Genomic DNA, 55,407 nt, shown 5'->3' with positions numbered 1-55,407 from the left:
GCGCGCAACCGGTATCCGACCTCTTTACCCTGCGTCTCGATGTTGTCGATCCTGACCCGGAAGGCCACCAGAATGTCGACCGAACCGTCTGGATTGTTGCGCTCCACCGCGGCGCCCATCTCGGTGAGCTCGACCTGGACCTTCGCCGCCTGGTAGGCGTGGACGAACATCTCGGCGTACAGCGCGACCTGGGTGCGGAACTCGCCGGCCGTACAGTTCAGGATCTTCTGCTGCGCCAGCGCGATATCGCGCCCGTCCGGCGCCTGAGTGGCCAGGACGCATTCCTTGGCCGCGGCGATCGCCTCGGCGTTGTCGCGCGCCAGCGCCTGGCTTGCCGCGTGGTCCCGCAGACCTACCAGGCCGGCCGCCACCAATCCGGCGGCCAGCAGCAGCAACAGCGCACAGATACCCACCTGCTGGCGACGGCCGAGACGCGACGGTGCCGGTCCGGTGACTGCTTCCGCAGCGGCAGTCGCCTGCTGCGGGGCGTCCGCCTCGGGTTCCGTCACCGCGTCTTCAGCGTCCCTCGCCGAGGTATCTGCGGTCTGCTGGTCCTCGTCCGTGCTCAGCGGAACGGTGCCAGCATCCCCTTCCATCCGTCGTCTCCTAGGTTCATCGAGTTCTCGACGGAGTATTCGACGCCGTCTGGCCCCACCGCCTGGCCACTCTGCGGATTGTAAATCGCGGCAGGCCCCCCACTGGGGGTGTAGATGCAGGGGTTGGGTTGTTGCCCGTTGCACTGCACGGTACCCGTCCCGGGCCGCGTGAGTGGATCACTGGGCGGCGGCGGCGACGCCGGCACCATGTCGGCGGGCAGCGGGTTGAGGCCGGTGTTGACCGACGGCGCGGGAATCACGTGACCCGGCTCGACCGGCTGGTCACAGCGCGCGCCCAGGGCCGGGCAGTTCCGGATCTGGTTCGGGTCGCCGTACCAGGGGTTGGTACCCAGCGGCACGTAGGGCTTGTCGCTGCGGCACTCCTTGGGGGTGGGAGCCCGCTTACCCGGCACGTCGGCGCACGGGATGTTGCGGACACCGCGAACGTTGTTGGCCGGGGTGTCCTGCGGAATCCGGCACGACACGTCCGGCAGCTCCGCCGGGCTGGTGTCGGCGAACGCCCGCCACTCAGAGGCAGGAAGGTACCCGGTCAGACATGGCGCCGGGTAGTTCAGGCTCAGGCCCGGAATCGGAACCGGAAATATGGGCCCGGGGAAGGCGCCCAGCGCCACACCCAGCGATGCCCGGCCCGGGAAGGTCGAGCTCACCGTCTGAATGATCGAGCCCGCCTGCGGCAGGAAGACCAGCACCTGCTCGGTGTTGCGGTTGTAGCGCCTGGCCATATCGGTCAGGATCGCCATGTTGGCCATCAGCTGCGGCAGGCTGTCCCTGGTCTCGCTGAACACCGTATGCACCTGGTCGATCAGCGGGGGCAGGTCGGAGATGATGTGCTTGACCGTTTCGTCCCGGCTGGCCGCTTGCCCCGCCAGGATGTTCAGGTTGCGCGCCCACTGGTGGATGGCGTCGCCGGAATCGACCTGACTTTCGATGATCGGCGCGGACTTCTCCACGATGTCGTCGACGTCGGCGAGATTCTCCTTGAAGTCGCCGACTATCGCCTGCGTCGCGTCGACGAGCCGCTGCAGGGACGGGCCCAACCCGCCGACAGCCGTCGCGGTCTCGTCGAGCAGGGCAGAGATCTTGCCGGCCGGCAACGCTGCCAGACCCCGGTTGGCAGTGTCCAGCGCCGGTCCGATCGCCGCCGGGACCGTTCCCGTGGTGATCGTCTGACCTTGCTTGAGGTACTGGCCCGGGTTACCGGTCGACACCAGATCCAGGTACTGCTCACCGATGGCTGACACCGAGTGCACGTTGGCGCTGGCGTCGACGGGGATCTTGTACTTGCTGGAGATCTGGAATGTCGCCTGCGCGCCGGTCTCGGTCGGTTCCACGCTGGTGACTCGCCCGATGATGGTGCCGCGGTAGGTGACGTTCGCCGTCTTGTACAGGCCGCCCGCCTCGGGCAGGTCGGCTTTGAGGGTGTACTGGCCCAGCCCCGCCATGGTCGGCAGTCGCAGGTAGTAGACACCCAACACCAGCAGCGCGACCGCGGTCAGGACGCTGAAGATGACCAGTTGACGCTTGATCTGTGGTTTCAGCAATTCCGGTCAGCCCTTTCCACATACGGACCGCCGGGCGCGGTAGCCGGGTTCGGGGTGTACCGAACGTCCGGGATCATCTTCTCCGGGTCGTGACCGAAGGACTGCTCCAAGGCCCGCAGCATGCCGGAGAAACCGGTACCGGTCAGGATCGCGTTGTCGATGGACGCATAGGTGAGGTCGACCACCAGCGAGGTGTTGATGAAGTCACCCCGCACCGCCTTGAACGCACCGTCGACGTGGTACGGAGCAGTGATCATCACCTGCAGCAGGTCAGGCAGATAAGGCGAGGCCTTCCGCAGTTCCCGCGCCGGGCACTGGAAGGAGGTCAGCACCTTGTGCAGGTCCGACCGCGCGGGCGCGATCTGCTGGTTGACCTGGGTGCCCATCGCCCCCAAGGCGTCCACGGCGTTGATGAAGATCGCCTGCTGCGCGTTGAAGTACTTGAACAACGGCGGGAAGTCGGTCAGCGCCTTCTCGATGGTGTCGTTGTGCTCACCGAAGTAGCTCAGCAGCCGGTTGCTCGAGTCGATCGCCCGGGTGATGTCCTCGCGCTGGTCGTTGAGGTTGCCGATGAAGGTGTCCAGCTTGGTCAGGAAGGCGCGGATCTGGTCGCCACGGCCGTTGGACAGGGCGGCGAACTCGGTGGTGATGGTGTCCAGATCCGACAGGCCGCCGCGCTGCAACAGCAGCGCCAAACCCGCCAGGGTGCGTTCGATGGTCGGGTATGACGTCGAGTCGCTCAGGGCGATGGTGTCGCCGTTGCGCAGTTCGCCCTCCGGGTTCGCCGGGGCGGTCAACTCGATGTGCTGCGATCCCAGCAAGCTGGTCTGGCCGATCTTCGCCGTGGCGTTGCGCGGCAGGTGAACGTCCTTGTTCAGCCGCAGCTTCAGCGTGGCGATCCAGTTCTTCAGCTCGATCCGCTCGACCGCACCGACGAAGACGTCGGCGACCAGGACGCGGCTGTTGCCGTTGAGCGCCAGCGTGTCCGGCACCTGGACGTACACCGTGTAGGCGCCCGGACCGCTGCCCGGACCGCCGGGCAACGGCACGTTGGCGATACCGCGCCAGCTGCTGCACGACGAGAGCGTCAGGGCGGCCATCAGCAGCACCAGAGCCTGCCAGCCGCGCCGGCTGACCGTCTTCATCGCTGTCCTCCGTCTCATCAGCCTTGACCCCGCGGGGGCAGCGGCGCCACGGGCCCCGGAATGACGTTGGGTCCCGGCGGCGGCGGTGCTATCGGTCCCACCCCGGGCGGCTGGCCGATGAACGGCAGCGGACCGGGTGCCTCGTCGTAGGAGTTCGGCGGACCGGGCGGCGTCTGGTACTGCGATTCGACCGGCGCCGGGTCCGGGCCGCCCATCAGCTGCGCAAGAGACTCCGGGGTGAGCAGTCGCGCGGTGTCATGTCCGGGCTCCACGCCCTGCATGCCGGGCGCGGTAATCCAGCCGGGCTGGGTGTTGCGGTGCGAGAACGGGGTGTCGGGCACCCAGATACCCGGGACGGTGGTGTCCTTGTATCCCGGCGGCGGCTGAAGCCGCGGCTCGGAGTAGGCGATCTGCTTGGGCAGGGTGTACGCGCTGGTCCAGATGTTGATACCGAACGGCAGGTAGTTGAACTTGATCGCGTCCGCCACCGGAGCCAGGTACTCCGCGCACAGCTCGGCGGAGTCCTGGTAACCGAGCCGGCTGCCGGCCTGGATGGCGCTGCAGATGAACTCCATCGGGTTCGCGAAGTTCACCAGCACCGGAGAGCCGAGCACCATGCCCTGTGCCGGGTGGTAGATCTCGCCGACCGCGGACAACACGTTCGGCAGGATGTGCAGCGCGGTCTCGAAGCCGTCGAGGGCGTCGGGCTGGGTGATCGCGGTGGTCACCTGCTCCACATTGTTGATGGTGTGCACCAACGGTTTCGCGTTCTGGCTGAGGAACGCCTTGACGATCGTCATGGTGGCGTAGAACTGGTCGGTGGCCGTCGCCAGCGCCTGGTCGGTGCTGTTGAGGTTGCTGGTGAATTTCGCCAGGTCCCGGTTCAGCGCGACGAACTGCTGGTCGTTGTGGTCCAGCGCCTTGACGAACAGCGACAGGCTGCGCACCACCGCGAAGAAGTCGCCGCGGCCCTTGTTCAGCGCGGTCAGGGCTTCCGACAGATTGTCGAACGCCCTGTTGATCTCCTGGCCCTTTCCGGACAGGCCGTCGGCGAACGATTCGATGGCCTCGCCGATCGGCCCCTTCGGCTGCTCGGCGGTCGGACCCAGCTTGTTGATGATGTTGGTGACGTCGTTGCGCAGTGTGTCCCACTCGACCGGGACCTCGGTCCGCTCCTCGGGGATCACCGCGTTGTCGGCCAGCACCGCGCCACCGCGGTACGGCGGCTCCAACTGAATGGTGCGCGACGCGACCAGAGTCGGGTTCAAGATGATCGCCTTGGCCTCGGCGGGCACCTTGTACTTGTTGTTGTAGTGCAGGGTGACCTTCATCTTGTCGCCCGCCGGCTCGATCTTGTCGATCGCGCCGACGCGGACGCCCATGATCTGCACCGCATCGCCGGGGTAGAGCGCGTCGGTCTGCGGGAAGTAGGCGACGACGGTGTTGCTGTTCAGCTTTCGGAACAGCTGCACTCCGCCGAAGGCGGCCACCAAAGCCAGGGCCAACAGCAGCGATCCGACGATCACCGCCTTACGGGAGCGCTCCGGCAGTCGCAGGTTGCGAACATCAAAGACGGTACTCACGGCCGCTCACTCCCTCTTGCGCCGCCGCCGCCACCCGGCTGGCTGTTCCCGCCTTCTCCGGGCGTGATGAACGGTGCCGGCAGCTGGTTGCCGGGGCCGGGCGGGGCCGGCGGGCCAGGCGCCCGCGGTCCCGGCGGTGGTGCCGCGCCCGGGTTTGCCGGTGCCGGACCGGCGACCGGGCCCACAGGCTCCGATCGTGCTCCGGGGTTGGCGTCGGGCAGCGGAACCGGGGTGCCCGGCACCACCGGCGGAGTCTCGCCGGGGCGACCCGCGATCGGAATGCCCGGCGACGCCGGCAGACCGTCGGGGTTGGGCGGCGAGAACAGCACATCGGTCGGCCCCGGGTACGGACCGCTCGTCCCGAAGGGACCGGCGCTGGTGTCGACGTTCGCACACGGCAGCGGGTTGGCCGGGGTCGGGAACATTCCGGCTGCGGGCGCATAGGAGCACGGCGATCCGGGCGCGACGGCCGGCCCGGGGTGCTCGGGCGTGCCCTCGATCACCTGCGGAGCAGGCGGCGGTGCACCGTTGGCGAACCTGGTGCCGTTGGGGTCGGGGTAGCGGAACTCCGGCAGGCCGGCGTTGCGCCAGAACTCCTCCGGCGAGATGCCGCGCTTCTTGAACGCGGCGTCGACCCAGGGCTGCAGGATCCAGAACGGGACCAGGTTCAGGGTCGACACCTTGAAGTACGGGCCCGACGCGACCGCGTCGTTCACGATCGTGAGGTACCGGCCCAAGATGGTGAACATCTCCATCAGGTCTTCTTTGCGGCGCACCAACATGTCGGTGATGTTGGATGCCTCTTCGAACACGTGGTTCAGATCCAGGTTGGGGTTGTCCCGGACCAGGCCCTGAACCTGCTCGCCGAAGTACGCGATGTTGCCCAGCAACGCCGAGATCGCCTGACTGCGCTGGTTGACCGCGGCCGACAGGGTCTGGGTGTTGCGCAGCAGGGCGTCGATCTGCTCGCTGCGGGCGCCGATGACACTGGCCACCTGGTTGGTCTGGGCCAGCAGGTGGGTGATCTCCTCGTCGCGTTTGCCGATGGTGTCGGAGAACTTCGCGACACCGTCGAGGGCGGAGCTCAGCTCCGGGTAGGTCTGGTCGACGGTCTCCGAGAGCACCTTCAGCGACTTCTTGACCGTGTCGATGTCCCAGCCCGAGGCGGCCTTGGTGGCGTCGAAGACCGCGTCGTAGAGCTGGTAGGGCGTGGTGCTCTGACCCAGGGGCAGCACACTTTGCGGCGAGAGCCGACGCTCGCCCTTGGGCTCGATCGACAGGATCTTCTTGCCCAGGATGGTGTCGGTCTTGACGCCGATCCGGCTGTCGCTGCCGATCGGGTTGGCTCCCACCGAGAATTTCACCAGGACGTGGTCGCCGGCGATCGACAGGTCCTGGACCTTGCCGACGTCGACACCTGAGATGCGCACCTTGTCGCCGGCAGTCAGGCCGCCGGTGTCGGAGAGCTCACCGTAGTAACTCGGCTCGGCGAAAAGCATCGGCACCTGGGTGAAGCTCTGCCCCACCAGGGTCACCAAGATGACCGAGGCAACGCCGATGATGCCGATCCGTGCCCGGTTGGGCGGTTCCAGGGTCCTCACTGGGGCGTGCACCTCCCGGTCGGCTGCTGCCACAACCGGACGTTTCGCACCGGTCCGCCGGGCTGCAAGCCGGGAAGCTTGATGGTCGCGTCGCAGATGTAGAAGTTGAAGAAGTCACCGTAGACACCGGTGCGGCCAATCAGCTTCAAGGCCTTCGGAATCTTCTGGAACAGCTCGTCGACATCGTTGAGCCGGTCTGGTGGCTCGGGTCCGGCCACCGGGAACAGGCTGTGCAGCTGCGTGCGGTTGTCGGCCAGCAGGTCTGCCAGATTGCCTGCGGCGTTGCCGAATTCCGCGGTGCCGTTGGCCAGTCCGTCGGCGTGGTTGTTCAGGCCCTTGACCAGCTTGTCGAAATTGTCGACGGTCTCGTCGAACGTCTGGCGGTGCCGCACCGCGGTGTCGAGCACCACGTTCAGGTTTTTGACCACCTCGCCGATGGCCGCATCACGGTCGGCGATGTGGGAGGTCAGCTGGGCGGTCTGCTCCAGGATGTCGTTGATGGTTCCGCCCTGGCCCTGGAACACCGTGACGATGGTCGAGGCGATGGTGTTGATCTTGTCCGGGTCCAGTGCCCGAAAGACCGGCTTGAAGCCGCCGATCAACGCATCCAGGTCCAGCGCCGGCTCGGTCCGGGAGGAGGGGATGAACCCGCCCATGGGCAACCGCTCGTCGGCGCCCTGACCCTCGCCGCGCTTGAGCTCCAGGTAGCGGTTGCCGATGAGGTCGGCGTAACGGATCTGTGCGGTGGTCGACTGGTAGAGCGGCAGCGAACGGTCGACGTCGAAATCCACCACGGCGCGACGGCCGCCGTCGACCAGCCGGACTCGTTTGACCTTGCCGATCTCCACACCGGAGGCGCGGACGAACTGGCCCTGGCGCAGCCCACTGGCATTGCTGAACTCCGCGGAGTAGCGGGCTGTCCGGTCGAACCGGATCTGCCCGAACACCACGACGAGGCCGACCGTGAAGAGCAGCAGCACCGAGCCGACGGCGCCGAGTTTGATAGCGGTTCTGGTGATGTTCATGGGTTAATCGTGTTATCCCCGACTTGGCGACCCCAGACGTAATCAACGGCCAGGGGCGATCCGGTATCAAAGTGGTTGTACGGCGCTTGGCTGACTCCCGTGTCGGCCACCAGGTAGGGCGCCGGCCAGAAGTCATGGGTGATCTTCTGCCAACAACCCGGCGCGCCGCCAGGGCCACCGCGGGCGTTGTACCGCGGCAGGTTCTCGGGGTAGATGTACGGGTTGGCCGGGCCGACCAACTCACTGACGGTGTCGAGCGCGTAGCCGTCGCCGCCGAGGAACTCGTAGACCTTGGGTGCGCCCTCGGCCAGGTTTCGGATGGCGCAGAACAACTCCGGGCTGTACTCGTCCAGCAGCGCCGAGACCGGAACCAGATCGGCGAACTGGGCCCGGAAGTACGGACCGAACCGCTCGGTGATGTCGGCCCCAAGGTTGCCCACCCCGGCGGCGCCCAGCAACGCGGCGTCCAGTTCCTTCTGTTGGTTGGTGATCGTCTTGACGGTCACCACCGAGCTGTCCAGGAAGCCGATCAGATCCGGTGCCCCATTGGCGTAGACCTCGGCCAGGTTGGCGAAACCCTTGAGGTCGCGGCGGAACAACGGCATCCGCGCATTGGCGTCGTCGAGGATCGCATTGCCGTTGACCAGCGATTCACCCAGCTTGTCGCCCAGCCCGGTCAGAGCCTCCGCCGCGGCGTGCAGGGTCAGGTTCAGTTTGATCGGGTCGACGTGTTCGGACAGGTTGTTGATCGTCTCGAACAGCGTGTTGAGCTCGGTGGTCACCGAGGTCGCGATGATGTTTTTGGTGGTGATGCGCTCCCGCGCAGGGTGTTCCGGCGCGGTCAGCGAGACGTACTTGTTGCCGAACAGCGTGGTCGCCATGATGTCGGCCTTCACGTTGGACGGAATCAGCTTGAGGTACTTCGGGTTCACGTCGAGGGCGAACTTGGCGGCCGGCTTGTTCTCGTACTCGGTCGGCGTGATGCTCGAGACGCGCCCGATCTGGACCCCGTTGTAGGTCACCGGACCGCCGGGATCCATCACCAGACCGGCGCGCGGGGCCACCATGGTCAATGTCGTCGTCTTGGTGAAAGCGCCACGGAACTGGCCGTAAACCAGGCCGGCGATAAGGGCCAGGACCGCGAAGGTCACCAGGCCCGCGAGCCGGTACGGCGGGTTGTGGACTTTGTTCTGCTTCCCGTTTGCCATCCGCGTCACATCGTTAGGTTGAAGTTGGGGTCGACGCCGTAGAGCGCCAACGCGGCGAGCAGCACGACGGTGGGCACGGTGATCAGGGACAGGCGCATCGACTGGCCGACCGCGCTGCCCACGCCGACCGGTCCCCCGCTGGCGTTGAAGCCGTAATAGCAGTGGGTGATCATGACCACCACCGCGATCAATATGGTCTCGATGAAGGACCAGAACACGTCATCTGGCCGCAGGAACGTTCGGAAGTAGTGCTCGTAGGTGCCCGAGGACTGGCCGAAGAACAACGTGGTGACGATCTGCGGTGCGGCGAACGCCATGATCAGTGCGAGCGCGTAGAGCGGAATGATCACGGTGAAACCGGCCACCACACGCGTCGACACCAGGTAGGCGATCGAGTTGATCCCCATCACTTCGAGCGCGTCGATCTCCTCGCTGATGCGCATCGCGCCCAATTCGGCGGTGGCGCCCGCTCCCACGGTGGCCGCCAAGGCGATACCGGCGTTGACCGGACCGACCACGCGCACGTTGACCAGGGCCGCGGCGAAACCGGTGTAGGTCTCGACCCCGATGTTGCCCAGCGAGGTGAAGCCCTGGATGGCGATCAGCGAACCGCCGGCCAGCATCACGAAACCCATGATCGCGACAGTGCCGCCGATCACCGCCATGGCTCCGGTGCCCATCCCCAATTCGGCGACCAGACGCAGCGTCTCGGTGCGGTACCGGCGCAGCGCCCACGGAATCTGCCGAAGGGCGGCCACCGAGAACCAACCGAGCCGACCGCTCTTCTCCAGCGTGCGGCCAGCTACCCCGACATAGCGCTGATAGTTGGCGACCAGGCCGGGAAAGCGACCTCGCACCACCGCTGATGTCGACATGTCAGGTCCCCGTTCCGAACTTCACGCCGATGGTGGTCAGCACCACGTTCACGGCGAACAACGCAAGCACGCACAGCACGACGGTCTCGTTCACGGCGGTGCCCAGGCCTTTGGAGCCACCGCGCACGGTGAGCCCTCGATAGCAACCGACTAAGCCGGCGATGAGTCCGAACACGCTCGCCTTCACCGTCGAGATGATCACCTCGGGCAACCCGGTGAGCAGAGTCAACGTCGACAGGTAGGCGCCACCGGACACGTTCTGCAGGTAGACACCGAACAGGAAGCCGCCGGCCAGGCCGATCACGATCACCAGTGCGTTGAGCAGCAGGGCCACCACGGTCGCGGCGATCACCCTTGGCACCACCAGGCGATGGATGGGGTCGATACCCAGCACCTCCATCGCGTCGATCTCCTCGCGAATGGTCCGGGCCCCCAGGTCGGCGCAGATCGCGGTCGACCCGGCGCCGGCAACCACCAGCACAGTGACCAGCGGACCCAACTGGGTGACGGCCGCGATGCCTGCGCCGGCACCGGACACATCTGCGGCACCGAACTGCGCCAACAAGATATTGAGCGTGAAGACCAGCAGCACGGTCAGCGGGATGGCGACAGCGATGGTCGGGATGATGGCGACGCTGGTGATGAACCAGCCCTGCTGCAGCGTCTCGCGCCACTGGAAGGGCCGGACGAACAGGGCCCGGGCGGTCAGGGCACACATCCTGAAGAAACCGCCGACCATGATCAGCGGCGGCAGCACACGATCCCGGAGGAAGTCGGCGACACGGGGACTCGCTGGAGCGGTCACACCACCCCCCTCACAAAAGATCCCGCCGCACGACTCAGCAACAAACCGCGTCGCACAGTGTCTTCTCCCGTCCGTCGATCAGCGAGACCGGCGTCACCTTCTCGGCCCCGAGTGCCTTTGGCGACCATCGGACCATACCTGATGGCTCCGTGAGAGGAACATTGAACGGACGGAACCCACGCGCGTTTCCTACCGGGCAGTAACGCCCTGCCACCTCACTGATCGCCATAGTGAAAGCCGTGCACCTAATCGGTTCAGCGGGCCGAACCGAACTGAGTTCGCAGTTCGGTTTTGAGCACCTTGCCCGCCGGGTTGCGGGGCAGGGCCTCGACGATCTCCAGTGCCTTGGGGTGCTTGTAGCGCGCCAAACGCTCGGTCATGAACACCTCGAGCTCGGCCAGGGTCAGCCCTTCGCGGGACAACGCAGCAACCGCCACCGGCACCTCGCCCCACCGTTCGTCCGGGCGGCCGATGACGGCCACCTCGACGATGTCCGGGTGATCGGCCAGCACGTTCTCCACTTCGGCGCAGTACACGTTCTCGCCGCCGGAGATGATCATGTCCTTCTTGCGGTCGACCACCCACACGTAGCCTTCCTCGTCCATGCGGACCAGGTCTCCGGAGTGGAACCAGCCGCCGGCGAAGGCCTCGGCGGTGGCCTGGGGGTTGTTCCAATAGCCGCTCATCAGGGTGGGCGCCCGGTACACGATCTCGCCCACCTCGCCGACGGGCACGTCGTTCATCTGCTCGTCGACCACGCGGGCGCTGACCGTCGGAATCACGGTACCGACCGAACCGAGTTTCCTGATGGCGTCCTCGCCCAGCAGGATGCAGGTCACCGGCGACATCTCGGTCTGCCCGAAGGCCGCCAGGATCTTGGTGCCCGGGAACGTCTCCGCCATCTGCCGCAGCAGGGCATCCGAGGCCGGCGCCGCGCCCCACGACATGGTCCGCAGACAGATGTCACGCGGGTTGGCCTGCTGCTCGGCGCAGACCGCCTGCCACTGGGCCGGCACCAGGAAGATCCCGGTCACCCGCTCCGCGGCCAAAACGTCGAGCAGTTGGCCGGCGTCGAACGCGCCCAGCGGATTGATGACGGTCGGGATGCCCAGCCACATGCCGGGCAGCAGGTTGCCCACCCCGGCGATGTGGAAGAACGGCACACCGATGAACGCCACGTCGCCGGTGCCGGTCCCGGAGGTGTGCAGCGCCGTCATGGTCTGGCCCAGCAGGTTGGTGTGGGTGAGCACCGCGCCCTTGGGCAGGCCGGTGGTCCCCGAGGTGTAGATGATCAGGGCCGGGGAGTCGTTGGGGATGTCGACCGGCGCGTGCGGTTCGCCGGTCTCGTCGATGAGGTCTTCGTAGCCGATCAGACCCGCATCGCTGTCACTGGGAGCACCGGCCACCACCACGGTCTCCAGCAACTCGGTCAGCTCGCGCACGCCGGTGGCGACCGGCACCAGCGCCGGTTCGGTGATCAGCACCCTGGCCTCGCAGTCGCCGACCAGGTAGGCGATCTCCGGCGGGGTGAGCCGGAAGTTCACCGGGACCGCGATTCCGCCGAGCATGTTGGCGGCCAGCACCGACTCGACGAACTCGGTGCGGTTGAGCATCAGGATCATCACCCGATCGCCGGCGCGGACCCCGCGACGGCTCAGGGCGTCGGCCAGCGCCGCGACCCGGTCACGCAGCTGCGCCCAGGTGGTGGTCTGGCCGAGGAAGCGCAGCGCCGTCGCGTTCGGCTGCATCAGCGCGTGCCGGTCCAACTGGTTGACCCAGTTCTGTCGACGAGCACGGTAAGGCTGCTCGGCGGGATCGACGGTTGCGTGGCTCAATTCGGATCTCCCGCTTCGTATTGACGACGACACACGGCTTCCGCCGCTTGATCGACGCTGAGGCTAGCCTGCCGCGAGTGCTTCGGCGCGCCGTTTGAGATTGTCGGCCAGATAGTCCAGGGCGTTGTTGAAGGCCTTCTTGAGCATCGGCTTGGGCACCGACATCTCGGTCTCGACATTCATGTCGACGGTGAGCAACGTCGTGGGACCGATCTCGACCACGGAGAACAGCTGCTCCTGCTTGCTGAACAGGTCGCCCTGCTGCAGGACGGTCTGGATCTGGGTTTCGCTGGGGTAGTACACGGCCTGGATGAAGGTCCCGTCGAAGCCGGAGTAGGACGCGTCCAGGCGCAGCTGGCTGGGCCGGCCGTCGTCGTAACGGGCCAGCACCCAAATTCCTTTGACCTCTTCGTTCCATTGCGGATACGCCTCGAAGTCGGCCACGATACCCATGATCGTGGCGGCATCGGCGGCGACTTCGACGGTCTTGCTCACGAGCGGCACCCGCCGAGCATAGCCACCGGCCGGACGACCGCCGAGTTAAACCTGGGCGGTGCTCAGCAGCGCGCGGATACCGTCGGGAATCGGCACGGGCCGGCGGGTGGTGCGGTCGACGTAGACGTGGACCCAGTGCCCGAGCGCGGCCAGTGGCGCCCCCGCTGCGGGCTCGGCGCCGCGCTCGTCCGGGGCCCGGAACACCGCGAGCCGGTAGGTGACGCTGCTCCGTCCGAGCCGGGTCACGGCCAGCCCGACCGCCAACCGGTCCGGGAAGGCGAGTTCGCCCAGAAAGCGGCAACCCGACTCGGCCACCACCCCCAGCTGCGGTGTGGCGACCGGATCGGTGTCCACATGGGCGGCGATCCAGCCGTTGATGGCGGTGTCGAACAGCTGGTAGTACACCGCGTTGTTGAGATGACCGAACATGTCGTTGTCGGCCCAGCGGGTCAGCACCGGCCAGTGCACCGGGAAGTCGTGGCTGGTCAGGCCTTCCGGCGCGGGCGGGACCGCTGCGTCCGAACTCATGGTTGTATTCCAGCATGACCACGATCCGCGGGGCGGTGCTGGAGCGGATCGGGGCGCCGCGCCCGTATGCCGCCTCACGCCCGCTGACGGTGGCACAGGTGGAGCTGGACCCGCCCGGGCCGGGCGAACTGCTGGTGCGGGTCGAGGCCGCCGGGGTCTGCCACTCCGACCTGTCGGTGGTCGACGGGAACCGGGTGCGACCGGTGCCGATGCTGCTCGGCCACGAGGCCGCCGGGATCGTCGAGGCGGTCGGTGCGGGCGTCACCGCGGTGCGAACCGGACAGCGGGTGGTGCTGGCCTTCCTGCCCCGCTGCGGCGCCTGCCCGGCGTGCGCCACCGACGGCATGGCGCCGTGTGAGCCCGGCAGCGCCGCCAACGGTGCGGGGACCCTGCTCGGCGGTGGGCTGCGGCTGCACCGCGGCGACCAGACCGTCTATCACCACCTCGGGGTCTCCGGGTTCGCCACGCATGCGGTGGTCAACCAGGCGAGCGCGGTGCCGGTCCCCGACGACGTGCCTCCGGCGGTGGCAGCCCTCCTGGGCTGCGCGGTGCTGACCGGTGGCGGTGCCGTGCTCAACGTGGGCCGTCCGGGCCCGGGTGAGACCGTCGTGGTGGTCGGCCTCGGCGGGGTGGGGATGGCCGCGGTGCTGACCGCGCTGGCCTACGACGAGGTGCAGGTGGTCGCCGTGGACCGGCTGCCGGACAAGCTGACGGCCGCGGCCGAGCTGGGCGCGCACCGGACGTACACCCCCGAGCAGGCTCTCGCCGCCGGCGTGCGCGCCCCGGTGGTGATCGAGGCGGCGGGGCACCCCGCCGCGCTGGAGGCGGCGATCGGTCTGACCGCGCCCGGTGGGCGCACCATCACCGTCGGCCTGCCGGCTCCGGACGCCCGGATCAGCGTGTCGCCGCTGGGGCTGGTCGCCGAGGGCCGCTCGCTGATCGGCAGCTATCTGGGGTCAGCGGTTCCCGCGCGCGACATCCCGCGTTTTGTCGAAATGTGGCGGGCGGGGCGGCTTCCGGTGGAGCGTTTGGTGTCGTCCACCTTGCCCCTGGAGCGGATCAACGAGGCCATGGACCAGCTCGCCGACGGCGTCGCGGTGCGGCAGATCATCACCTTCGGTCGGCCCTGACCACCGGTTCGAAGGTGAAGTCGGCGGGCCGGAACCTGCGGGTCATGGCCCAGAAGGCACCGGCGCTACGCGGCCACTGCGTCACCACGCGTCCGTTTGCCGCCCGAAAATAGTTGCTGCATCGGGAAGTCCACACGGTGTTACGCATCCACCGGTCGACCTTGGCGATGAAGTCCGTCAGCGCGGCGGGCCGCACGGCGACATAGGACTTGCGCGTGCGTCGCAGGTGCTTGAACACCCGCACGATGTATCGCGCCTGGGCTTCCAGCACGAAGATCACGCTGTTGGACCCGACGTTGGTGTTGGGTCCGTAGAGCATGAAGAAGTTGGGGAAACCGGGCATCGCCATACCGAGATAGGCGCGCGGCCCGTCGCTCCAGGCCTGCTTGAGCGTGGTTCCTCCCTCACCGGTCACCTCGATCTGACCCAGGTAGTCCGCGGCCGCGTACCCGGTGGCGCAGACCACCACGTCGACTTCGCACTCGGTGCCGTCCTCGGCGACCACCGATCGGGCACGCAACGCCGCGGCCGGGCTGTTCACCACTTCGACGTTGGGCCGCGCCAGCGCCGGCAGGTACTCCGAGGAGAAGACCAGACGCTTGCAGCCCAACGGGTGATCGGGCGTGAGCTCTGCCCGGAGGCTCTCGTCGGAGATGGTGGTGTCCAGCAGTTTTCGCGCGACATCGGTCAGCTCCCTGGTCCTGTCGCTGCCGCTCTCGATCACCGAGATGTTCGCTTCGCTGCGCAGCCACAGCCGCAGCCGATACAGCCGCTTGGCCAGGGGGACGCGGGCGAAGACCCACCGCTGCAGCGGCGTGTAGGGACGGTCGGGTTTGGGCAGGATCCAGGTGGGCGACCGCTGCAGCGAGTACACCTTCTCGGCAACCTCGGCCAGCTCCGGCAGCAGTTGCGCCGCAGTCGAACCGGTCCCCAGCACCGCGACCTTCGCGCCGGCGATCGGCACCGTATGGTCCCACCGCGCCGAGTGCATGACGGTGCCGGTGAAGGGCTGCTCTTCGATCAGATCCGGCAGCACCGGCCGGGTGAACAGGCCGACCGCCGAGACCACCGCGTCGAACCGGTACTCGGCGCCGTCGCGGGCACCCAGGCACCACTGCCGCCGGTCTTCCTCCCAGCGGGCCGAACAGATCTCCGTGCCCAGCCGCAGATGTTGGGTCAGGCCGTGCTCGGCGGCGCAACGCTCGAAGTAGGCGAGGATCTCCGGCTGCTGGGACCATTGCCGCGACCAATGGGCGTTCAGGTCGAAAGAATAGGAGTACAGGTGCGACCTGACATCGCAGGCCAGACCCGGATAGGTGTTGATCCGCCAGGTCCCCCCGACCCCGTCCTCGCGGTCGAAAATGGTGAAGTCGAAAAAGCCCGCACGCCGCAACAGGATTCCCAAGGCCAGGCCGCCCGGACCGGCGCCGATGACGCCGATCGACAGCCCCTTTTTGGGCGGCTTCATCGGATCTGCAGACATTGGCCGCCGTCCACGATCAGTTCGGCCCCGGTGATGAACGACGCGGCCGGCGAGACCAGAAATGCCACCGCATCGGCCACCTCGCCGGGGCGGCCGAGCCGGCCACTGGCCGCCACGGCGGCCAGTCGCTGTTGCGTGACGTCGTCGAGCATCGGGGTGGAGATCGGCCCGGGAAAGACCGCGTTGACCCGGATTCCCGCCGGGGCCAGTTCGGCGGCGACGGTCTGGGTCAGCCCGCGCAGCGCCCATTTCGAGGAGCCATAGGCACTGTGCTGGGGGAACGGGCGGATCGCCCCGGTGCTGCAGGTGTTGACGATGGCGGCGCCTTCGCACTGCCGCAGCTGCTCCAGAGCCGCTTGGATGCCCAGAAAGGGGCCCAGGCAGTTGACCCGCCAGGCCCTTTCGAAGTCCTCCGGGGTCTCGTCGGCGATCGGCGCCCGGTGCAGGGTCCCGGCGTTGTTGATCAGCGTCGTCAACGCGCCGAACCGGCGCACAGCGGCGGCCACGGCCGCGTCCCACTGCTCGGGGCAGGTCACGTCCAGCCCGATGCCGATCAGCGCGTCGTCGTTGCGCGCGGCGACGGCGGCATCGAGCTCGGCCCGGTTCACGTCGCAGGCGGCCACCGCGAATCCGTCCGCCCGTAGCCGTTCTGCGATCGCCCAGCCCTGGCCGCGGGCCGCACCGGTGACCAGGGCCACGCGTGGTTGACTCATCGGCCCCTCGCCTCGTCGAGGTGGTCGATGGCTCCGCGCCGCAGTGCCTGCGACTCGGCGGCCAGCGTGATCATCTGGTATCCCAGACCGGCCAGCGCCGCACCAGCGGTGCCCGAGCCGGCGTGAATCGCCGCAGTCACGCCCGCCTCGGATGCCGCGCGCTGAATCCGGGCCATCGCTGTCAGCATGCCGGGATCGGTGGTGGCCCGGGCGACGTCGACCCCCATCGAGATGGCCAGGTCGGCGGGCCCGACGTAGACGCCGGCCAGTCCGGGGACCGCGCAGATCCGCTCCAGGTCGGCCAATGCCGCTGCGGTCTCGATCATGGCGAACACGTCCGCGCGCGCCTCCAGGGCACCCAGGTCGCGGCCCAATGCGGCCCGCAGGGGCCCGAAGCTGCGGTTGCCCGCCGGCGGATAGCGGGTCGCGGCGACTGCGGCCGCCGCCTGTTCGGCCGTCTCGATGAGCGCGACGATGACCGCGTCGGCTCCGGCGTCGAGCACCCGGCCGATGGGGGCCGGATCGGCGTTGGGCACCCGGACCGCCGTCGCGATCGGCAGGTGCTCGGTGTAGCGCAGCATCGAGGCGATCCGGGCGTCATCGAGGTAGCTGTGCTGGGCGTCGAAGCCCACGTAGTCGTATCCGGCGCGGGCGAACTCCTCGGGCCCCAACACGGTTGGACCGGTGATCCAGCCGCCCCAGAGCGGTGCCCGCTGCGCCAGCGCGTCGCCCAACGCCGACATCAGGCGACCATCGCGATCTTGACGCGGCCCGGAACCGGTCGTGCCGCCAGCTCGAAGGCGTCCTGCGCTTGGTGGCAACCGAAGACGTGGGTGACGTAGTCGCCCAGCAGTTCGGGATGATCGGCGGCGAAACGCGCTGCGGCCGAAAGCATCCGCCGACGGTCGTGGGTAATCCCGGAGATCAGTGTCAGATTGTTGCGCAGCATGGCGCGCATGTTGATCGGATAGCTGTCGTCGTCGGGGACTCCGAAGTAGAACACCGTCCCGCCGGGTGCGGCGGCTTCGATGGCGTGGCCCAAGGTGGCGACCTGGTGGCCGACCGCCTCGATCACGATCTCCGGCCGGTCGGCGGGGTCCAGGTGGCGCAGCCAGCGGTCGCTGGTCGCCTGGATGACGGAGTCGACGCCGAACGCGGCGGCCACATCGCGGCGGTCGACGGGGTCCACCCCGGTGACCCGACGTGCGCCGGCGGCTTTGGCCACGACGCTGAACAGCAGGCCGATCGAGCCCTGACCGATCACCGCGACGTGGCGCCCGGCGAGGTCGGGCAACTGTTCGACGGCGTAGAGCACACATGCCAGCGGCTGCAGACCCACCGCTCGGGCGGGATCCAGTGCCGGGTCATATCCCAGCAGCCCGTCGCCGTCACTGACCACCTGCTCCATCAGGCCGTCGAAGCCTGAGGCCCAGCCGACGACGCGGTCTCCGGGCCGATGCTGGGGATGCCGGCTGACGATGACGTCGCCGACGATCTCGTGGATAGGAAAGCCGAGCTTCTCGGCGGCGCCGGCACCGTCGTCACCGGGCAGCCTGCCCTGCGCGCCACGAAAGGCCGGGAGGTCGCTGCCGCACACTCCGGCAGCGACGAACCGCAACAGCACCTGGCCCGGGCCGACCTGTTGTTCGGCGGGTTCGGCAACCTCGACTCGCTCGAACTGATACGGCGCGATCAACCGGTGTGCCCACATGTTCTACACCTCCACCGGAATGCTGTTCCAACCCCACTGGAAGCTGGACGGCAGCCTGGTCGCGCCGTCCTCGATGATGCGGTACTCCCGGACACGGCGCAGCCATTCCTCCACCAGCACCGTGACTTCCAGCCGGGCCAGGTGATAACCGATACAGAAGTGCTGTCCGCGCCCGAAAGCCAGCGACCTTTCTATCTTTCGGTCCCAATGGAATTCGTTGGGATTCGGGTACTGACGCTCGTCCCGGTTCGCCGATGCCAACAGAGCGATGATGCGCTGACCGGGCTCGATCGTCCTGCCGTGCAATGCGAAGGGTTTGCGGGCGGTGCGGGCGAACCATTGCGCGGGGGCGCAGTACCGGATCATCTCCTCGCGTGCGCGCGGCACCGTGCTGGTGGGATCCGATCGCACCGCGGCCAGTTGGTCCGGCCGGCGGGCCAGCTCCCACAGTCCGTGCGCCACGATCTTGGGCACCGTCTCGGTGCCGCCGATGAAGATGCACAGCAGCTGCGTTGCGGCTTCGACGTCGTCGAGGTCGCTGCCGTCCGGTAACCGGTAGGCCAGCATTCCGTCGACGATCGGCAGTGCGCCGTGATCCCGCTCGGCGCGGCGGCGTTGCACGGCCGGGATGAGGTACTGCAGATAGTTGGGTCGCGCCGCGGCCGTGTCCACCCCGCTGCCGGCCTGCGCGAGGCTCCCGGCGTTGACCGCGGCGAGTACCTCCGCGGCCAGGTCGATGGGAATGCCCAGTAGTTCGCACACCACCTGGGCCACCACTATTCCGCCGTAGTCACAGGTCAAGTCGAAGCGACCGCGCGGAAGCAGTTCGTCGAGCCGCTGGTTGGCCAGGGTACGGACGCGGTCTTGCCAGTCGGCCACCGACCGGGGCCGGAATGCCGGCGACTGCAGCCGCCGGATGTCGTCATAGATCGGCTTGTCGAAGACGGCGTGGAAGGGCAGCGGATGCAGCGGCGGGTCGGGTACCGGGCCGTTGTTGTGTTGTGCCAACACGCTGGCCGGCGGCAGGGTGCCCTCGGAGGCCACGAAGGTTCCGTCGCTGACCGCCAGCACATCCCAGATGTCGTCGAATCGGGACAGTGCGTAGAGATCCCACTGCGGCACGTAGTAGAGCGGGTGACGGTCGCGCAGCACGCGGTAGTACGGCAGCGGGTCGGCCATCACCGCCGGATCGAAGGGGTCGTAGGAGAACTCCGGCGCCGCAACGCTTGTCACGTGTTGTCTCGCTGGAGCGGCGAGGGGGGCAAGGCCTGCAGGATCGAGTCCTCCCAGCCGTCACGCAAGGCAGGCGCCACGCTCATCCAGGTCACGATCTCGGCCGGCGGGTGGTCTTTCCACGACGGGTAGTGCTCGGCGAAGCAGTCCCATCCGCCGTCGAGCGCCCAGTAGTGGATGACCTCGTTGAAGCGGAACGTGGTGGTGAACGAACCGAGCCAGCGCTTTCCGGTGCGCTCCGACCACGGCACGTACAGCCGCTCCAGCTCGCGGATGTAGTCGTCCTGGCGACCGGGCTTGGTCTGCATGATTTCCTGAATCACCACGGTCGCGTCGAAGCCGGAGTCGCACAGCGCAGACAGGGTCTTGTTGCGCGGCCCGGGATACATGATGCGGCCCTCCCCCGAGGCACCGATGCCGGCCAGGTAAGCCGACCAATCGGCCGCGGGCTGGGCGTGGCTGCCGCCCCGGCTCTGTGCCCGCCCGATCCGGGCGTAGTCGGCGAACGCGTCGATCTCCCAGATGACGGTGACCTGCGGCCAATGCCCGTTGTAGGCGGTGGACTCCCACAGTCCGAACAGGCGGGCGCCGAGGTCGGTCATCATGGGCTGGTAGGTCTCGGTGAAGTGGCGGGTGAAGTCGTCGCTGGTGCCGCGGCCCAGATCGATCGTCTCGTGCAGATACAGCAGGGTGTGGTCGTAGTACTTGCGCATCAGCAGACCGATACCAGATCGGAAGCGACTGGCAGGCAATGACTCTGGTCGCTGCGGAATGTCTCCGGCCCGTCGATGCGCCCCACCTCCCCGCCGGCGGCGGCCAGCGCCCGTCGTTTGAACGCCCGTCCTGCCACGGTGGGTGTGTGCTGGACCGCGCGCAGCCGGTGATCCAGCTCCAGCGTCGCGGGCCGCCCCCACACCACGAGCTCCGTCAGGCTGCACCGCAGCGCCTGCTGCACCCGCTGGTGGATCCGCGTGTCGGCGCGGAGCGCCTCGGCGGCCACCGCCAGGGCGTGCCCGGGCGCCTCGCGCTCGGGCGCGGCAAGGTGGGCCTCCAGGTCGGCGGTGGTCAGACCGAGGATCTGCAACGGCCGCAGGTCCAGGTGCGAGGGCACCCGCACGCGCACGTCCCAGCCGGTCGCCGCCCGCTGGTACAGCCAGCCGCCGGCGCTGTGCACCAGGCCGGCGACGTCGCGGGCGATGACGTCGAGTCGGTAGCGCAGACACGGTTCGTGCGCCGGGGAATCAAGGGCCGCAGCGGTACTCGTCATCACATCTTCCCAGCTCGTCGCGAGGACCATCAGACGGTGCCGCCGGTCCGACGAGCCCGGTCCGTCCGCGCAGCACAACTTCCGGTGATATTACAGTTGGAGCAGAATTTGTAAAGCCGAATTCGGTGGACACGACCGGGGGCAAGGGGTGAGGGCACGTGAGTCTGGTTGCCGGGCATGGTCCGCTCAGCACTGAGCGGGCCGGTTGGTTCACGCCGGAGATCACCGGCGCTTTGGTCTACGTCGAGCCGCATCCGCGCCGGGTGCAGGCGATCCGCGCTCAGCGCTGCGTGATCGACACCGAAGAGGTGCTGCTGGTGCATCGCCAGGGCGAGCCGTTGAGCTACGCCTTTCGCGAGGACGCCGTTCGCGGGCTGCCGTATCGGGCGCTGCCGGAGGCGCCCGGCTTCGTGCAGGTTGCCTGGGACGCTGTGGACACCTGGCTCGAGGAGGGCCGTCGGCTGGTGCACTACCCGCCGAACCCCTATCACCGGATCGATTGCCGCCCTACCCGGCGAGCCCTGCGGGTCGAGGTCGCCGGCGTGGCCCTGGTGGACACCGACGACACGATCATCCTGTTCGAGACCGCCCTGGCCCCGCGGCTCTACGTCAGCGCGAACCACGTGCGCACCGACCTGCTGCAGGCATCGGCGACGTCGACGTACTGCAACTACAAGGGCTACGCCAGCTACTGGAGCGCGGTGGTCGGTGACACCGTCATACCGGACGTGGCGTGGGCCTACCTGGAGCCGCTGCCCGAAAGCGCGGCGATTTCCGGGCTTTTCAGCTTCGATCTGTCCCGGGCCGCCGGTTTTGCCGAGCTGCCGAAACCGGCTGGGCGTCTGCCGCTATAGCCGCGAGTGCTCGGCGATGGTGTTGTCGCTGGTACGCAATGGCCGGATCAGCCCATCCTGGGCGAAGGAGGCGATGAGTTCGCCCTTCTCGGTGTGCACCGTTCCGCGAACGTAGGACATGCCCGCGCCCACCTGCGTGCTCTCGTGACTGTAGAGGAGCCAGCCGTCCCAGCGGACCTGCTCGTGGAAGCTCACCGTGACGGTCATGGGAGCTGTGGACACCGTCACGTGCGACTGGCTCGTTCCGATCCCGGCATGCGCGCGCATCGTGGTTGAGATCCCCAGATGTCCGGTGAAATAAGCGATCAGGGCCTTGGCGAGATCATCACGGGCAGGAATCGGGTCATAGTGCAGCCAGGCGTAGAGCTCCGGGGGCCCTACCTCGTCAGGACTGTTGACGTCCACCACGTCGACCAGGCGCACCTCTCTTCCGGTCATCGGCATGACGCAGGGGTTGGCCTCCGCCGGGGCGGTGACGTCCGGGCGGGGGAGGTGGTGGGTGATGATGTCGGCCGACGGGACATCGGCGAGCACCGTGATGGTTGCGCAGCGTTTGCCGTTCTGCAGGACCGAGATCACCGCGGTGGCCGTGGAGCGCCCCTCGCTGACGACATCGATCGCGTATTCCGCCGGCGGCCCCACCAGAACAGCCCGGGCGAACACCGCGTGCACCGACCGGATCGACTTGTCCGCGAACCGTTGCGCCGCCGCCACGATGGCCTGCGCGACCAACTGGGTGCCCTCCACCACCTGACGCTCGTCCCCGCCGGCCAGTCCGGTGGCGCCGACGAAGCGGTCCGGACCGTCGGCAACCACCTCGAACAGGTCCAGCAGGCCGCTTACCGACCAGTGCGTCGCGGGGGAGGTCTCGGTTGGCGCGGATGTTTCAGACATTCCGCGAGCGTGACATTTTGGGCGCATTTTGTAAAGTGTGTGCAAGCCGCGCCCAGGGCGGCCGGACAGGAGGGCGACAGTGTTGGGTATCGCCGAGACGGGTTCGCAGCCAGACGTCGACACCACGTCGTCGACGCCTGCACCCCTGGCGGGCGGCTTCTGCTTCGGGGAAGGGCCCCGCTGGTTCGAGGGCTTGTTGTGGTTTTCGGACATGCTCGGCGAGGCGATCCACACCGTCACGCTGAACGGCTCGATGACAACGGTTCCCCTGCCGGGCCACAGCCCCAGCGGGCTGGGCTTCCGGCCGGACGGCACGCTGCTGATCGCCTCGGCCGCAGATCGTCAGGTGCTCAGCTACGACGGCGACTCGGTCACCACGCTGGTCGATCTGGCTGACCGCGTGCCGGCCGATCTCGGCGACATGGTGGTGGACGCGGCGGGCCGCTGCTACATCGGGTCACAGGCTCCCTCCGGTGGGGTTCTCGTACGCGTGGATCCGGACGCGAGCGTGCGCATTGTCGCCGAGGACCTCGACTTTCCGAACGGGATGGTGATCTCCCCGGACGGGACCACGCTGACCGTGGCCGAGTCGATGGGCCGCCGGCTCACCCGGTTCACCATCGACGCCGACGGCGGACTGCGAGCCCGCCGCACCTTCGCCGACGGGCTGGACGGACCGCCGGATGGCATCGCGCTCGACGCCGCCGGAGGGGTCTGGACGGCGATGACGCTGGCGAATCAGTTCGAACGCATCGTCGAGGGCGGCATCGTGACCGACCGCATCGCGACCGGCGGCCGGGCCGCGATCGCCTGCGCACTGGGCGGCCGGCAGCGCCGCACCCTGTTTCTGCTGACAAGTCCCAGCGCCTACCCCAAGCGGCTGATCGGGACCCGCGACTCACGGCTGGACACGGTGACCGTGGAGACTCCCGGCGCCGGATTGCCCTGAAAGGGATGCCATGACCGACGCCTACTACGAGCTGCTGGACCCCGACGACTCCCGCGGCGAGAGGTTCGTGGCCACCGATTTCGTCCGCGGAACCTGGTCAGCTCAGATTCAGCACGCCGCGCCGGTGTCGGCGCTGCTGGTCCGGGCGCTGGAGCGCCTGGACGCCCGCGACGACACCCGGCTCAGCCGGGTCACCATCGACCTGCTGGGGCCAGTACCGGCCGAGGGTGACCTGTGGGTGCGGGGCCAGGTGGACCGTCCCGGCAGGCAGATCGAACTCCTCAGCGCTCAAATGCTGGCGGCGGGGCCCGACCGGCTCCTGCGGCCGGTGGCCCGCGCGACCGGTTGGCGGCTCCAGAAGCTGGACACCTCCGAGGTGCAGCACGCCTCGGCGCCTCCACTGCGGCCGGTCCACGAGGCGCGCGGCATGGACATGCAGCGCAACTGGGACCGCAACTACGTGCACAGCCTGGATTGGCGGTGGTTGACCACGCCGCTGGCACCGGGGGCCGGCGAGTCGTGGATCTCGCCGATCGTCGACCTTGTCAACGGCGAGGCGATGACACCACTGCAGCGGCTGTTCGCGGTGGCCGACGACGCCAACGGGGTCGGCACCAAGCTCGACATCACCACGTGGACGTTCCTCAACACCGACCTGGTGGTGCACGTGCACCGGATTCCCGACGGCGAATGGATCGGGATCCGCGCCGAGACCAACTACGGGCCGGACGGCATCGGGACGACCATCGGCACGCTGTTCGACCAGGCCGGCGCGGTGGCCGGTATCCAGCAGTCGGTCCTGGTGCGCCGTCGTTGATCGCCCCCGGCAGCCCTGCCGATCCCCGGTCAACGCGACAGCGCCGGCTTGTCGGATGTGACGTCAGGCGCCTCGATCGCGATAATCGACTCACGGCCCGGCCCGGGACCCACGGCGGCGAGGAACGATGTCCGAGCACCGAACTTCCGTGACACTCCTTCCCTACTTTGTAAAGTTTGCGCAATGACCCCTTCGGTGGACACCCCCGACAACTCGACGCGGCAGCGGATCCTTGCGGCCACCGCCGAGGTGCTCGGGCGCAATGGGATGACCAAGCTCAGCCTCTCCGAGGTGGCCGCTCAGGCCGGGGTCTCCCGTCCGACCCTGTATCGATGGTTCCCGTCGAAGGAAGAACTGATCTCTGCGTTCTCCCGCTACGAGCGGCATATCTTCGACAGCGGTCTGGCGAGCGCCACCGAAGGACTCAAGGGAGCCGAAAAACTCGACGCTGCATTGCGTTTCATTGTCGACTACCAGCACTCCTCGACGGGCGTGCGAATGATCGACATCGAACCCAAGCACGTGCTGGCCGACTTCTCCCGGATCATCGTGCCGATGCGCGAGGGCCTGCAGCGCATGCTGACCGGACCTGATGCCGCAGTGAAGGCGGCCGCGGCTATCCGGATCGCCATCTCGCACTACATCATTCGCAGCGACGACTCCGAGCAGTTCCTCGCTCAGCTGCGCCAGGCCGTCGGCAGCAAGCACCGCGACTAGTCGAAGAGCACCGCGGCATTGAGATACCCGGTCGGATCGAACGCTGCCTTGATCGTCCGCATCGCCGCGATGTCGGCCGGCCCGCGCGACATCGACAGGTAGGCCCGTTTTCGGCTTCCCACTCCATGTTCGGAGCTGACGTTGCCGCCGCACTCGGCGATGAGCTCCATCATCGCCGCATACAGGCCCGCCTCGGCGGATTCCGAGCAGCGCAGCACGTTGAAGTGCAGGTTTCCCTCGCCGATATGACCGAACAGCACCGGAAGCGCCTCCGGTGCATGGTGGCGCACCAGCGTGCTCGCCGCCGCGGCGAATCCGGCGACGGCCGCCAGGGGCAGTGAGACATCGAACTTCAGTGGGGGGCCGAACGCTCCCAGCACGTCGGCTACCGCTTCGCGCACCCGCCAGAGTCGCTGCTGCGTCGCGAGGTCAGACCCCACCGCCGGCTCCGCGCAGGATCGCACCCGCGCCAGCAGGCCCTCGAGGCGATCGGTCTGGTCATGATCACCGGTCAGCTCCGCCAGCAACAACCACTCGCCGGCAACCGGCGCGGGCACGCCGAGCCGCTCCCCGGTCAACGCCGCGGCGCGGGCATCGATCACTTCGAGGGCGGCGATGCCGTCCAGATCGCGAAAGACCCGGGCGGCCTCGACCAGGGCCTCGAGTTCGGCAAATCCGCAGACGACGGTCACCCGGTGCGCCGGAATGGGATGCAGCCTCAGGTCGAGTCCGGTGATGACACCCAACGTCCCTTCGGCCCCCACGAACAGCGCCGGCAGGTTGTAGCCGGTGTTGTCGCTTCGCACCGAGCTGTGCCGGTTCACCAGGGTGCCGTCCGGCAGTGCCACCTGCAGACCGAGCACCTGTTCGCCCATGTTGCCGTAGTGCACCGTGTACAGCCCGCCGGCATTGGTCGAGGCCATTCCGCCGACGGTGGCGCTGTCGCGGGCGCTCAGATCGACCCCGAAGATCAGCCCGGCGCCGGCCGCCGCGCGCTGGACCGCCGACAGGGTCGCACCGGCGCCCGCCGCCACCCGGCGCTCGACGGTATCGACCTCACCGACGGTGTTCAGCCGCTCGGTGGACAGCAGCACGTCGCCGTACTCCGGGACGGTGCCGGCCACCAGGGAGGTACGCCCGCCCTGAACGGTGACGTGGGCGCCGGCGTCGCGGCAGAGCCGCAGCACCGCGGCGACGTGCTCCGGCGATCCGGGCCGCACCAGCGCGCCCGCCCGGCCCCGGTAGCGGCCGGTGTAGTCGACGCTGCGGCCGGCCAGCACGTCGTGATCGTCGGTGACGTGGGCGGGACCCACCACCTCTGCCAGATTCCGCATCAGGCTCGCGGTCACCGTTGCGGTCACGAAGCCGGTTTATCACACACCGGGCTACCTTGAAGCATGGCTACCCGCGAAGACATCTCGTTCCGATCCGGCGCGGTCCGCATCAGCGCATGGTTGTACCGGCCCGACGAATCCGGCCCGAACGGCGCACCGCTGCTGGTCATGGCACATGGCCTGGGCGCGGTGCGGACAATGCGCCTGGACGCCTACGCCGAGCGATTCGCCGCGGCCGGTTACGCCTGCCTGGTATTCGACTACCGCAACTTCGGCGACAGCGACGGCGCTCCGCGCCAGTTGCTCGACGTGGGCATGCAGCTGGCGGACTGGTCGGCCGCGGTCGACTTTGCGCACACCCTGCCCGGCGTCGACCGCAACCGGATCGGCCTGTGGGGCACCTCGTTCGGCGGCGGGCACGTGATCGCCACCGCGGCCCGGCTGCCGGTGGCGGCGGTGGTGGCGCAATGCCCGTTCACCGATGGAATCGCCTCGGCGCGCTGCATTCCGCCGTTGACCACGGCGCGGATCAGCGTGTTGGCGTTGCGGGATCTGGCCGCGGCCCGGCTGGGCAACCCGCCGGTGCTGGTGGCCACCGCCGGTCGCCCCGGCGACGTCGCCCTGATGACGACGCCGGACGCCTACCCGGGTTACCTGAAGCTGGTCCCGCCGGGACAGAACCTGCGCAACGAGGTCGCCGCCCGCATCGGGATGAAGATCCTGGCCTACCGCCCGGGCCGGCTGGCGGCCAAGGTGTCATGTCCGATTCTGTTCTGCGTCTGCGACACCGATTCGGTCGCCCCGCCGGGGCCGACCCTGCGCTACGCCGCAAAAGCCCCCCGGGGCACCGTCAAGAGATATCCCGAGGGCCACTTCGACATCTACGTCGGCGATGCCTTCGAGCGGGTGGTCGCCGATCAGCTGGAGTTCTTGGACCGCAACCTCGCCTCGCCGTCGGGGTAAACCCCCAGCGGCGACTCGACCCGGATCGTCTCGTCGCGGATCAGGCCGCGCAGCAGCGCGGTGCTGAACTCCGCGGCGATCTCCTTGGCGCTGCGGCGCCCGCTGGGCCGCAACCATCGATAGGCCCCCAGCGTCATGCCGATGTAGCCCAATGCCAGCACGTGCGAATCGCAGGGGTAGAACTCGCCGCTGGCGATACCGCGGTCGATCAGGCCGTGCACGTGCTCGTAGACCTGGGCTTCCTTCTCCCGGATCGCGGCCACCTGCTCCTCGGTGAACCACTCGGTGATGTAGGGCTGCTCCTGGAAGTAGACCGCCGCGCCTTCTGGATTGACCGCGATCTGGTCGAGCAGGCGCACCGTGTACTGGTACAACGCCTCACGCGCGGTCCAGGACGGGTCGTCGTGGACGGCCGCCAGCGTCCGCTCCGCGGCACCCTGGTAGATGTCGTACAGGATCAACGACTTGCTGGCGTAGTAGTGGTAGACGGTAGCTTTGTTGAGCCCCACCACGTCGGCGACGTCATCCATGCGGGTGCCGTGGTAACCACGGGCGGCGAACAACTTGGTGGCGACCGCGAGCAGCTCTTCGCGACGGGAAGGGCTCTGGGTCGGCCCTCCGGACGTGGCCTTGCCGTTTGTCATGTCCACTCACTCTTCGGCCAGGCCGTGTCGTCGGCGCGTCTATCAACTGGTTGGAAGAATTCTAGGCAGTCCGCTGGGGTGGTGTTGACCGGCCGACTAAACTGGTGGAATCCAAGCTAAGGGGTTGACGACATGGGTCCTGGTTACGGTTACGATCCGAATCCGGATTACGAGTTGAGCGATGAAGCCGAGTTCTTCTTCAAGTATCTGACCTGGGGCCTGCGCGGCGTCGAAAGCGGTGGCGGCTACCCCCCGCAGAACTACCCGCCGATCTAAGCCTGAAAAACCGACCGACGGCCCCTGATCCAGCTGGATCGGGGGTCGTTTGGCGTCTGCCCACGAAGTCCGGCGGCCCGGTGTCCTATCGTGGCCGGGTGACCTCCCAGCCGATACTGCCCGGGGCCTGGAATTTTCGCGACGTCTCGGAGTCGACCGGCGCGCTGCGCCCGGGCCGCCTGTTCCGCTCCAGCGAACTGAGCCGCCTGGAGCAGCAAGGCCGCGAGGAACTGCTGCGACTGGGGGTGGCCGACGTGGCCGACCTGCGATCGCCGCGTGAGGTCACCCGCCGCGGACCCGGCCTGGTGCCCGACGGCGTCGGCATCCACCTGCTGCCCTTCCCGGATCTGGCCGGCGATCAGTCACCGGACAGCTCGGCGCCGCACGAGGACGCGTTCCGCAACATGATGGCCGAGAAGCCTGACGAGGATTCCGCGGCCGACGTCGCCGCCCGCTACATGACCGAGGAGTACACGCGGTTTCCCACACTCGCCGGATCTCGCCGCGCGGTGCAGCGGGTGGTGTCCCTGCTCGCCCAGGGCCGGCCGGTCCTGACGCACTGCTTCGCCGGGAAGGACCGCACCGGGTTCGTCGTCTCGGTGGTGCTGCGGGCGGCCGGGGTGGACCAGGACGCCGTCGTCGAGGACTACCTGCGCAGCAATGCCGCGGTCCCGGCGTTGCGCGACCGGCTCATGGAGATCATCCGGCAGCGCCCCGAGTCCGAGATCACGCCGGAGATGCTGACCTTCACCGAGGCGCGCCTCTCCGACGAAGTGCTCGGCGTGCGGACCGCCTATCTGGATGCCGCCGATCGCTCGATCGCCGAGAACTTCGGTTCGCTGGACGGTTTCCTGCAGGCCGCCGGAGTCACCGACGCCGACCTCGACGCGCTGCGCAGGGCGCTTCGCGACTGAGGCGGCGACGGTAGCTCCGGCGATCGACCGCTACTGCAGGGAGAAGTTGGCCGCCTTGGCTTGCGACAGGTCGGCGATGTCCGACCACGCAGCCGCGACGTCGTCGACTGACGGCGGGTTGTCGAACACCGCGCCCGCGTTCTCGAACAGGGCCGCCCGCTGCACCTTGCCGCCGCCGGCGATGAACACCGAGCCGGTCTCGGCGACTTCTTCGGTGCACAGGTAGGCCACCACCGGAGCCACGTATTCGGGCTTGAGCTTGGCCAGCACCTCCGGGGGCAGGATGTCCTCGGTCATGCGGGTAGCCGCGATGGGAGCGATGGCGTTGGCCTTGATATTGTACTTGGCGCCCTCGATGGCCAGCGTGTTGATCAGGCCGACCAGGCCGAGCTTGGCCGCGCCGTAGTTGGCCTGGCCGAAGTTGCCGAACAGCCCACTGGTGGACGTGGCAACCACCACGCGGCCGAAGCTCTGCTCACGGAAGTGCGGCCACGCCGCCCGCACCACGTTGTAGCCGCCGTAGAGGTGCACCTGCAATACGGCGTCCCAGTTCTCCGACGTCATCTTGTGGAAGGTGCCGTCGCGCAGGATTCCGGCGTTGCTGACCACGCCGTCGACCTTGCCGAACTCCTCGACTGCGGTCTTGATGATGTTGGCAGCGCCCTCGGCGTCGGCGACACTGTCGTAGTTGGCGACGGCCCGGCCGCCTGCCTCTTTGATCTCAGCGACCACCTGGTCGGCCATGTTGTGCCCGGCCCCGGTGCCGTCGCGGGCACCACCGAGATCGTTGACCACCACAGCGGCACCTTCGCGGGCCAGGGTCAGGGCGTACTCACGGCCCAGCCCGCCACCGGCCCCGGTGACGACGACAACACGATCCTGCACTCCGGACATCAGTTTCCTTCCTCGATTCCATCGCCAAGCTAGAACAACCCTCGGAAAGGCCTAGCGCCAACTTCCAGGTCTTCTCTGTATACGGGGGACGAATCGAGTCCGCCATGCCGGGTCGGCTGTGACCGGTCAGGTCCTCACCGCGGTGACGAATTCGGAGAACGCATCCTCGTCGTCGCCCATCGGCACGTCCACCCAGCGGTTCAGCCGGCGCATCTCCGCGGTGGAGGACTGCGCGGTGGCCCGCCAGCCGTGCTCGTCGAGCCAGCTCCGAACGTCCGCGCGGTCGTCATCGTGGTAGACGAGGTCTTGGATGTCGATCGTCTCCGACAGCCCGATCGCCGCGGCGATCTTCTTGAACCGCTCCGACATCTGCTGCCGGCGCTCATCGGAATGGTTGCCCGCGGTTTCGGCCGCTATCCGGCTGCCCGGCGCGCTGAGCGTGGTGATCTGGTCGAACAGCCGGTCCTGGCCCTCGGCGGGCAGGTACATCAACAGGCCCTCTGCCAGCCATGCCGTGGGCGCCGCCGGATCGAAGCCGGCCGCGGTCAGCGCAGCAGGCCAGTCCTGACGCAAGTCGATGGCCACGGTGCGCCGATCAGCTGTCGGCGTCACGTTGTGCGCTGTCAAGGTCTCTTCCTTGTAGGCCAGGACTTTGGGCTGGTCGATCTCGTAGACGACGGTGCCGGCCGGCCACTGCAGTCGGTATGCCCGCGAGTCCAAGCCGGAAGCAAGAATCACGATCTGCCGAATGCCCGACGCGGCGGCATCGTTGAAGTAGGCGTCGAAGAAATGCGTGCGGACCGCCTGGTAGTTGCGCATGTGGTGATACATCGCGGCGACTTCGGGGTCGATGGCCTCCACCTTGGCGACCAGCTCCTCGTCGAGCAGCATCTCCCAGACGCCGGTACCGGCCCCGGCAACCAGCAGTTGGGCGTAGGGGTCGCGGATCAGCGGGTCGGGGCCGGCGGTCTCGGCGGCGCGGGCCGCGGCGACCATCACCGCCGTGGAACCGACGCTGGTGGCGATATCCCAGGTGTCGTTGTGGGTACGCAGTGCGCTCATGGTGTTACCTCGTTCGGGTCACGGCCGGTGTCGCAGGCCATGCTACCGACGAAAGTTAGCCGGGCTATTAACCCTGCCTGTCCACCGGCTGACGCAACCGCCAGAGATCCTGCGCCAGCAGCGCCTGAAAGCTGCCCACCACGCCCGGCGAGGCGCCCACCAGGGAGATATAGGACGTGACCCCCCACAACACGGCCAGCAGCATCTCGGTCAACTCGGCGACGCTTGAGTCGGTGACCAGCTCTCCCCGCTCAATCGCCTCGCTGAGCGCCTCGACCAGGAACGATTGCGTGGGAAGTTGGATGGCACCGACCAGCGACCGCAGGGCGGGATCACGCTGGGCGTCCACCACGGCGGTGACCACGAACGCCGCCACCGTGTGGTTTTCTTCGGCGAGCCGGACGAACGACGCCACCACCGACGACAGCTGCCCCACCAGGGTGCGTTGCGAACGCGCCTCCTCGACGGCCATCTGGAGCAGGGCCGCGGCCTGCGTCAGAACCTCCTGATAGAGCAGTTGCTTGCGCGGGAAGTAATGGTTGACGGCCGGCCGGGTGACCTGCGCGCGTTCGGCCACGGCCTGGAACGTCGTTGCGTGGTAACCGACTTCGCCGAACACACCGCTGGCGGCGGACACGATGCGCTCACGCGTCACACCGGAGCGCGCCCCCCGAGGCCGCCCCACTCTGCGGAACGCAGAATTCGGCACCGGACAAGTGTTTCACGGGCAGGGCTGGTGTCCACCCGGAATTGCGAAACGAAGATTAACTTAAGAGTTCGCTGTGCTGTATACCAAAGGCGTCCGGCCAACTAAAGTCAACTTATGGCCGCGATTCTCTCCCGTCAGGCGTACTTCGAGACAGGACTCGAGGTGCTTGCCGAGTTGGGCCACGGGGGCCTCAAGCTGGCCGAAGTGTGTAATCGACTGGGCGTGACGACGGGCTCGTTCTACCACTACTTCACCAGTTGGCCGGTGTATACCCGCGAGCTGGTCCAGCACTGGCGGGACGTCCGCACGGTCCAGCAGGCGGAGTCCGCGCGGGGTATACCCGATCCCCGGCAGCGCCTCGACACCCTGATGCAGCTCGGACTGACGTTGCCGCACAGCGCCGAATCGGCGATCCGCGCCTGGGGCTCGGCGGATCCCCGAGTCCACGCGGTGCAGGCCGAGGTGGATCAGCACCGCTACGACATCGTCTTCGAGGCGGCCGTGGAAATCCTGCATAATCAGCGCTCGGCGCATCTGTTCGCCGCCTGCGCGATGTATCTGCTGGTGGGCTACGAGCAGGCTCTGCTGCCCCGCGACAACTCCTCGATGGAGTGGATCCTCGCGCAGTTGCTCGATGCGCTCGACACCGGCCGGTTTCCCGCCGGTATCGACAGCCCCCGCGGGGCGTCGTCTACAACGAGCTGATGCGTTGGAGCGCCAATCGCGGGCCACGTCGTTGACTCACAGCCAGACCGCTTTCGATCAGCAACCGCACCACCCGGTGCCGGTGCGGTCGCATCGGCTCCAGAAGTTCGGTCATCGCGGCGTCATCGATCGGATGCCCGAGTAGCGTGCGGCCGACCATTGTTGCCAGGTGATAGTCGCCGACCGACAAGGCATCGGCATCGCCGAATGCCCGTTGCGCGGTTTCGGCCGCGGTCCACTCCCCCACGCCGGGCAGCGACATCAGCGCCGCACGGGCCTGCGCGGCGGGGCGGTTCGCCAGCTTTTCCAAGGCGACCGCACGTTGCGCGCAGCCCACGATGGTGCGGGCCCGTCCCCCATCGACGTTGGCGCGGTGGAACTTCCACGAGGGGATGCTCCGCCAGGTCTGCGCCGGCGGCGGCACTCGCATGAGTGCCGGCGCCGGGCCGGGTGCCGGCGAGCCGAACTCGGTGACCAGCAGCCGCCAGGCCCGAAAGGCATCGACGCCGGGCACTCGTTGCTCGAGCACCGCGGGGATGAGCGCCTCGAGCACCCGGCCGGTGCGGCCCAGCCGCAGGTGCGGCACCCGCCGGTGCGCGGCGCGCACCGTCGGCTCGGTCGGGGCGAAGTCCGCCGCGTCGTCATGGACGCCCAGCAAACCCGGCAGCCCTTCGAGGAACTCCGCGGCACCGGCGCCCCACGCAGCACAGTCCACCGCGTCGGGGGTCGCTCGGGTGATGCGCGCCGTCACCGGCCCGCTGGGCATCAGGCTGGTTCGCCAGATCGCGCCGTCGGCCATCTGCAGGCACGGGTCACCCGGCCCGCGGCGCAGCGGGGCCAACGTCAGCCCGGGACTGGCCGGGCCGGGGAAGACGACGGTGCGGCAAAGCGAAGTACTGATGACGCGATCATAAGGATCCCGGGCTCGCGTTGACCGCCACGCGCGGCCACGCCACGATGGTGTGGTGTCCACCCCTTTTGATGATCCGCAGGCGGAACTGGCATGGATGTTTCTGCAGGGCCTCTGTGGCGACGATGACCTCGATGAGATCTTCACGCTGGTCAGTGACGATTTCACCTACTGGAGCATCCTGACCCGCGAGGCCATCGACCAGGACGCGTTGCGGCTGCAGGTCGAGCAGCGCCGAATGGGCCTGCGGGTGGGCCTGGACCTGCTGCGCTGCATCAACGAACACGAAACGGTCGTGATCGAAGCGATGGGTGACTGTGTGACCGCCGACGGTTCGCACTACGACAGTCCGGTGGTGTTCATCATCGACACCCATGATGGGCGGATCGTCTCGGTGCGCGAGTTCACCGATACCCGGTACGCCGGCCAGGTGCTGGGCCTTTAGGCGTCGGCTACGGCGATATCTGCCTTGGCCGGGTAGAACGCGATGTGTCCGGCGATATCGGCGACCGCCGGAAACGGCTGTTCGTAGGTCCACCCGGCATCGGCGACGGTCTGGCCGTCCGGGGTGTTCACGCTGTAGTAGGCGGCATCGCCCTTGAACGGGCAGTAGCTGGTGGTTGCGGTCCGCGTGAGCATGTCGCGCCGCACATCGGCCAGCGGAATGTACTGGACGGCGGGACGCGTGGATTCCTGCAGCGTCAGGGCGTCGGCGCTGTCGGCGACGAGCTCGCCGCCGACGCGCACTGTGACCCGTCGACCCGTCGGGGTCACGGTGATCGGATATTCGGCGGTCGGGGTGTGGATCGGTCGCCTGCTCGAAGGGCTGTGTGTCATGCGGGGCTACCTCGCTTTCTGGCATCGCGCAGCTTTACCCAGAAACGCGCCGCCTCCCGGATCGATTCCTCGACCGGTCGTGGCTGCCAGCCGAGCTCGCGTACCGCCTTGCTGTGATCCACCGGCGCCTCGGCGCGCATCATCTGAACCGACTTCAGGCTCAGCTCGGCGTCCTTGCCCGTCAACCGTGCCCGGAGGCTGCCCAGCGCGCCCAGCGCATACAGGACCGGCACCGAGATCGAGCGCGCCGGCGGGGGCACACCGGCTTCGTCGGCCGCGATCTTCACCACGTCCTGCAGTGCGATCAGCCGTTCGGAGATCAGGTAGCGCTGTCCGTTGCGGCCCCGTTCGGCGGCCAGAATCATTGCGCGGGCGGCGTCGTCGACCCCGACCACTTCGAGCTCGATGCCCTTCATGAGGAACGGCAGTTTGCCGAAGGCCGCCCCGGCGATGAACGCCCCGTGCGGGGTCCGGCCCCAGTCGCCGTCGCCGTAGGTGGTCGACACGCACATCGCCACCGCGGGCACGCCCGCCTCGGCGACGCTGCGCAGCACCAGGTCTTCGGCCTGTACCCGGGACTGCACATAGGGCGTCAGGCCGCGCTGGTCGATGATGTCGTCCTCGGTGGCCACGCGGCCGCGGCGCCGGCCCACCGTGGCGTAGCTGCTGGTGAACACGAACCGGCGCAGGCCGGCGTCTTTGGCGACCGCCAGCACGTTGCGGGTGCCCTCGACGTTGGTGCGAAACAGCGGGCTGGGATCGCGCAGCCAGGCGCGCGTGTCCACCACGCAGTAGTAGACGTCGTCGCAGCCGGCCATCGCCTGCGCCAACGTGGCGGAGTCGAAGATGTCGCCGTGGAACCGGGTGACGTCGAGGTGATCGATGGCGATGGTGTTGGCGCTCGGACGCACCATGACCCGCACGTCTTCGCCGGCGTCGACAAGCTGCCGCGTGACGTGCGAACCCAGAAATCCGTTGGCGCCGATGACCAGCTTGGGCTTGGGGCTCACGCGTTGCCTCCGAACTGCTGCATCCAGGCGGCCGCCTCATCGTCGAGGGTGCCCAGTTCCTGGGCTTTGCGGCACCACTTCATGGTCGCGGAGACGAAGCGCAGCGGGTTGTAGACGTCCTCCTGCCGGCGCCACAGCCCATCACCGGCGTAGGTGATGATCGAGATGTTGGTCGCGCTGATGATGGTGCCGTCGCCCGGATCGCGCATCGGATTGTCCAGTTCGCAGATGATGCGGCCGCCGGCCTCGTCGATGACCGACCACACTGACGGGAACTCGGTCATGTGGCTGCCCGGGAAGCTGGACATGGTCTTGCGGATCCAGCTGCGCACCTCGTCGCGCCCATGCATGGTTCCCATCGCATGCTCGACGTATTCGACGTCCGGGGTGTAATGGCCGACCCAGGCGTCCCAGTCCTTGGTTTCGGCGGCGCGGGCGACGGTCTGCTCGAACACATCGAATGCGGCCGCCAGTTCTGCACGGCTGAACTGCGGATTCGTCATGCGATGAACTAGAACACGTTCTAGCAGTGTTGTCGAGAGCCGACCCCGCCGAAATCGAATCTGGGTTTGAATTCGAAACGGTGTTACGGTGACGCCGCCGGCCCACCGCGGGCCGTGAGGAGGTAACCGCCCACGTGACTGCCCCCAAACCCGCCGTCGGCCTGCATCACGCGGCATACGCCTGCGCAGACCTGGAAGCCACTCACCATTTCTACGAGGACCTGCTGGGATTCCCGCTGGTGCACACCGAGGTCGAGCACCTGCAGGACGGCTACTTCCGGCATGTGTTCTACGACCTCGGCGACGGATCCTGCATCGCCTTCTTCGACCTGCACGGAGTCGGTGAGAAGCCCGACTGGTCCAGTTCGCTGTCACGCCCGAACGGGCTGCCGGTCTGGGTGAATCACGTGGCCTTCCGGGCAACCGAGGAGAAGCAGAACGAAGTCCGGGCTCGCATGGACGCCGCCGGGGTCAAGGCGTTGATGGATGTCGACCATGGCTGGTGCCACTCGCTGTACTACCTGGATCCCAACGGGATCATGGTCGAACTTTGCCGGGACACACCCGGTTTCGAAAGCGACCCGCAGAAGGCGCGGGCCTTGCTGACAAGCACCGCCCGAGCGGCGGATCCCAAAGTGGTCACGTCGAGCTCGACCACCACCCGCCTCGGCTGAGCCCGCACCTCATGGGCCTGGATTCGCTGACCACGCTGGCCGTCGCCCGCACCGGGCCGGCGGTTCGAGTACGTATCGATCACGGCGAGATCAACATGATGGACGCCGCGATGATGGGCGACCTGTGGCGTCTGGTGAATTGGCTGCGGTCACCGGCCGGCCAGGACATCCGGGTGGTGGTACTGGAAAGTGCAAACCCCGACTTCTTCATCGCCCATGTCGATCTGGCTCTGCTGGCCGCCTCGGTCGACGACCCCGAGGCCTCCGTCGGCTCTTTTCAAGACCTGGTCGGCGCCTTCCGTGCACTCGACCAGGTCACTGTGGCGGTGGTCGCCGGGCGGGTGGCCGGCGGCGGGATGGAGCTGCTGGTCAACCTCGATCTGCGCTTCGCAGTCACCGGCCGCGCGGTGTTCAACCAGATCGAGACCGGCATCGGCGTCATCCCGGCCGGTTCGGGTCCGCAGCACCTGCTTCGGCTGCTGGGACGGGGCCGCGCGCTGGAGGTCATCCTCGCCCACGACGACCTCGATGCCGAGCTGGCCGAACGCTACGGGCTGGTCAACCGGGCACTGGCCCCTGACGCCGTCGCACCGTTCCTCGACCGGCTGGTGACCCGAATCGCCACGGTGCCGCTGGCCGACATCGCCGACATCAAGACCACCCTGGCCGCACCGGACGTCGCCGCGGGCCTGGCGGCGGAGCGCGCGGCGTTCGCGTCGGTGCTCGGCCGTGGTGCCGCGCTGCCGAAGATGCGGCGTTTCCTGGCGGCGGGCGGTCAGACACCCGCCGGTGAACGCCGGCTGGCGGACCTGGTAGCCGACCTGGACCGGACGGAACCGGGATGACACCGTCCGAGGGCGCGCCCCCGGACGTCACGGCCGCCCGTCCCACCGTCCGCGGCCGCGACACCCAGGCGCGCCTGGAGCAGGCGGCCCGCGAGGTGATCGCCCGCAAAGGCTTCTTCAAGACGACCATCACCGACATCACCTCGACGGCCAGGCGCTCGCCGGCGTCGTTCTATCACTATTTCGAATCCAAGGAAGACTTGCTGGCGTCGCTGGCCGAGGACTTTCGCGCGCTGGCCAAAAGCCGTGCGGTGCAGGCCCTGCACCCGGGTCAGGATCTGCGCGAGATCATCGAGGAGTCGGTACGGGCGCACTGGAACACCTACCGCGAACACCGCGGCGTCATGGTCGGGGTGTTCCAGCTGGCGATGATCAACGACGAGTTCGCCCAGCGCTGGCGCGACATGTGCGCCGATGCGATCGACTGGGTGGCGCAGACGGTACGGATGGCGCAGCGCAAGGGCTTTGCCTCCGATGCGGACCCGGAGCTGGTCGGCTCGGCCATCGTCGCCATGCTCAACAACTTCACCTATGTCTGGCTGGTGGCGGGCGGCGACGTCGCCGGGCGCGAACTGGACGAAGAAGCAGCAATCAAAACGCTCACCGACACGTGGTACCGCTCGGTGAGCTGGCGTGATGACGGTTCATGATCGAAGGAGTGATGTAGTGGCAGTAACCCGCGAATTCGTTTCGCTCACCTCGGCGTCGGGAGTGGTCAACCCCGCCGGTTATCACCCCGCCCAGGGGTTGTACTGGACGCCCAGCGGTGCCGCTCCGAAGGTGGCGGTGATCGCCAGCCACTACAACGTGGACTTCGCCGAGCACTACCTGGCGCCGCTCATCGCCGAGCGCGGCTACGGCTTCCTGGGTTGGAACACCCGCTACCGCAGCGGCGAATCGCTGTTTCTGCTCGAACACGCCCTGCTGGACATCGCGGCCGGGGTGCGGTGGCTGCGCGAAGAACGCGGTGTGGACGTGGTCGTCCTGCTCGGCAACTCCGGCGGCGGCTCGCTGATGGCCGCCTACCAGTCGCAGTCCGTCGACCCGCACATCACCGCCGTGGGCGGCGGCCCGGTTCCCGACGCGGTCAACGCCCTGCCCCCCGGCGACCTGTACGTCTCCACCCAGGCCCACGCCGGACGGCCGGAGGTGCTGACCGCGTGGATCGACCCCTCGGTGACCGACGAGTCCGACCCGCTGTCGTGTGATCCGTCGTTGGACATGTACTCCGAGGAGAACGCACCGCCTTACACCCCGGAATTCATCGCCCGTTACCGCCAGGCCCAGCGGGACCGCAACGACCGGATCACCGCGTGGGCGCAGGCAGAGTTGAAGCGGCTGAAGGCAGGCGGCGCCTACGACCGCGCCTTCTCGGTGCACCGGGTGTGGGCTGACCCGCGCTACCTCGACCCCTCGCTGGACCCGTCGGACCGCCCGCTCAACCAGTGCTACCTGGGTGATCCGCGCCGCGCGAACCGCTCGCCGTACAACATCGCCGCGCACTGCACGCTGCGGACCTGGCTGTCCATGTGGAGCCTGCAGACCTCCTTCTGCCAGGGCGCCCCGCATCTGGGCCGGATTACGTTGCCGTCCTTGGTGATCCAGGGAACCGCCGACACCGGAGTCTTCCCCAGCGACGCCCACCACATCCACGACTCGCTGGCCAGCACCGACAAGCAACTCCACTTCATCGCCGGCGATCACTACCTGGAACAACCGACGGACAGCCGGGCCGTCTGCGCGGATCTGGTGGCGTCCTGGATCGCCGAACGCACCTGATGGGCGCACTCGACTTCGACTTCCGGGACCCGGACCTGCATGCCGATCCGCTGGCCTATCAGCGACGGTTCGCCGAAGCCGACCCGGTCCACCGCAACAGCCAAGGTCTGTGGGTGCTCACTCGCTATGCCGACGTGCTGGCGATGCTGCGCGACGACCGGGTCAGCACTGATCGGCGAAACCTGTACCGCGGCAAGCTCGAGCCGGGACGCCCGTACCTGGCGCACGTGGAACACAACCTATTCTACCGCTCCGGAGACGATCACCGCCGGCTGCGGGCGCCGTTGTCCCGGGCGTTCACACCGCGGGCGCTGGCCTCGTTCGAAGCCGAAGTCGCGGCCCGCGCCCGGTCCCTGGCGGCGGGGCTGGACCCCGACGGCTTCGATCTGGTGGCGCAGTTCGCCAAGCCATTGCCGCTGGGGGCGATCGCCACCCTGCTGGGAGTGCCCGACAGCGAACTGGACAATCTGGCGGCCTGGTCGCTGGCGCTGATCGCGGCACTGGAGCCCGCCGCGCCGCGCGCGGTGTTCGCCGCCGCCGACGACGCAGCCGCCGGCATGAAGGCCCTGCTCGCCGACCTGCTGGCGCTGCGCCGCGCCGACCCGGGCCACGACCTGCTGTCGGTGGTGGCCGCGAGCGGATTGCCCGTGTCCGATGACGAGCTGCTGCACAACGCCATCTTCTTGCTGTCGGCGGGCCATGACACCACCACGGCCGTCTTGACCGGGGCGGCAGCGCTGCTGATCGCCGACCCCGGCCAACGCAGCCTGCTGGCAGACTCCGCCGCCGCTCCGCACGCCGTCGACGAACTGGTGCGGATGATCAGTCCGGCTCTGATGATTTCCCGGGTGGCGGTCGCACCCATCGAGATGGCCACCGGGAACGAGACGGTGGTGATCGACACCGGCGCGCCGATCCTGCTCGGATTGGCTGCCGCCAACCGGGACCCGGCGGTCTTCCCCGAACCGGATCGGCTCGACCTGACCCGATCTCAAACCAGCCACCTGGGGTTCGGCTTCGGTCCGCACGTGTGCCTGGGCGCCCCACTGGCCCGCATGCAGATCCGGTTAGGGCTGCTGGCGCTGTTCGACCGGTTCCCGCAGTTGACAGCACAGGCCCCGCCCTACCGGGAGCCGAGCGCGGTGTTGACCAGCTACCGCTCCTATCCGCTGGCGGCACGCGGATAGCCGCGGATAATCGAAGCATGACCAACTACGACAGAGCGATCCTGGCCGGCGGCTGCTTCTGGGGCATGCAGGACCTGATCCGCAAGCTGCCCGGCGTGGTGTCCACCCGGGTTGGCTACACCGGCGGCGACGTGCCCAACGCCACCTACCGCAATCACGGCACCCACGCCGAAGCCATCGAGATCACCTTCGATCCCGCGGCGACCGACTACCGCAGCCTGTTGGAGTTCTTCTTCGCCATTCACGATCCGACCACCCCCAATCGGCAGGGCAATGACATCGGGACCAGCTACCGGTCGGCGATCTTCTACCTCGATGACGAGCAGCGCCAGATCGCGCTCGACACCATCGCCGACGTGGAGGCGTCGGGACGATGGCCGGGCAAGGTGGTGACCGAGGTCAGCCCGGCCGGTGAGTTCTGGGAGGCCGAACCCGAGCACCAGGACTACCTGGAACGTTTCCCGGGCGGCTACACCTGTCACTACATCCGTCCGGACTGGCAGCTGGCGCCCCAGCGCTAAGCGGCGTCAGTCGCGGCGCCGCACGGTGATCCGGCCGCCGTTCTTGGGCGTGAAGGCCACACCCCGGGAGTGGAACTTCTCGCCCGGCGCTGTGGTGGGCTCGATGGCCAGGCGCTGCAGCACCGTCCGCAGCACCACATCCATCTCCACGTTGGCGAATGTGGAGCCCGGGCACCGTCGGGTCCCGCCGCCGTAGGGCAGCCACTCGAACGCCGACGGGCTGCCGGTGAGGTAGCGCTTGGGGTCGAACCCGTCGGGGTCGTCGAATGCGCCGGGGTTTCGGTGGATCTCGTTGATCGCCACGATCACCGAGTACCCCCGCGGGATCACCCACTCGCCGATCGTGACGCTGGGTGCGTAGACATGCCGTCCCGAGAAGTCGATCACGGTGCGCACCCGCTGCACTTCGCGAATGGTGGCACGCCGCAACGCGTTCCCGCCGGCATCTGCCTCAGCGGTCAGCTCGTCGAGGAGTTCTGGATGGCGACTCAGCCGCTCGAAGACCCAGGCCATGGTCGATGCCGTGGTCTCGTGCCCCGCGGCCAGCAGGGTCAGCAGCTCGTCGCCGATCTCCTTGCGGGTCATGGCCGTGCCGTCTTCGTAGGTGCTGCTCAAGAGCAGAGTCAGCACATCCGAACGGTTCTCGAAGTCGGGATCGGCGCGGACGTCGGCGATCAGCTTGTCCAAGACGAGCTCGTATTCGGCGCGCCAGGCGGCCAGCCGGCCCCATGGGGTGAACCGGCCGTAGCGGCGGATCGGAATCGGCAGTGCCGCAAGGCGCGAACCCAGTGTCACCCATTTGGGCAGGCCGATCCGCAGCTTGTCCAGGTCGGCGCCTTCGGCCCCGAAGATCGCCCGCAGGATCACGTTGATGGTGATCCTGTTCATCGGCCGAAAGGTGTCGAACGGCTTTCCGATGGGCCAGGTGGCCATCTCGCGCAGGGTCTCCTCGACGATGATCTGCTCGTAGGCCCGCACCCGCTTGCCGTGAAACGGCGGGCTCAACAGGTTGCGCCGGCGCCGATGTGCCGCACCGTCCAGGGCGAACACCGACCCTTCCCCCAGGATCCGCGACAGGTTGGGCTGGATGTTGCCCAGATCCTCCGGGCTGGTCAGCAGGACCTGCCTGGCCAATTCGGGATCGGTCACAAAGACCGTCGGCCCGAACATCGGAACGTCGACAGTGAAGGCGGCGCCGTAGCGCCGGGTCAGGCCCAGCAGGGCCCGGCGGCGGGACAAGATGAACAGCAGTCCCGCCGTCAGCTTGGAGTGACGCGGGCCGGGCGGCAGGTTGATCGCCGGGGGCTCGATGGCGTCCGCGGCCGTCCCGGTAACCATATGGGTCATGCGACGCCTCCCGACGTGAGCGTGGTACTGGGGCGTACCAAATCCGTGAGGGACACGGTACTCTTAGGTACCAATTAGGGGCAAGGCTTACCCGTGGGGAGGTGCGGCGATGACGATCCCGGCAATCGATGCCCCGGCGGCGGACGCCGCCGACCCGTTCCGCCGCCGACTGCTCGACGGGCTGGCCGATTCGATCTCCGAACGCGGGTACCGGGCCAGCACCGTCGCTGAGATCGTGCGCGCCGCCCGCACCTCCAAGCGCACCTTCTACGACCACTTCGCCAGCAAGGAGGAGTGCTTTCTGGAGCTGCTGCGGGTGGACAACGAGGAATTGGCTCTGCGAATCCAGACCGCGGTGGACCCTCAGGCCGAATGGCAGGTCCAGATCCGTCAGGCGGTCCAGGCCTACGTCGCCAAGATCCGCGCGCGACCGGCGATCACCTTGAGCTGGATTCGCGATATGCCGTCGCTGGGCGAGGTTGCCCGACCGGCCCAGCGCCACGGCCTGGAGTTGATGTCGAACCTGCTGATCGAGCTCAGCGGCAGTCCCGGGTTTCGCCGGGCGAACCTCCCGCCGTTGAGCCCGGCCCTGGCGGTGATTCTGCTGGGCGGCCTGCGCGAACTCACCGCCCTGGCTGTCGAGGACGGCACCGATATCGGCGTGATCACCGAGCCGGCCATCGACGCGTCGATCGCACTGCTGGGCCCCCGGGGCTGACTCAGCTCCAGGGCAGTGCCAGTTTGCAGATCTTGCGGACCACGCTGCCGAACTGCTTGAGCAGCGGCCCGGTGTTGTAGGGCACGCCGTAGCGCTCGCAGATCTCGCGCACCTGCGGTGCGATTTCGGCATAGCGGTGCGCCGGCAGGTCGGGAAACAGGTGATGCTCGACCTGAAACGACAGGTTGCCGGTCAGGACGTGAAACCACTTGCCGCCGGTCAGGTTTGCCGAACCGAGGATCTGGCGGTAGTACCACATGCCCCGCGACTCGTTCACGGCCTCTTCGACGGTGAACTCCTGGGTGCCCTCGGGAAAGTGCCCGCAGAAAATGATCATGTAGGCCCACACGTTGCGCATCAGGTTGGCGGTCATGTTTCCGGCAAACACCAGCGGCGCGAACGGCCCCGCCAACAGCGGGAAAGCGACATAGTCCTTCAGGGTCTGGCGACGCACCTTCTGCCAGGTCTCCCGCAGCATTTCCCGCTTGTCGGCCAACCCGATCTCACCGGCGCGGATACGTTCGGCTTCCAGTTCGTGCACTGCGACGCCGTACTGGAACAGCACCATCAGCAAGAAGGCGTACAACGGGTTGCCCAAGTAGTAGGGCTCCCAGGGCTGCTTGTCGCTCATCCGCAGAATGCCGTAGCCGACGTCGCGGTCCATTCCGACGATGTTGGTGTAGGTGTGGTGCATGTAGTTGTGCGAGTGCCGCCACTGATCGGCAGGGCAGGCGGTGTCCCACTCGAAGTGCTTGCCGTACAACGCCGGTTCGCCCATCCAGTCGTACTGGCCGTGCATGACGTTGTGACCGATCTCCATGTTGTCGAGGATCTTCGACAAGCCGAGCATGGCCGTGCCGGCCAGCCAGGCCGGCGGGAGGATTCCGAGGAACAGCAGGGCGCGCCCACCGACCTCAAGGGCGCGCTGCGCCTTGATGACGCGATGGATGTAGTCCGCGTCACGCTCGCCGAGGTCGTCGAGGACACGCTGGCGCAGGGCGTCGAGTTCGGCGCCGAAGGCGTCAAGACGCGCCGGCAGATCTGAGCGCTTGGGGGTCACCGCCTGTTCGGGCTGTGTTCGCTCAAGGACTGACTGTGTCATGGTTGGCTCCTTGGGTTGTGAGGTCGTTGAACTTCAGAGGTCGATTGCGACGTCGCCGACGGGCACCGAAACGCAGATCTGGATGTCTTCTTCCTCGGCGGTGGAGACCGCACCGGTGATCAGGTTGCGCACCGTGCCAACGGTTTTGCGGCAGGTGCAGCTGTGGCAGATGCCCATGCGGCATCCGCTGGCCGGTTTCAGTCCGGCGGCTTCGGCCTGCTCCAACAGGGGCCGGCCGTCATCGGCCACCGCGACGGTGCTGTCGAGGAATGTCACCCGCCCACCGGAAGCGCCGGCCGGCGCGAACTCCGGCGGCACGAAGCTCTCAGAGATCGCGTCGGGGCGCTGCTCCCGCACCGCCGCCACCAGGCTCGGTGGACCGCACACATAGACCGCCTCGGCGTCTGGCATGGCGGCCTGCAGGTGTTCGGCACCGAAATGGCCCCGCAGGTCGCCGGCGTCGGGCGTGCGGGTGTAACTGTGCAGGACGCGGACTCGCGGCATGGCCGCGAGTTCGTCGCGGTAGCAGGCCTCCTCGCTACTGCGGGCGTAGTGCAGGAAGGTCACCCGGCCCGCGTATTGCTCGGCGTTGAGGGTGCGCAGCATCGACATCACCGGGGTGATGCCGCTGCCACCGGAGACCAGCAGGATCCGGCGGGGGCGGATCGCGGGAAGTACGAAGTCACCGGCGGGCCGGTCCAGGCCGACGACCATCCCCGGCCGGGCGTTGCGGAAGAGATGCTCCGAGACCAGGCCCCCTTCGTGGCGGCCGATGGTGAGCTCGAGCAGCCGCTGACCCTCGGCGCTTGCCGGCGAGTAGCAGCGGGTGCGCCGGCGCCCGTCGATGTCGACGGACAGGTTGACGTGTTGGCCGGCCTTGAAACCGGGGAACGCGTCGTTGGGTTGCAGGAGCAGCGTCACGCTGCGCGGGGTACTGCGGCGGACCTCCACCACCCGGGCGCGGGCATCGTGTCGCGACCACGTCGGCGACACCAGTTCGGTGTAGCGGTCGACCCCGTGAGGGCCGGTGAGCAGATCGACCAGGCTGGAGCCCAGGACCCGCCGCGTCAACGTTTGAGTGAACATATGTACACAGTGAACACTCGTTCACGACGAGTCAAGGCTTCTTTGCCCGATGTGTTACGCTTCACAACAGTGAACAGTCGTACGCCGAATTCCAGAAGTGGGCGCACGCGGCCACCGCGGCCGGAGCGTGCGGCCCGCCCTGAGCGTCCCCCGCGCCCCGAACAGCCGGAGCGGGTTTCCCGCGAGGAACGCAAGGAGGCCACCCGCCGGGCCATCATCGGCGCGGCGCTGACCCTGGTGGACGAACGCAGCTTCAGTGCGCTGAGCCTGCGCGAGGTGACACGGGCCGCGCACATCGTTCCGGCCGCTTTCTATCGCCATTTCGAGTCGATGGACGCCCTGGGCCTGGTGCTCATCGACGAGTCGTTTCGGGCACTGCGCGAGACTCTGCGCGAGGCCCGGGCCGGCGGCGTGGACCCCAGCCGGATCATCGAGTCCTCCGTGGATGTCCTGGTCGAAAGCGTCAGCTCCCGCCGGGAGTACTGGCGGTTCATCAACCGGGAGCGCTTCGGCGGAATGACGGTGCTGCGCTACGCGATCCGCACCGAGATCCGGCTGATCACCTCCGAACTGGCCACCGACCTGGCGCGCTTCCCCGCATTCAGCGCCTGGAGCTCCGAGGATCTCAACATCCTGGCGGGACTGTTCGTCAACGCGATGATCGTCACCGCCGAAGCCATCGAAGACTCCCCCGATCCCGAGACGCTCACCGAGATCAAACAGGTTGCGGTCAAACAACTTCGAATGATCGCGGTGGGCGCCGGCGGCTGGCGCAGCAAGCCCTGAACCCGTGCGCCCCGCCGCTCGGAATGCCCCTGGGAAGCTGGCCGACGTCACCGGCCCGGGCATCACCGAGAGGTGGGGCGCGACCTGCACAGACCTCGGCGCGTCGGTGCTGGCGCCCAACGGAACGCTGGTGTCGGTGTTCGGCGACACCTTCGCCGGCGACCGCGTCGGCCAGGGCGATTGGCGCTCCCCGGTGATCCTGATCGGCACCGGCGACGCCGCCCATCGGATCCGTTACCACCGGGCCGGCGGCATCGAGGCGCACTACGCCCGCCAACTGTGGCACTACCGGCACCGCGAACCGGTCTCGTGGCTGGACCGCGAGTCCATCAGCACCGTGATCCCGTCGGATCTGCTCCGAGTGGAGCAGACGCTCTACCTGCATGCGATCGTCAACCGTGGCTTCAGCCACGTGGCGTGGACTGAGATCTGGCAGTCGGCCGACAACGGCGTCTCGTGGCACAACGTCGGAACACGGTTTCCGGCCCGGCTGCATCGCGGACACGCCCAGTGCTGGTCCTGGGACTACGACCCCGAAGACGGTTGGGTGTATGTGGTCTCGACCGGGTTCCAGCGCGACAAAGGCGTCATCCTGCAGCGCGTGCGCCCCGCACATCTCGGTGACCCCCGCAAGTACTCCGGCTGGGGCTATCGCGGCGAGCGCCGCGCCTGGGGCCGGCCCCCGGTTCCGATCACCCCACCGGGCGAGACATGGGGCGAGCTGTCCCTGCGCCGGCTGGCGCCGCGCACCTGGGTCCTCGGCGGGTTCATCTCGTCGCACTACGCCCTGGGTTATCGGGTGCTGGAGTCGCCCGCGGCGGATCTGAGCGAGGCACGCCTGCAGCTGCCGCTGCTCGGTTGCGGCTGGGAGAACGAAGACCACGCACGCGGCCGCGTCGCGCAGCTCTACGGCGGCTACGTGCTGCCGGGTTCCCGGGTGGATCACGCCGGCGGGGTGGGCCTGATGGTCTCGCAGTGGCACACCGCGCAGGGCTGGCCGTACCGGGTGATGCAGTTCCGCGCGACGTTGGTCAGCGGTAAGGACGTTCTCTAACCCGCAGGCGCCTGGACGCTCCCCCAACCCCCAGATTCCTCAGTAACTTACTGGGCAAATGAGCGGAGCCGGCCGCTAAGCTTAATTTTTCCTGGGGGTCAGCTGCTAGCATCGCCGCCAAGTGATCCGCATACTCCGGTGAGGAAACGATCGTGACAAAGGTGAAGCAGTTTCTGTGCGGTGCGGCCGTCGCCAGCCTCGTTGCGGGCACGGGAGCGGCAGTGGGGACGCAGGCGGGCCTGTCGACAGTGACTGCCGACTGGATGCTCACCGCCGAGCACGTGCTACTGATCGGTCTCGACGGCGTCAACCTCTCCAAGGTCTTGGAGTACGCCTACAACGACGACAGCGGCTTCAAGACGGCGATGGAGCAGAGCGTCACCGGAACCGCAAGCATCATCAACCACACCACGCTTTCCGGGCCGTCCTGGTCGACGGTCCTCACCGGAGTCTGGGACGACAAGCACGGCGTCTTCAACAACCTGTTCCGGCCCGAGCCGTACACGCAATGGCCGTCGGTGTTCAACCTCATCGAATACAACAAGCCGGAGATCGACACCACGATCATCAGCAATTGGGGCTACCTCAACCAATTGGCCGACTCCGGCGGATACGTCGTGGACAACAACGTCTTCGTGGGCCCCGAGGACAGTCCCGCCCAAAGCGACGAGCTGGTCACCGCGCTGACCATCGCCCAGATCCTCGGCACCGCGGACAACCCGGATGACATCTCGAGTTTCCTGTTCTCCTACCAGTCGCAGGCCGACCACGCCGGGCACGAGTTCGCCGGCGGGTCGGAGGAATACACGCAGGCCATCATCAATCTCGGAGCCAACCTCCAACAGATCCTGGCCGCGATCGCCCAGGTACAGGCAATCACCGGCGACGACTGGTCGGTCCTCATCACCACTGACCACGGCCACCAGCAGACGGTGACGCTGCCCGGTCTGAGCATCGGCCACGGCTTCCAATCGCCCAATGAGACATCGTCGTTCGTCATCTTCGATCAAGCCGGCAACGATGCGACCGACGGCAGCCAGAACCTCAACTACTCGATCGCCGACATCACCCCGACGATCTTGTCGCTGTTCGGCATCCCGCTGCGCTCGGACTTCGACGGCGTCTCGCTCGCGGACGACCCGACCGTTCTGAACAGCCACGTCACGCCCGTCGATCTGGAACAGGCACTCCTGTCCGCGCTGGCGATGTATGGCTACCCGAATATCGGTAACGACATCACGCTGGGAATCCGGACGGTGATCGGCTCCGTCCCCTACTTCCTGAACATGTTTGTCAACGGGATCGACGAATTCCTGCAGGGGATCGTCGACAAGGACATCTTCCTGATCAGCGGGCTGGCCGAGGGCGCTCAGCTGATCAACGGTTTCTTCGGCGGCCTGACCGTGGATGTCACCAACACGCTGGCGCACGGCATTGCCCACCTGCTCGGCTCGGGCGTGATCGCGCCCACGGACGCGCCGCTGCCGCTGCCGGGCAGTGCCGAGTTCTCCGACCCGTCCCTGCTGGCCGTCGACCTGTCGCAGCTGTTCGACTTCGAGGCCCTGTTGGGCTGATCCGCCGAAGCCGGCGGCGCCAACACCCACCACTTCAACCAGGAGACCCGATCGTGACGACAATCAAGAGAGCTCTCTGCGGCGTGGCTGTTGCCAGCCTGGTCGCCGGCACGGGTTCGGTGGTGGGGACGCAGGCGGGTCTGTCGACCGTGACCGCCGAGTGGATGCTTGCAGCGGAGAACTTTCTGCTGCTCGGCACCGACGGAACCCGCATCGACAAGATCCTTGAGTACGCCTTCGACGACGACAGCGGCTTCAAGATGCTGGCGGACCGGGGCATTACCGCCGTCACCAGCCTCACCGGCCACCAGACGCTGTCCACGCCGTCATGGTCGACCATCCTCACCGGGGTGTGGGACGACAAGCATGGGATCGTCAGCAACGTCTACCGCCCGGAGCCGTACACCACCTGGCCCTCAGTGTTCAACCTGATCGAGTACAGTCGGCCGGACGTGGAGACCACCGTGATCTCCGGCCGGGGCCTGTTCACCGAGATCGCCTCCATCGGCCACTATCCGGCCGACAACATCATCGGAATCTCCGGTGGATCCACCTCGGCCGAGATGGACGAGCTCGTCACCCAGGAGACCATCTCCCGCATCCTGGCGACCACCACCAACCCGGATATCCCGAACTTCATGTTCGCCTACCAGTCTCAGGTCGACCACGCCGGACACTCCTACGGCGCCGGGTCCGACGAGTACATGAACGCGGTCATCAACGTCGGGGCGAACCTCAAGCAGATCCTGGAAGCGGTGGCGTTGGCCGAGGCGGCCACCGGCGACAAGTGGAACATCATCCTCACCACCGACCACGGCCATCAGCTGAACCCCGACCTGCCCGGGTTCAGCCTCGGACACGGACTCCAGTCACCTAACGAGACCACGAGTTTCATCATGTTCTCGCTGGCCGGAAATGACGACCAGGCCGGTGCCCAGAATTTGGCGTACCAAACCGTCGACATCGTGCCCACGATCCTGCAGGCCTTCGGAATTCCCATGCGGTCGGACTTCGACGGCACCCCCATGCAGCTCGACCCGGAACTGCTCAACAGCACTGTCTTCCCGGATGACCTGAAAACCGCACTGCAGGCCGCAATCGACTCCTACGGCTACCCGGACATCGGTACCCACCTCATGCTGGGTCTTCGTGCGCTGGCCGGCGGTGCCGGTTACTTCATGCGGGATTGGGCCTTCCCTCCCGTCAACAACTTCTTGCAGTCGATCATCGACCAGGACATCTTCCTGATCAGCGGGCTGGCCCAGGGCGCCCAGTGGGTGTTCAACACCGTCGGTGGGTGGGTGATCGACGTGGCGAACGACTTAGGCCGCGCTATTGCATACCTGACCGGGGCCGGCGTCATTGCGCCCAACGACGCACCGCTGCCCGCGCCGGCCGAATTCACCGCTTCCCTGGAGATGTTGCTGGCCGACCAGACCTTCGCCGCCGTCGACTTCGGTGCCCCCGAGCTGGTCGAGGTCGATGTTCCGCCGGTGTTCGACCTCGACGTACTGGTGGACTGACCAGGGTCCCCCGCGCGGGTACGGCGTCCCGCCGTTCCGCTGGTTTTGCACGCTGCCCTGAGGTGAGCAGACCTGCCGAGAAACCTGAGTTTTCGCTGGGTAACTGCTAGTATCTTCGAGCATCAGCCCCATCACTTCTGACAAAGGGGAACCGATCGTGATATCCGCCAAGAAGTTTCTGTCTGGAGTGGCCGTCGCAACCCTGGTTGCCGGCACCGGGGCCGCCGTCGGGACACCGGTAGGGCTGTCGGCGACCACCGCCGACTGGTTGCTGGCCGCCGAAAACGTGCTGCTGATCGGCGTCGACGGCACCAACCTCTCGAAGATCCTGGAATACGCCTACGACGAGGGCAGCGGCTTCCGCACCCTGATGGATCAGGGCATCACCGGCGCGGCGAGCGAGGTCAACCACACCACGATCTCCGGTCCGTCCTGGTCGACCATCCTCACCGGGGTCTGGGACGACAAGCACGGCGTGATCAACAACGTGTTCTCCCCCGAGCCGTACAACGCCTGGCCCACGGTGTTCAACCTGCTCGAGTACTTCCGCCCCGAGGTCAACACCTCGGTGATCGCCGACTGGGATTTCATCAACGGAATCGGCGAAGCGGGCGGCTACCCGGCCGACCACAACCTGTTCATCCCGTTCCAGGACTCCTGGGCCGCCACCGACGCCGAGGTCACCGAGGAGACCATCGCACAGATCCTCGCGACCACGACCAGCCCGGATATTCCGAATTTCATCTTCTCCTACCAGGTTCAGGTCGATGAGGCCGGTCACACGTTCGGCGGCGGCTCGGCCGAATACGCACAGGCCGTCATCAATGTCGGCGGCAACATCCAGCAGATCATGGACGCGATCGCCATTGCCCAAGGCGAAACCGGCGATGGGTGGACGGTCATCGTCACCACCGACCACGGCCACCAGCAGTCGCTGGGCTTCGGCCACGGCTTCCAATCGCCCAACGAGACTTCGCAATTCGTCATCTTCTCTCTCGCCGGCAACGAGGCGCAGGCCGGCAGCCAGAACCTGAACTACTCCATCGCCGACATCACTCCGACCATCCTGCAGATCTTCGGCGTGCCGCTGCGCTCGGACTTCGACGGGTCTCCGATGTTCACCGACCCGGAGATCACCGGCAGCCTGGTGGAACCGGTCGACCTCAAGCAGGCGCTGCTGTCGGCCATCTCGATGTACGGCTACCCCAACATCGGCAACGACCTGGCCCTGGGCTTGCGCACCGTGGTCGGCACCATCCCCTACGTGCTCAACGGGCTCGTCACCGAGATCGACAAGTTCCTGCAGGGCATCGTCGACCAGGACATCTTCTTGATCAGCGGGCTGGCCGCGGTCGGCCAACAGCTCAACGACTTCTTCGGTGGCCTGACCGTGGACGTGACGCAGTTGTTGGCGCGCGGCGTCGCCTACCTGACGGGATCCGGGGTGATCGCGCCGACCGACGCTCCGCTGCCCCCGCCGGGAAGCGCCGAGTTCTCCTGGCTGGATGCGCTGCTGACCGACCAGGGCTTGGGCGCTGGGGACCTGGCCGACGCCGAAGTGCCTCCGCTGCTCGACCTCGATCTGGATGCACTGGTGGCCTGACCCACCCGACAACACGCACGTTGTGCCGCCAGGCGAGAGCATCTTGCCTGGCGGCACAGCGCGTTCTGCGGTAATTCCGCACCCGCCGCCGAGCGCGCAGGGTGCTGCGATAGCGTCCTGACAGTCACCTGGGCCCTCGCCGGGCCAGGTCCCGGTCAGTGATCTCGTCCCCTGAAGGAGCGGTGGAACCGTGAAGACCCCCATCTGCGAGCAGTACGGCATCGACTTTCCGCTGTTCGCCTTCAGCCACTGCCGCGACGTGGTGGCCGCGGTGACGAACGCTGGCGGCTTCGGTGTGCTCGGCGGCGCCGCCTACACCCCCGAACAGCTGGACCAGGAACTGACCTGGATCGACGAGCAGGTCAAGGGCAAGCCGTACGGCATCGACATCATCGTCCCGGCGAAGTTCGAGGGCAAGGGCGAGAACCTGTCCGGCCGCCAACTGTCCGACCGGATCCCCGACGAGTACAAGTCCTTCATCGCAGATCTGCTAGCCCAACACGACATCGAGCCCGACGAGACCCCCCGCCTGGGATCGGCCTTGCTGGCCGGCACCGCGGGCGAGCAACTGCTCGAAGTTGCCGTCTCCCATCCCATCCGCCTGATGGCCAACGCACTCGGCGTCCCGCCGGACTACATGATCAAGTCCGGGAAAGACAATGACATCCCGGTTGCGGCCCTGGTGGGCGCCAAGGAGCACGCCATCAAACAGGTGGCCCACGGCGTCGACCTCATCGTCGCTCAGGGCACCGAGGCCGGCGGACACTGCGGCGAAGTATCGACGCTGGTCGTGGTCCCCGAAGTCATCGAGGCCATCGATGACGCCGTGCCCGTGCTCGCCGCCGGCGGGATCGTCACCGGCCGCCAGATGGCGGCGTGCGTGGCGCTGGGCGCCGCCGGTGCCTGGACCGGTTCGGTGTGGCTCACCACCGAGGAAGCCGAAACCGCGCCGCACACCGTGCAGAAGATGCTCGCGGCCAGCTCGCGGGACACCATCCGCTCCACGGGGCGCACCGGCAAGCCCGCTCGCCAGCTGGTCTCGGACTGGACGGACGCGTGGCGGCCCAACGAAAAGGGTCATCCGACGTTGCCGTTGCCGCTGCAGTCCATGCTGGCCGAGCCGACGCTTCGTCGCATCGACAAGTTGGCGGCCACCGGACATGAGGGCGCGCAGGCGCTCTCGACCTACTTCGTCGGCCAAGGTGTGGGCCTGATGAACAAGGTGAAGCCGGCGCGCGACGTCGTGTTCGAGTTCGCCCGGGACTACCTTGCTGCCGCCGAACGCCTCGGCGACACCGTCAGCGACTGAGCCGAGCCGGTCGGCTAGGGCGTCTGCGGCTCCCGCCACATCTTCCACAACGTCGGGCCGCCGTTGGGCACCTTGATCTCGCCGATCACACGGAAACCGAACCGCTCGTAGTACGGCACGTTCTCCGCTTTGCTCGACTCGAGGTAGGCCGGGCACAGCTCGGCGTCACAGCGATCCAGCCGCGGCTGCATGACGGCCTGCCCGAAGCCGCGCCCCCGCACCGCGGGGTCACTGCCGATCACCGCCAGGTACCAGTGCGGCTCCTCGGGGTGGTTGGCATCCAGCAGATCGGTCAGTGCGCGGCCCTGGGAAAGCCGAAAGCCCAGGGACAGGAGCAACGACGGCACCATCCGCAGCTGCGACCACACCGACTGCTTCCAGCGGTTGGGCGGATCCCACAGTGCAGCCGCCCCGACTTCCGCACCGTCGTAGGCCACCTCGACGCCGCCGCCGGCCAGGTGGTGGTAGCGGGTCGAGGTGCCGAAGAACGTGGTCAGCTGTCCAGTGCGGGCGTCGTCATCGGGCAACAGCCACATCGACACCGGGTCGTCGTAAAACGCCCGCCCCAAGGCCTGCGCCAGTGGTGTGATGTCCGGTTTGAGCGCGGGCCGCGCTTCGATTCCCATGCGGTTAGATTAGTGTCTCGGGTCCGGCGGGTGCGCAGATTATTTGCGCGCGGGGGCGTTGGGCAGCGGCGTTCACGCCGGGTTCGCTTGCCGCACGCAGCCGACACAACGATTGTGGCCGCCTCAGTCCGCCGGTGATCCGTAGGCGAAATCCGCTACTGCACTGAGCATCTCGTCGGGCTTTCCACCAGGGGCTATGCCCCCATCCGGCGACGACCACGGGCGCCAAGCCCGCCTTGCGGTGGGGGCCGACGTTCCTGGGGGCCGGGGTCAGCACGTCGGTTTCGCTCCCGCCCCACCAGCACCTGGGCCAACCAAAGCAGCCCGGGCGTTTACCCACCCGGTGACGGTATCCCTGGCTTAGCCTGGACCGAGATCGAACCACAGGAGGAAGTAGTGAGCGACCACGACATCCGGATGATCGTCTTGTCCACCGACAACCTGGACGAATCGATCAAGTTCTACAGCGAGACCCTGGGCATGCCGCTGAAGTTTCGCGACGGGGCGCACTTCGCCGCCCTTGACGGCGGTTCGGTGACACTGGCTCTGGCGACCGCGGTCGACCACCCCATACACGGACAGGTGGTGGTCGGCATCAAGACCGACGACGTCGACGGTGCGGCGAAGGCCATCGAAGCCAGCGGCGGCGGAATTGTGAAAGGCCCCTACGACGATGCCCATGAGCGTCGTGCGGTGGTCTACGACAACAAGGGCAACGGACTGGTTTTCTATAAGCCGTTGGCACGGTAGGGAGATTTCCCCGTAGTCGCCGCGCTGCATTCGAACGGTGTTTCGCCGGATTCGGGTTTAACATCCGGACTGTGACGATGACACCGCCACCGTGGCCCGGACCACCGCCTAGTCGACCCAGTGGCCGGCCGATCGCCGCGCTAACCATCGGCCTTATCGCAACCGCTGTAGTGGCTGTAGCGGGCGTTCTTATTAGTCTCAACCGGGCCGCCCCGCCTGTTGCCACGTACTCCACCGGCGAGAGGGCTGCGGCAAAAGTACAGTTCTGCGAGAGATTCAATCTGGCTTTTCGCGCTTCGCAGATCGATACAGCCCCAGGCGGCGAGATTGCTTTGGCGCGCATTGCGATGGTCAACGGCGCCCAGATACTCGAAACGGCGGCGGCCGATCCACCGCTTGACGCCAGTCTCCGCGACGCTGGCCATGTGTTGGCGATATCCCTGCAAACTCAGGCAGCATTGGCCAGCACAGAAACCGCTACGTCGGCGGCATGGCAGCAGATAGTTGACGACACGAACGCTAACGCTCGAGCGGTGAAGGCGCTGTGCGGTGAATGAGCTCATTGATGGCCAGGTACGGCAGTCGTCTAACGGGCGCCAAGAATCACGACGCCGGTGGGCGCGGCTACCGCGTAGAAGCTATGAGGCACACCCGATGCCGCGTACGAGCGCCGCACTGAAGCCAGCTGGTGTAGCTCATTGGCGGTCGGCCGGAAATGCTGATGCGGTCCACCCACAGAGTTGCCGGGCGCAGTTTATATTCGCGAAGTGAACACGAATTCGCCGCTCGGCCCTCATCCCCTTCCCCCAAGCGCACGAGGGCGCCCGGCGACTGCGCTCGCAGCGCTAGCGGTCCTGATTGCGGCCACGGCCTTGATGAGCGCGCTCACCCGCCCGTCAGAAGGAGCGGAACGGACCTTCACTGCTATTCAGAGGGCCGACGCGAAGGACCATCTCTGCCGCAGTTACAGGCTTGCAGCCAACGCGGAACATACCGAGACGAATACTCCCAATAATATTGCGCTCGCGCGCCTCTCGGCAACCAATGGTGCACTGATCCGATAGTGCCCCGTGGGGTGGTGGACTTCGGATCGGCGTGAGTCACGCGTGGTGATCAACGAGTCATGCTGGATGCTA

Annotated in this window: 58 protein-coding genes (1 of these 58 only partly in view); 25 read left to right on the top strand and 33 right to left on the bottom strand. The window is 67.4% G+C overall.

Going from position 1 to position 55,407, the window contains the following annotated elements; all coding sequences use genetic code 11:
• From AWC02_RS02955 to AWC02_RS02900, 12 genes are all read right to left on the bottom strand, one after another.
• Positions 1-596 carry the 5' portion of an Mce protein gene (locus AWC02_RS02955; protein WP_165757831.1) on the bottom strand. 61 nt of this gene lie to the left of the window's left edge, so only the first 596 of its 657 coding nucleotides appear in the window; it begins with the start codon at positions 594-596; its stop codon lies beyond the left edge, outside the window.
• Positions 566-2,158 (bottom strand): MCE family protein, encoded by a 1,593-nt coding sequence (locus AWC02_RS02950; RefSeq protein WP_085127076.1) that lies wholly within the window; start codon positions 2,156-2,158, stop codon positions 566-568. Before AWC02_RS02950 ends, AWC02_RS02955 begins: the two co-directional genes overlap by 31 nt.
• Positions 2,152-3,303: an MCE family protein gene (locus tag AWC02_RS02945; protein WP_085127074.1), complete on the bottom strand. Its 1,152-nt coding sequence runs from the start codon at positions 3,301-3,303 to the stop codon at positions 2,152-2,154. The genes AWC02_RS02950 and AWC02_RS02945 overlap by 7 nt, the downstream gene beginning before the upstream one ends.
• Positions 3,304-3,320: 17 nt before the next feature.
• Positions 3,321-4,886 (bottom strand): virulence factor Mce family protein, encoded by a 1,566-nt coding sequence (locus AWC02_RS02940; protein WP_085127072.1) that lies wholly within the window; start codon positions 4,884-4,886, stop codon positions 3,321-3,323.
• Positions 4,883-6,487 carry an MCE family protein gene (locus AWC02_RS02935; RefSeq protein ID WP_085127151.1) on the bottom strand — a complete coding sequence of 535 codons (1,605 nt, stop codon included), beginning with the start codon at positions 6,485-6,487 and terminating at the stop codon, positions 4,883-4,885. Before AWC02_RS02935 ends, AWC02_RS02940 begins: the two co-directional genes overlap by 4 nt.
• Positions 6,484-7,512, bottom strand: coding sequence for an MCE family protein (locus tag AWC02_RS02930; protein WP_085127070.1), 1,029 nt, complete (start codon positions 7,510-7,512; stop codon positions 6,484-6,486). Before AWC02_RS02930 ends, AWC02_RS02935 begins: the two co-directional genes overlap by 4 nt.
• A complete protein-coding gene (locus AWC02_RS02925; protein WP_085127068.1) occupies positions 7,509-8,720 on the bottom strand; it encodes an MCE family protein in 1,212 nt (403 codons plus the stop codon). The genes AWC02_RS02930 and AWC02_RS02925 overlap by 4 nt, the downstream gene beginning before the upstream one ends.
• Positions 8,721-8,725: 5 nt before the next feature.
• Positions 8,726-9,595 (bottom strand): ABC transporter permease, encoded by an 870-nt coding sequence (locus AWC02_RS02920; RefSeq protein ID WP_085127066.1) that lies wholly within the window; start codon positions 9,593-9,595, stop codon positions 8,726-8,728.
• 1 nt (position 9,596) lies between these two features.
• On the bottom strand, positions 9,597-10,334 hold the full coding sequence (locus tag AWC02_RS02915) for an MlaE family ABC transporter permease (protein ID WP_109559839.1): 738 nt from the start codon (positions 10,332-10,334) through the stop codon (positions 9,597-9,599).
• 320 nt (positions 10,335-10,654) lie between these two features.
• A complete protein-coding gene (fadD5, locus tag AWC02_RS02910; RefSeq protein WP_109560841.1) occupies positions 10,655-12,235 on the bottom strand; it encodes a fatty-acid--CoA ligase FadD5 in 1,581 nt (526 codons plus the stop codon).
• A 63-nt stretch (positions 12,236-12,298) separates the two neighbouring features.
• Positions 12,299-12,739 carry an SRPBCC family protein gene (locus AWC02_RS02905; protein ID WP_046320410.1) on the bottom strand — a complete coding sequence of 147 codons (441 nt, stop codon included), beginning with the start codon at positions 12,737-12,739 and terminating at the stop codon, positions 12,299-12,301.
• Between the two features lie 36 nt (positions 12,740-12,775).
• Complete coding sequence (locus AWC02_RS02900; protein WP_085127061.1) at positions 12,776-13,258, bottom strand: acyl-CoA thioesterase; 483 nt, start codon at positions 13,256-13,258, stop codon at positions 12,776-12,778.
• A gap of 14 nt (positions 13,259-13,272) precedes the next feature.
• Between AWC02_RS02900 and AWC02_RS02895 the strand changes: the two genes are divergently transcribed.
• A complete protein-coding gene (locus tag AWC02_RS02895; protein WP_085127059.1) occupies positions 13,273-14,388 on the top strand; it encodes an alcohol dehydrogenase catalytic domain-containing protein in 1,116 nt (371 codons plus the stop codon).
• On the opposite strand, the gene AWC02_RS02890 is transcribed toward AWC02_RS02895, so the two are convergent.
• Genes AWC02_RS02890 through AWC02_RS02860 form a run of 7 tightly spaced genes read right to left on the bottom strand, consistent with a single transcriptional unit; the run spans position 14,369 to position 20,795 of the window.
• A complete protein-coding gene (locus tag AWC02_RS02890) occupies positions 14,369-15,871 on the bottom strand; it encodes a flavin-containing monooxygenase (RefSeq protein WP_085127057.1) in 1,503 nt (500 codons plus the stop codon). The genes AWC02_RS02895 and AWC02_RS02890 overlap by 20 nt on opposite strands.
• The gene (locus tag AWC02_RS02885) at positions 15,853-16,584 is read right to left on the bottom strand and encodes an SDR family NAD(P)-dependent oxidoreductase (protein WP_085127055.1); all 732 of its coding nucleotides are present in this window, start codon (positions 16,582-16,584) and stop codon (positions 15,853-15,855) included. The genes AWC02_RS02890 and AWC02_RS02885 overlap by 19 nt, the downstream gene beginning before the upstream one ends.
• Positions 16,581-17,327, bottom strand: a complete 747-nt coding sequence (locus AWC02_RS02880) for an HpcH/HpaI aldolase family protein (RefSeq protein WP_085127053.1) — start codon at positions 17,325-17,327, stop codon at positions 16,581-16,583. Before AWC02_RS02880 ends, AWC02_RS02885 begins: the two co-directional genes overlap by 4 nt.
• Positions 17,327-18,295 (bottom strand): zinc-binding dehydrogenase, encoded by a 969-nt coding sequence (locus AWC02_RS02875; RefSeq protein WP_085127051.1) that lies wholly within the window; start codon positions 18,293-18,295, stop codon positions 17,327-17,329. Before AWC02_RS02875 ends, AWC02_RS02880 begins: the two co-directional genes overlap by 1 nt.
• A 3-nt stretch (positions 18,296-18,298) precedes the next feature.
• Positions 18,299-19,474, bottom strand: a complete 1,176-nt coding sequence (locus AWC02_RS02870) for a cytochrome P450 (RefSeq protein ID WP_085127149.1) — start codon at positions 19,472-19,474, stop codon at positions 18,299-18,301.
• 50 nt (positions 19,475-19,524) lie between these two features.
• Positions 19,525-20,241: an NIPSNAP family protein gene (locus tag AWC02_RS02865; RefSeq protein WP_085127050.1), complete on the bottom strand. Its 717-nt coding sequence runs from the start codon at positions 20,239-20,241 to the stop codon at positions 19,525-19,527.
• Positions 20,241-20,795, bottom strand: coding sequence for a hypothetical protein (locus AWC02_RS02860; RefSeq protein ID WP_085127147.1), 555 nt, complete (start codon positions 20,793-20,795; stop codon positions 20,241-20,243). The genes AWC02_RS02865 and AWC02_RS02860 overlap by 1 nt, the downstream gene beginning before the upstream one ends.
• A gap of 158 nt (positions 20,796-20,953) precedes the next feature.
• On the opposite strand from AWC02_RS02860, the gene AWC02_RS02855 reads away from it, so the two are divergent.
• Complete coding sequence (locus tag AWC02_RS02855; protein ID WP_085127048.1) at positions 20,954-21,649, top strand: DUF427 domain-containing protein; 696 nt, start codon at positions 20,954-20,956, stop codon at positions 21,647-21,649.
• Here AWC02_RS02855 and AWC02_RS02850 read toward each other — a convergent pair.
• On the bottom strand, positions 21,644-22,543 hold the full coding sequence (locus tag AWC02_RS02850) for an acyl-CoA thioesterase (protein ID WP_085127046.1): 900 nt from the start codon (positions 22,541-22,543) through the stop codon (positions 21,644-21,646). The genes AWC02_RS02855 and AWC02_RS02850 overlap by 6 nt on opposite strands.
• Positions 22,544-22,622: 79 nt before the next feature.
• Here AWC02_RS02850 and AWC02_RS02845 point away from each other — a divergent pair, with 79 nt between their 5' ends.
• The 3 genes from AWC02_RS02845 to AWC02_RS02835 all read left to right on the top strand — a co-directional run bounded on the left by AWC02_RS02845 (position 22,623) and on the right by AWC02_RS02835 (position 25,026).
• On the top strand, positions 22,623-23,492 hold the full coding sequence (locus AWC02_RS02845) for an SMP-30/gluconolactonase/LRE family protein (protein ID WP_085127044.1): 870 nt from the start codon (positions 22,623-22,625) through the stop codon (positions 23,490-23,492).
• Positions 23,493-23,502: 10 nt separating this feature from the next.
• A complete protein-coding gene (locus AWC02_RS02840) occupies positions 23,503-24,309 on the top strand; it encodes a thioesterase family protein (protein WP_085127043.1) in 807 nt (268 codons plus the stop codon).
• A gap of 183 nt (positions 24,310-24,492) precedes the next feature.
• The gene (locus AWC02_RS02835) at positions 24,493-25,026 is read left to right on the top strand and encodes a TetR/AcrR family transcriptional regulator (protein WP_085127041.1); all 534 of its coding nucleotides are present in this window, start codon (positions 24,493-24,495) and stop codon (positions 25,024-25,026) included.
• On the opposite strand, the gene AWC02_RS02830 is transcribed toward AWC02_RS02835, so the two are convergent.
• Positions 25,023-26,363, bottom strand: a complete 1,341-nt coding sequence (locus AWC02_RS02830; RefSeq protein WP_085127145.1) for an FAD-binding oxidoreductase — start codon at positions 26,361-26,363, stop codon at positions 25,023-25,025. The two genes, AWC02_RS02835 and AWC02_RS02830, sit on opposite strands and share 4 nt — an antisense overlap.
• 60 nt (positions 26,364-26,423) lie before the next feature.
• Between AWC02_RS02830 and AWC02_RS02825 the strand changes: the two genes are divergently transcribed.
• Positions 26,424-27,323 carry an alpha/beta hydrolase gene (locus AWC02_RS02825; RefSeq protein WP_085127039.1) on the top strand — a complete coding sequence of 300 codons (900 nt, stop codon included), beginning with the start codon at positions 26,424-26,426 and terminating at the stop codon, positions 27,321-27,323.
• Here the strand turns inward: AWC02_RS02825 and AWC02_RS02820 are convergent.
• Positions 27,278-27,967 carry a TetR/AcrR family transcriptional regulator gene (locus AWC02_RS02820; protein ID WP_085127037.1) on the bottom strand — a complete coding sequence of 230 codons (690 nt, stop codon included), beginning with the start codon at positions 27,965-27,967 and terminating at the stop codon, positions 27,278-27,280. The two genes, AWC02_RS02825 and AWC02_RS02820, sit on opposite strands and share 46 nt — an antisense overlap.
• A 132-nt stretch (positions 27,968-28,099) precedes the next feature.
• Here AWC02_RS02820 and AWC02_RS21085 point away from each other — a divergent pair, with 132 nt between their 5' ends.
• A complete protein-coding gene (locus AWC02_RS21085; protein ID WP_109560840.1) occupies positions 28,100-28,243 on the top strand; it encodes a hypothetical protein in 144 nt (47 codons plus the stop codon).
• 98 nt (positions 28,244-28,341) lie between these two features.
• Positions 28,342-29,157: a tyrosine-protein phosphatase gene (locus AWC02_RS02815; protein ID WP_085127143.1), complete on the top strand. Its 816-nt coding sequence runs from the start codon at positions 28,342-28,344 to the stop codon at positions 29,155-29,157.
• Between the two features lie 30 nt (positions 29,158-29,187).
• Here the strand turns inward: AWC02_RS02815 and AWC02_RS02810 are convergent, their stop codons facing one another.
• The 3 genes from AWC02_RS02810 to AWC02_RS02800 all read right to left on the bottom strand — a co-directional run bounded on the left by AWC02_RS02810 (position 29,188) and on the right by AWC02_RS02800 (position 31,750).
• Complete coding sequence (locus AWC02_RS02810; RefSeq protein ID WP_085127035.1) at positions 29,188-30,051, bottom strand: SDR family oxidoreductase; 864 nt, start codon at positions 30,049-30,051, stop codon at positions 29,188-29,190.
• Positions 30,052-30,177: 126 nt separating this feature from the next.
• On the bottom strand, positions 30,178-31,113 hold the full coding sequence (locus AWC02_RS02805) for a class I SAM-dependent methyltransferase (protein WP_085127033.1): 936 nt from the start codon (positions 31,111-31,113) through the stop codon (positions 30,178-30,180).
• Positions 31,114-31,180: 67 nt separating this feature from the next.
• Positions 31,181-31,750, bottom strand: a complete 570-nt coding sequence (locus AWC02_RS02800; protein ID WP_237160300.1) for a TetR/AcrR family transcriptional regulator — start codon at positions 31,748-31,750, stop codon at positions 31,181-31,183.
• 186 nt (positions 31,751-31,936) lie between these two features.
• Between AWC02_RS02800 and AWC02_RS02795 the strand changes: the two genes are divergently transcribed.
• Positions 31,937-32,527, top strand: coding sequence for a TetR/AcrR family transcriptional regulator (locus tag AWC02_RS02795; RefSeq protein ID WP_085127030.1), 591 nt, complete (start codon positions 31,937-31,939; stop codon positions 32,525-32,527).
• Here AWC02_RS02795 and AWC02_RS02790 read toward each other — a convergent pair.
• Positions 32,514-33,428, bottom strand: coding sequence for a DNA-3-methyladenine glycosylase family protein (locus tag AWC02_RS02790; protein WP_085127141.1), 915 nt, complete (start codon positions 33,426-33,428; stop codon positions 32,514-32,516). The two genes, AWC02_RS02795 and AWC02_RS02790, sit on opposite strands and share 14 nt — an antisense overlap.
• Before the next feature lie 64 nt (positions 33,429-33,492).
• Between AWC02_RS02790 and AWC02_RS02785 the strand changes: the two genes are divergently transcribed.
• On the top strand, positions 33,493-33,882 hold the full coding sequence (locus AWC02_RS02785) for a nuclear transport factor 2 family protein (protein WP_085127028.1): 390 nt from the start codon (positions 33,493-33,495) through the stop codon (positions 33,880-33,882).
• Here AWC02_RS02785 and AWC02_RS02780 read toward each other — a convergent pair.
• Genes AWC02_RS02780 through AWC02_RS02770 form a run of 3 tightly spaced genes read right to left on the bottom strand, consistent with a single transcriptional unit; the run spans position 33,879 to position 35,787 of the window.
• Positions 33,879-34,274 (bottom strand): DUF427 domain-containing protein, encoded by a 396-nt coding sequence (locus AWC02_RS02780; RefSeq protein WP_085127026.1) that lies wholly within the window; start codon positions 34,272-34,274, stop codon positions 33,879-33,881. The two genes, AWC02_RS02785 and AWC02_RS02780, sit on opposite strands and share 4 nt — an antisense overlap.
• A complete protein-coding gene (locus tag AWC02_RS02775) occupies positions 34,271-35,284 on the bottom strand; it encodes an NAD-dependent epimerase/dehydratase family protein (RefSeq protein WP_085127024.1) in 1,014 nt (337 codons plus the stop codon). The genes AWC02_RS02780 and AWC02_RS02775 overlap by 4 nt, the downstream gene beginning before the upstream one ends.
• A complete protein-coding gene (locus AWC02_RS02770) occupies positions 35,281-35,787 on the bottom strand; it encodes a nuclear transport factor 2 family protein (protein ID WP_046318292.1) in 507 nt (168 codons plus the stop codon). Before AWC02_RS02770 ends, AWC02_RS02775 begins: the two co-directional genes overlap by 4 nt.
• A 134-nt stretch (positions 35,788-35,921) precedes the next feature.
• Between AWC02_RS02770 and AWC02_RS02765 the strand changes: the two genes are divergently transcribed.
• From AWC02_RS02765 to msrA, 6 genes are read left to right on the top strand one after another with little or no spacing between them, the layout of a single operon-like run.
• On the top strand, positions 35,922-36,461 hold the full coding sequence (locus AWC02_RS02765) for a VOC family protein (protein WP_085127023.1): 540 nt from the start codon (positions 35,922-35,924) through the stop codon (positions 36,459-36,461).
• A gap of 11 nt (positions 36,462-36,472) precedes the next feature.
• Positions 36,473-37,306 (top strand): enoyl-CoA hydratase/isomerase family protein, encoded by an 834-nt coding sequence (locus AWC02_RS02760; protein WP_085127021.1) that lies wholly within the window; start codon positions 36,473-36,475, stop codon positions 37,304-37,306.
• Positions 37,303-37,956, top strand: a complete 654-nt coding sequence (locus AWC02_RS02755; RefSeq protein WP_085127019.1) for a TetR/AcrR family transcriptional regulator — start codon at positions 37,303-37,305, stop codon at positions 37,954-37,956. Before AWC02_RS02760 ends, AWC02_RS02755 begins: the two co-directional genes overlap by 4 nt.
• A complete protein-coding gene (locus AWC02_RS02750) occupies positions 37,943-39,085 on the top strand; it encodes an alpha/beta hydrolase (RefSeq protein WP_085127017.1) in 1,143 nt (380 codons plus the stop codon). Before AWC02_RS02755 ends, AWC02_RS02750 begins: the two co-directional genes overlap by 14 nt.
• Positions 39,085-40,272 (top strand): cytochrome P450, encoded by a 1,188-nt coding sequence (locus tag AWC02_RS02745; protein WP_085127015.1) that lies wholly within the window; start codon positions 39,085-39,087, stop codon positions 40,270-40,272. The genes AWC02_RS02750 and AWC02_RS02745 overlap by 1 nt, the downstream gene beginning before the upstream one ends.
• A gap of 17 nt (positions 40,273-40,289) precedes the next feature.
• Entirely contained in the window at positions 40,290-40,793 is a 504-nt protein-coding gene (gene msrA, locus AWC02_RS02740) for a peptide-methionine (S)-S-oxide reductase MsrA (RefSeq protein ID WP_085127013.1), read from the top strand.
• A 6-nt stretch (positions 40,794-40,799) separates the two neighbouring features.
• On the opposite strand, the gene AWC02_RS02735 is transcribed toward msrA, so the two are convergent.
• Complete coding sequence (locus tag AWC02_RS02735; protein WP_085127011.1) at positions 40,800-42,140, bottom strand: cytochrome P450; 1,341 nt, start codon at positions 42,138-42,140, stop codon at positions 40,800-40,802.
• A gap of 109 nt (positions 42,141-42,249) precedes the next feature.
• Between AWC02_RS02735 and AWC02_RS02730 the strand changes: the two genes are divergently transcribed.
• The gene (locus tag AWC02_RS02730; protein WP_085127009.1) at positions 42,250-42,858 is read left to right on the top strand and encodes a TetR/AcrR family transcriptional regulator; all 609 of its coding nucleotides are present in this window, start codon (positions 42,250-42,252) and stop codon (positions 42,856-42,858) included.
• A gap of 1 nt (position 42,859) precedes the next feature.
• Here AWC02_RS02730 and AWC02_RS02725 read toward each other — a convergent pair whose 3' ends face one another.
• Complete coding sequence (locus AWC02_RS02725) at positions 42,860-43,960, bottom strand: fatty acid desaturase family protein (protein ID WP_237160297.1); 1,101 nt, start codon at positions 43,958-43,960, stop codon at positions 42,860-42,862.
• Positions 43,961-43,993: 33 nt separating this feature from the next.
• Positions 43,994-45,046, bottom strand: a complete 1,053-nt coding sequence (locus tag AWC02_RS02720; protein WP_085127005.1) for a ferredoxin reductase — start codon at positions 45,044-45,046, stop codon at positions 43,994-43,996.
• 69 nt (positions 45,047-45,115) lie between these two features.
• Here AWC02_RS02720 and AWC02_RS02715 point away from each other — a divergent pair, with 69 nt between their 5' ends.
• The 6 genes from AWC02_RS02715 (at position 45,116) to AWC02_RS02690 (ending at position 52,895) form a co-directional block, all read left to right on the top strand.
• Positions 45,116-45,832: a TetR family transcriptional regulator gene (locus AWC02_RS02715; RefSeq protein ID WP_085127003.1), complete on the top strand. Its 717-nt coding sequence runs from the start codon at positions 45,116-45,118 to the stop codon at positions 45,830-45,832.
• Positions 45,833-45,836: 4 nt separating this feature from the next.
• Positions 45,837-46,886, top strand: a complete 1,050-nt coding sequence (locus AWC02_RS02710) for a DUF4185 domain-containing protein (protein WP_085127001.1) — start codon at positions 45,837-45,839, stop codon at positions 46,884-46,886.
• 152 nt (positions 46,887-47,038) lie between these two features.
• Entirely contained in the window at positions 47,039-48,460 is a 1,422-nt protein-coding gene (locus AWC02_RS02705) for an alkaline phosphatase family protein (RefSeq protein WP_085126999.1), read from the top strand.
• 53 nt (positions 48,461-48,513) lie between these two features.
• The gene (locus tag AWC02_RS02700; RefSeq protein ID WP_085126998.1) at positions 48,514-49,983 is read left to right on the top strand and encodes an alkaline phosphatase family protein; all 1,470 of its coding nucleotides are present in this window, start codon (positions 48,514-48,516) and stop codon (positions 49,981-49,983) included.
• Positions 49,984-50,140: 157 nt separating this feature from the next.
• Entirely contained in the window at positions 50,141-51,586 is a 1,446-nt protein-coding gene (locus AWC02_RS02695) for an alkaline phosphatase family protein (protein WP_085126996.1), read from the top strand.
• 190 nt (positions 51,587-51,776) lie between these two features.
• Positions 51,777-52,895, top strand: a complete 1,119-nt coding sequence (locus AWC02_RS02690) for a nitronate monooxygenase (RefSeq protein WP_085126994.1) — start codon at positions 51,777-51,779, stop codon at positions 52,893-52,895.
• 14 nt (positions 52,896-52,909) lie between these two features.
• Here the strand turns inward: AWC02_RS02690 and AWC02_RS02685 are convergent, their stop codons facing one another.
• Complete coding sequence (locus AWC02_RS02685) at positions 52,910-53,521, bottom strand: GNAT family N-acetyltransferase (protein ID WP_085126992.1); 612 nt, start codon at positions 53,519-53,521, stop codon at positions 52,910-52,912.
• A 417-nt stretch (positions 53,522-53,938) separates the two neighbouring features.
• On the opposite strand from AWC02_RS02685, the gene AWC02_RS02680 reads away from it, so the two are divergent.
• Positions 53,939-54,271, top strand: coding sequence for a VOC family protein (locus AWC02_RS02680; protein WP_275986728.1), 333 nt, complete (start codon positions 53,939-53,941; stop codon positions 54,269-54,271).
• Positions 54,272-54,342: 71 nt separating this feature from the next.
• Positions 54,343-54,828 carry a hypothetical protein gene (locus AWC02_RS21565; RefSeq protein ID WP_133055597.1) on the top strand — a complete coding sequence of 162 codons (486 nt, stop codon included), beginning with the start codon at positions 54,343-54,345 and terminating at the stop codon, positions 54,826-54,828.
• Positions 54,829-55,407 lie beyond the last annotated feature (579 nt).

This window comes from Mycolicibacter engbaekii (assembly GCF_002101585.1).
In the GTDB taxonomy this organism is placed as follows: domain Bacteria; phylum Actinomycetota; class Actinomycetes; order Mycobacteriales; family Mycobacteriaceae; genus Mycobacterium; species Mycobacterium engbaekii.
Note: the sequence above shows the minus strand (reverse complement) of the source record. Positions and strands in the feature narration are given on the sequence as shown.

Excerpts from the sequence above, each read along its gene's own strand:
- AWC02_RS02945 (WP_085127074.1), bottom strand. The coding sequence starts at position 3,303 with ATGAAGACGGTCAGCCGGCGCGGCTGGCAGGCTCTGGTGCTGCTGATG.
- AWC02_RS02930 (WP_085127070.1), bottom strand. The coding sequence starts at position 7,512 with ATGAACATCACCAGAACCGCTATCAAACTCGGCGCCGTCGGCTCGGTG.
- AWC02_RS02925 (WP_085127068.1), bottom strand. The coding sequence starts at position 8,720 with ATGGCAAACGGGAAGCAGAACAAAGTCCACAACCCGCCGTACCGGCTC.
- AWC02_RS02920 (WP_085127066.1), bottom strand. The coding sequence starts at position 9,595 with ATGTCGACATCAGCGGTGGTGCGAGGTCGCTTTCCCGGCCTGGTCGCC.
- AWC02_RS02915 (WP_109559839.1), bottom strand. The coding sequence starts at position 10,334 with ATGGTCGGCGGTTTCTTCAGGATGTGTGCCCTGACCGCCCGGGCCCTG.
- AWC02_RS02900 (WP_085127061.1), bottom strand. The coding sequence starts at position 13,258 with ATGAGTTCGGACGCAGCGGTCCCGCCCGCGCCGGAAGGCCTGACCAGC.
- AWC02_RS02895 (WP_085127059.1), top strand. The coding sequence starts at position 13,273 with ATGACCACGATCCGCGGGGCGGTGCTGGAGCGGATCGGGGCGCCGCGC.
- AWC02_RS02890 (WP_085127057.1), bottom strand. The coding sequence starts at position 15,871 with ATGTCTGCAGATCCGATGAAGCCGCCCAAAAAGGGGCTGTCGATCGGC.
- AWC02_RS02885 (WP_085127055.1), bottom strand. The coding sequence starts at position 16,584 with ATGAGTCAACCACGCGTGGCCCTGGTCACCGGTGCGGCCCGCGGCCAG.
- AWC02_RS02880 (WP_085127053.1), bottom strand. The coding sequence starts at position 17,327 with ATGTCGGCGTTGGGCGACGCGCTGGCGCAGCGGGCACCGCTCTGGGGC.
- AWC02_RS02875 (WP_085127051.1), bottom strand. The coding sequence starts at position 18,295 with ATGTGGGCACACCGGTTGATCGCGCCGTATCAGTTCGAGCGAGTCGAG.
- AWC02_RS02870 (WP_085127149.1), bottom strand. The coding sequence starts at position 19,474 with ATGGCCGACCCGCTGCCGTACTACCGCGTGCTGCGCGACCGTCACCCG.
- AWC02_RS02865 (WP_085127050.1), bottom strand. The coding sequence starts at position 20,241 with ATGCGCAAGTACTACGACCACACCCTGCTGTATCTGCACGAGACGATC.
- AWC02_RS02860 (WP_085127147.1), bottom strand. The coding sequence starts at position 20,795 with ATGACGAGTACCGCTGCGGCCCTTGATTCCCCGGCGCACGAACCGTGT.
- AWC02_RS02850 (WP_085127046.1), bottom strand. The coding sequence starts at position 22,543 with ATGTCTGAAACATCCGCGCCAACCGAGACCTCCCCCGCGACGCACTGG.
- AWC02_RS02840 (WP_085127043.1), top strand. The coding sequence starts at position 23,503 with ATGACCGACGCCTACTACGAGCTGCTGGACCCCGACGACTCCCGCGGC.
- AWC02_RS02835 (WP_085127041.1), top strand. The coding sequence starts at position 24,493 with ATGACCCCTTCGGTGGACACCCCCGACAACTCGACGCGGCAGCGGATC.
- AWC02_RS02825 (WP_085127039.1), top strand. The coding sequence starts at position 26,424 with ATGGCTACCCGCGAAGACATCTCGTTCCGATCCGGCGCGGTCCGCATC.
- AWC02_RS02820 (WP_085127037.1), bottom strand. The coding sequence starts at position 27,967 with ATGACAAACGGCAAGGCCACGTCCGGAGGGCCGACCCAGAGCCCTTCC.
- AWC02_RS21085 (WP_109560840.1), top strand. The coding sequence starts at position 28,100 with ATGGGTCCTGGTTACGGTTACGATCCGAATCCGGATTACGAGTTGAGC.
- AWC02_RS02810 (WP_085127035.1), bottom strand. The coding sequence starts at position 30,051 with ATGTCCGGAGTGCAGGATCGTGTTGTCGTCGTCACCGGGGCCGGTGGC.
- AWC02_RS02805 (WP_085127033.1), bottom strand. The coding sequence starts at position 31,113 with ATGAGCGCACTGCGTACCCACAACGACACCTGGGATATCGCCACCAGC.
- AWC02_RS02795 (WP_085127030.1), top strand. The coding sequence starts at position 31,937 with ATGGCCGCGATTCTCTCCCGTCAGGCGTACTTCGAGACAGGACTCGAG.
- AWC02_RS02780 (WP_085127026.1), bottom strand. The coding sequence starts at position 34,274 with ATGACACACAGCCCTTCGAGCAGGCGACCGATCCACACCCCGACCGCC.
- AWC02_RS02770 (WP_046318292.1), bottom strand. The coding sequence starts at position 35,787 with ATGACGAATCCGCAGTTCAGCCGTGCAGAACTGGCGGCCGCATTCGAT.
- AWC02_RS02760 (WP_085127021.1), top strand. The coding sequence starts at position 36,473 with ATGGGCCTGGATTCGCTGACCACGCTGGCCGTCGCCCGCACCGGGCCG.
- AWC02_RS02755 (WP_085127019.1), top strand. The coding sequence starts at position 37,303 with ATGACACCGTCCGAGGGCGCGCCCCCGGACGTCACGGCCGCCCGTCCC.
- AWC02_RS02750 (WP_085127017.1), top strand. The coding sequence starts at position 37,943 with ATGACGGTTCATGATCGAAGGAGTGATGTAGTGGCAGTAACCCGCGAA.
- AWC02_RS02745 (WP_085127015.1), top strand. The coding sequence starts at position 39,085 with ATGGGCGCACTCGACTTCGACTTCCGGGACCCGGACCTGCATGCCGAT.
- msrA (WP_085127013.1), top strand. The coding sequence starts at position 40,290 with ATGACCAACTACGACAGAGCGATCCTGGCCGGCGGCTGCTTCTGGGGC.
- AWC02_RS02735 (WP_085127011.1), bottom strand. The coding sequence starts at position 42,140 with ATGACCCATATGGTTACCGGGACGGCCGCGGACGCCATCGAGCCCCCG.
- AWC02_RS02730 (WP_085127009.1), top strand. The coding sequence starts at position 42,250 with ATGACGATCCCGGCAATCGATGCCCCGGCGGCGGACGCCGCCGACCCG.
- AWC02_RS02725 (WP_237160297.1), bottom strand. The coding sequence starts at position 43,960 with ATGACACAGTCAGTCCTTGAGCGAACACAGCCCGAACAGGCGGTGACC.
- AWC02_RS02720 (WP_085127005.1), bottom strand. The coding sequence starts at position 45,046 with ATGTTCACTCAAACGTTGACGCGGCGGGTCCTGGGCTCCAGCCTGGTC.
- AWC02_RS02685 (WP_085126992.1), bottom strand. The coding sequence starts at position 53,521 with ATGGGAATCGAAGCGCGGCCCGCGCTCAAACCGGACATCACACCACTG.
- AWC02_RS02680 (WP_275986728.1), top strand. The coding sequence starts at position 53,939 with ATGATCGTCTTGTCCACCGACAACCTGGACGAATCGATCAAGTTCTAC.